The 57,671-nt window shown below is 34.0% G+C and carries 54 protein-coding genes (2 of these 54 cut by a window edge); 21 read left to right on the forward strand and 33 right to left on the reverse strand.

The window, feature by feature from the left end; genetic code table 11:
• The 6 genes from LSO06_RS01680 to LSO06_RS01705 all read left to right on the forward strand — a co-directional run.
• A protein-coding gene (locus LSO06_RS01680) for a peptide ABC transporter substrate-binding protein (RefSeq protein ID WP_231760355.1) crosses the window boundary here: on the forward strand, positions 1-71 show its final stretch. It extends 1,510 nt beyond the left edge of the window; the window shows 71 of its 1,581 coding nt (coding positions 1,511-1,581); its start codon lies off the left edge, out of view; it ends in the stop codon at positions 69-71.
• 283 nt (positions 72-354) lie between these two features.
• Positions 355-1,941: a peptide ABC transporter substrate-binding protein gene (locus LSO06_RS01685; protein WP_231760356.1), complete on the forward strand. Its 1,587-nt coding sequence runs from the start codon at positions 355-357 to the stop codon at positions 1,939-1,941.
• A gap of 513 nt (positions 1,942-2,454) precedes the next feature.
• Positions 2,455-3,375 carry an ABC transporter permease gene (locus tag LSO06_RS01690; RefSeq protein ID WP_231760357.1) on the forward strand — a complete coding sequence of 307 codons (921 nt, stop codon included), beginning with the start codon at positions 2,455-2,457 and terminating at the stop codon, positions 3,373-3,375.
• Positions 3,376-3,387: 12 nt separating this feature from the next.
• On the forward strand, positions 3,388-4,443 hold the full coding sequence (locus tag LSO06_RS01695) for an ABC transporter permease (RefSeq protein WP_231760358.1): 1,056 nt from the start codon (positions 3,388-3,390) through the stop codon (positions 4,441-4,443).
• A gap of 12 nt (positions 4,444-4,455) precedes the next feature.
• Entirely contained in the window at positions 4,456-5,328 is an 873-nt protein-coding gene (locus tag LSO06_RS01700; RefSeq protein WP_231760359.1) for an ABC transporter ATP-binding protein, read from the forward strand.
• Positions 5,329-6,309, forward strand: a complete 981-nt coding sequence (locus LSO06_RS01705) for an ABC transporter ATP-binding protein (protein WP_231760360.1) — start codon at positions 5,329-5,331, stop codon at positions 6,307-6,309.
• Between the two features lie 118 nt (positions 6,310-6,427).
• Here LSO06_RS01705 and LSO06_RS01710 read toward each other — a convergent pair whose 3' ends face one another.
• On the reverse strand, positions 6,428-7,153 hold the full coding sequence (locus LSO06_RS01710) for an early set domain-containing protein (RefSeq protein WP_231760864.1): 726 nt from the start codon (positions 7,151-7,153) through the stop codon (positions 6,428-6,430).
• A gap of 154 nt (positions 7,154-7,307) precedes the next feature.
• Here LSO06_RS01710 and eno point away from each other — a divergent pair, with 154 nt between their 5' ends.
• On the forward strand, positions 7,308-8,609 hold the full coding sequence (gene eno, locus LSO06_RS01715) for a phosphopyruvate hydratase (protein ID WP_231760361.1): 1,302 nt from the start codon (positions 7,308-7,310) through the stop codon (positions 8,607-8,609).
• A gap of 46 nt (positions 8,610-8,655) precedes the next feature.
• Here the strand turns inward: eno and rpsI are convergent, their stop codons facing one another.
• From rpsI to LSO06_RS01760, 9 genes are all read right to left on the reverse strand, one after another.
• Positions 8,656-9,066, reverse strand: coding sequence for a 30S ribosomal protein S9 (gene rpsI / locus LSO06_RS01720; RefSeq protein WP_231760362.1), 411 nt, complete (start codon positions 9,064-9,066; stop codon positions 8,656-8,658).
• 10 nt (positions 9,067-9,076) lie between these two features.
• On the reverse strand, positions 9,077-9,526 hold the full coding sequence (gene rplM, locus LSO06_RS01725) for a 50S ribosomal protein L13 (RefSeq protein ID WP_231760363.1): 450 nt from the start codon (positions 9,524-9,526) through the stop codon (positions 9,077-9,079).
• Positions 9,527-9,603: 77 nt separating this feature from the next.
• Positions 9,604-10,389 carry a hypothetical protein gene (locus LSO06_RS01730; protein ID WP_231760364.1) on the reverse strand — a complete coding sequence of 262 codons (786 nt, stop codon included), beginning with the start codon at positions 10,387-10,389 and terminating at the stop codon, positions 9,604-9,606.
• The gene (gene gatB, locus LSO06_RS01735) at positions 10,382-11,839 is read right to left on the reverse strand and encodes an Asp-tRNA(Asn)/Glu-tRNA(Gln) amidotransferase subunit GatB (RefSeq protein ID WP_231760365.1); all 1,458 of its coding nucleotides are present in this window, start codon (positions 11,837-11,839) and stop codon (positions 10,382-10,384) included. Before gatB ends, LSO06_RS01730 begins: the two co-directional genes overlap by 8 nt.
• Positions 11,829-13,259 (reverse strand): Asp-tRNA(Asn)/Glu-tRNA(Gln) amidotransferase subunit GatA, encoded by a 1,431-nt coding sequence (gene gatA / locus LSO06_RS01740; RefSeq protein ID WP_370639794.1) that lies wholly within the window; start codon positions 13,257-13,259, stop codon positions 11,829-11,831. The genes gatB and gatA overlap by 11 nt, the downstream gene beginning before the upstream one ends.
• A 25-nt stretch (positions 13,260-13,284) precedes the next feature.
• A complete protein-coding gene (gatC, locus tag LSO06_RS01745; protein ID WP_231760367.1) occupies positions 13,285-13,560 on the reverse strand; it encodes an Asp-tRNA(Asn)/Glu-tRNA(Gln) amidotransferase subunit GatC in 276 nt (91 codons plus the stop codon).
• A gap of 9 nt (positions 13,561-13,569) precedes the next feature.
• On the reverse strand, positions 13,570-15,663 hold the full coding sequence (locus LSO06_RS01750) for an ATP-dependent helicase (RefSeq protein ID WP_231760368.1): 2,094 nt from the start codon (positions 15,661-15,663) through the stop codon (positions 13,570-13,572).
• Complete coding sequence (locus LSO06_RS01755) at positions 15,663-16,862, reverse strand: helix-turn-helix domain-containing protein (protein ID WP_231760369.1); 1,200 nt, start codon at positions 16,860-16,862, stop codon at positions 15,663-15,665. Before LSO06_RS01755 ends, LSO06_RS01750 begins: the two co-directional genes overlap by 1 nt.
• A gap of 11 nt (positions 16,863-16,873) precedes the next feature.
• On the reverse strand, positions 16,874-17,530 hold the full coding sequence (locus LSO06_RS01760; protein ID WP_231760370.1) for a LolA family protein: 657 nt from the start codon (positions 17,528-17,530) through the stop codon (positions 16,874-16,876).
• Between the two features lie 168 nt (positions 17,531-17,698).
• On the opposite strand from LSO06_RS01760, the gene LSO06_RS01765 reads away from it, so the two are divergent.
• The 3 genes from LSO06_RS01765 (at position 17,699) to amrB (ending at position 21,402) form a co-directional block, all read left to right on the forward strand.
• Positions 17,699-19,105 (forward strand): NFACT RNA binding domain-containing protein, encoded by a 1,407-nt coding sequence (locus LSO06_RS01765; protein ID WP_231760371.1) that lies wholly within the window; start codon positions 17,699-17,701, stop codon positions 19,103-19,105.
• Positions 19,106-19,210: 105 nt separating this feature from the next.
• Positions 19,211-20,644, forward strand: coding sequence for a pyruvate kinase (pyk, locus tag LSO06_RS01770; RefSeq protein WP_231760372.1), 1,434 nt, complete (start codon positions 19,211-19,213; stop codon positions 20,642-20,644).
• Positions 20,645-20,673: 29 nt separating this feature from the next.
• Positions 20,674-21,402: an AmmeMemoRadiSam system protein B gene (gene amrB, locus LSO06_RS01775; RefSeq protein ID WP_231760865.1), complete on the forward strand. Its 729-nt coding sequence runs from the start codon at positions 20,674-20,676 to the stop codon at positions 21,400-21,402.
• Positions 21,403-21,407: 5 nt separating this feature from the next.
• Here the strand turns inward: amrB and rpmB are convergent, their stop codons facing one another.
• On the reverse strand, positions 21,408-21,686 hold the full coding sequence (rpmB, locus tag LSO06_RS01780; RefSeq protein WP_231760373.1) for a 50S ribosomal protein L28: 279 nt from the start codon (positions 21,684-21,686) through the stop codon (positions 21,408-21,410).
• Positions 21,687-21,695: 9 nt separating this feature from the next.
• Entirely contained in the window at positions 21,696-23,264 is a 1,569-nt protein-coding gene (locus LSO06_RS01785) for a hypothetical protein (protein ID WP_231760374.1), read from the reverse strand.
• Positions 23,265-23,374: 110 nt separating this feature from the next.
• On the opposite strand from LSO06_RS01785, the gene LSO06_RS01790 reads away from it, so the two are divergent.
• A complete protein-coding gene (locus tag LSO06_RS01790) occupies positions 23,375-24,484 on the forward strand; it encodes a hypothetical protein (protein ID WP_231760375.1) in 1,110 nt (369 codons plus the stop codon).
• 3 nt (positions 24,485-24,487) lie between these two features.
• On the opposite strand, the gene LSO06_RS01795 is transcribed toward LSO06_RS01790, so the two are convergent.
• Genes LSO06_RS01795 through LSO06_RS01820 form a run of 6 tightly spaced genes read right to left on the reverse strand, consistent with a single transcriptional unit; the run spans position 24,488 to position 30,530 of the window.
• Positions 24,488-26,278: a hypothetical protein gene (locus LSO06_RS01795; RefSeq protein ID WP_231760376.1), complete on the reverse strand. Its 1,791-nt coding sequence runs from the start codon at positions 26,276-26,278 to the stop codon at positions 24,488-24,490.
• A gap of 5 nt (positions 26,279-26,283) precedes the next feature.
• Complete coding sequence (locus tag LSO06_RS01800; RefSeq protein ID WP_231760377.1) at positions 26,284-27,222, reverse strand: hypothetical protein; 939 nt, start codon at positions 27,220-27,222, stop codon at positions 26,284-26,286.
• A 28-nt stretch (positions 27,223-27,250) separates the two neighbouring features.
• Complete coding sequence (locus LSO06_RS01805) at positions 27,251-27,736, reverse strand: CarD family transcriptional regulator (protein ID WP_231760378.1); 486 nt, start codon at positions 27,734-27,736, stop codon at positions 27,251-27,253.
• A 54-nt stretch (positions 27,737-27,790) separates the two neighbouring features.
• Positions 27,791-28,384, reverse strand: coding sequence for a hypothetical protein (locus LSO06_RS01810; protein ID WP_231760379.1), 594 nt, complete (start codon positions 28,382-28,384; stop codon positions 27,791-27,793).
• Positions 28,377-29,105, reverse strand: a complete 729-nt coding sequence (locus LSO06_RS01815; RefSeq protein ID WP_231760380.1) for a 16S rRNA (uracil(1498)-N(3))-methyltransferase — start codon at positions 29,103-29,105, stop codon at positions 28,377-28,379. Before LSO06_RS01815 ends, LSO06_RS01810 begins: the two co-directional genes overlap by 8 nt.
• Positions 29,106-29,108: 3 nt before the next feature.
• Positions 29,109-30,530: a S41 family peptidase gene (locus tag LSO06_RS01820; RefSeq protein ID WP_231760381.1), complete on the reverse strand. Its 1,422-nt coding sequence runs from the start codon at positions 30,528-30,530 to the stop codon at positions 29,109-29,111.
• Between the two features lie 61 nt (positions 30,531-30,591).
• Here LSO06_RS01820 and LSO06_RS01825 point away from each other — a divergent pair, with 61 nt between their 5' ends.
• Genes LSO06_RS01825 through LSO06_RS01840 form a run of 4 tightly spaced genes read left to right on the forward strand, consistent with a single transcriptional unit; the run spans position 30,592 to position 35,170 of the window.
• Complete coding sequence (locus LSO06_RS01825; protein ID WP_231760382.1) at positions 30,592-31,011, forward strand: hypothetical protein; 420 nt, start codon at positions 30,592-30,594, stop codon at positions 31,009-31,011.
• 4 nt (positions 31,012-31,015) lie between these two features.
• Complete coding sequence (locus LSO06_RS01830; RefSeq protein WP_231760383.1) at positions 31,016-32,149, forward strand: P-loop NTPase; 1,134 nt, start codon at positions 31,016-31,018, stop codon at positions 32,147-32,149.
• Positions 32,150-32,158: 9 nt separating this feature from the next.
• Entirely contained in the window at positions 32,159-33,118 is a 960-nt protein-coding gene (gene lgt / locus LSO06_RS01835) for a prolipoprotein diacylglyceryl transferase (RefSeq protein WP_231760384.1), read from the forward strand.
• A 54-nt stretch (positions 33,119-33,172) separates the two neighbouring features.
• On the forward strand, positions 33,173-35,170 hold the full coding sequence (locus tag LSO06_RS01840; protein WP_231760385.1) for an EAL domain-containing protein: 1,998 nt from the start codon (positions 33,173-33,175) through the stop codon (positions 35,168-35,170).
• 75 nt (positions 35,171-35,245) lie between these two features.
• On the opposite strand, the gene LSO06_RS01845 is transcribed toward LSO06_RS01840, so the two are convergent.
• A complete protein-coding gene (locus LSO06_RS01845) occupies positions 35,246-35,839 on the reverse strand; it encodes a hypothetical protein (protein WP_231760386.1) in 594 nt (197 codons plus the stop codon).
• Between the two features lie 115 nt (positions 35,840-35,954).
• Between LSO06_RS01845 and LSO06_RS01850 the strand changes: the two genes are divergently transcribed.
• Positions 35,955-37,331: an aminopeptidase gene (locus LSO06_RS01850; protein ID WP_231760387.1), complete on the forward strand. Its 1,377-nt coding sequence runs from the start codon at positions 35,955-35,957 to the stop codon at positions 37,329-37,331.
• Positions 37,332-37,337: 6 nt separating this feature from the next.
• On the forward strand, positions 37,338-37,604 hold the full coding sequence (locus tag LSO06_RS01855; RefSeq protein WP_231760388.1) for a PTS sugar transporter subunit IIB: 267 nt from the start codon (positions 37,338-37,340) through the stop codon (positions 37,602-37,604).
• A 6-nt stretch (positions 37,605-37,610) separates the two neighbouring features.
• Here LSO06_RS01855 and LSO06_RS01860 read toward each other — a convergent pair whose 3' ends face one another.
• Genes LSO06_RS01860 through LSO06_RS01885 form a run of 6 tightly spaced genes read right to left on the reverse strand, consistent with a single transcriptional unit; the run spans position 37,611 to position 45,835 of the window.
• On the reverse strand, positions 37,611-38,669 hold the full coding sequence (locus LSO06_RS01860) for an NAD(P)H-dependent glycerol-3-phosphate dehydrogenase (protein WP_231760389.1): 1,059 nt from the start codon (positions 38,667-38,669) through the stop codon (positions 37,611-37,613).
• 18 nt (positions 38,670-38,687) lie between these two features.
• Positions 38,688-40,979, reverse strand: a complete 2,292-nt coding sequence (locus LSO06_RS01865) for an AAA family ATPase (RefSeq protein ID WP_231760390.1) — start codon at positions 40,977-40,979, stop codon at positions 38,688-38,690.
• A 10-nt stretch (positions 40,980-40,989) separates the two neighbouring features.
• Positions 40,990-42,207 carry a tyrosine--tRNA ligase gene (gene tyrS, locus LSO06_RS01870; RefSeq protein WP_231760391.1) on the reverse strand — a complete coding sequence of 406 codons (1,218 nt, stop codon included), beginning with the start codon at positions 42,205-42,207 and terminating at the stop codon, positions 40,990-40,992.
• Positions 42,208-43,542 carry a glycine--tRNA ligase gene (locus LSO06_RS01875; protein WP_231760392.1) on the reverse strand — a complete coding sequence of 445 codons (1,335 nt, stop codon included), beginning with the start codon at positions 43,540-43,542 and terminating at the stop codon, positions 42,208-42,210. It lies immediately after the preceding gene.
• Between the two features lie 29 nt (positions 43,543-43,571).
• A complete protein-coding gene (gene gltX / locus LSO06_RS01880; RefSeq protein WP_231760393.1) occupies positions 43,572-45,044 on the reverse strand; it encodes a glutamate--tRNA ligase in 1,473 nt (490 codons plus the stop codon).
• A 14-nt stretch (positions 45,045-45,058) separates the two neighbouring features.
• Complete coding sequence (locus tag LSO06_RS01885; RefSeq protein WP_231760394.1) at positions 45,059-45,835, reverse strand: hypothetical protein; 777 nt, start codon at positions 45,833-45,835, stop codon at positions 45,059-45,061.
• Positions 45,836-45,964: 129 nt separating this feature from the next.
• On the opposite strand from LSO06_RS01885, the gene LSO06_RS01890 reads away from it, so the two are divergent.
• The 4 genes from LSO06_RS01890 to LSO06_RS01905 are packed head-to-tail and all read left to right on the forward strand — an operon-like array spanning position 45,965 to position 49,482.
• Positions 45,965-47,104, forward strand: a complete 1,140-nt coding sequence (locus tag LSO06_RS01890) for an HD-GYP domain-containing protein (protein ID WP_231760395.1) — start codon at positions 45,965-45,967, stop codon at positions 47,102-47,104.
• 11 nt (positions 47,105-47,115) lie between these two features.
• Positions 47,116-47,850: a 5'-methylthioadenosine/adenosylhomocysteine nucleosidase gene (locus LSO06_RS01895; protein WP_231760396.1), complete on the forward strand. Its 735-nt coding sequence runs from the start codon at positions 47,116-47,118 to the stop codon at positions 47,848-47,850.
• Positions 47,840-49,003 (forward strand): methionine adenosyltransferase, encoded by a 1,164-nt coding sequence (gene metK, locus LSO06_RS01900; RefSeq protein WP_231760397.1) that lies wholly within the window; start codon positions 47,840-47,842, stop codon positions 49,001-49,003. Before LSO06_RS01895 ends, metK begins: the two co-directional genes overlap by 11 nt.
• Complete coding sequence (locus LSO06_RS01905) at positions 49,000-49,482, forward strand: S-ribosylhomocysteine lyase (RefSeq protein ID WP_231760398.1); 483 nt, start codon at positions 49,000-49,002, stop codon at positions 49,480-49,482. Before metK ends, LSO06_RS01905 begins: the two co-directional genes overlap by 4 nt.
• Positions 49,483-49,511: 29 nt before the next feature.
• Here LSO06_RS01905 and LSO06_RS01910 read toward each other — a convergent pair whose 3' ends face one another.
• The 8 genes from LSO06_RS01910 to rpsG all read right to left on the reverse strand — a co-directional run.
• Positions 49,512-50,171, reverse strand: a complete 660-nt coding sequence (locus tag LSO06_RS01910) for a hypothetical protein (protein WP_231760399.1) — start codon at positions 50,169-50,171, stop codon at positions 49,512-49,514.
• A gap of 30 nt (positions 50,172-50,201) precedes the next feature.
• Positions 50,202-50,621 (reverse strand): HIT family protein, encoded by a 420-nt coding sequence (locus LSO06_RS01915; protein WP_231760400.1) that lies wholly within the window; start codon positions 50,619-50,621, stop codon positions 50,202-50,204.
• Positions 50,622-50,661: 40 nt separating this feature from the next.
• On the reverse strand, positions 50,662-52,023 hold the full coding sequence (gene mgtE, locus LSO06_RS01920) for a magnesium transporter (protein ID WP_231760401.1): 1,362 nt from the start codon (positions 52,021-52,023) through the stop codon (positions 50,662-50,664).
• 54 nt (positions 52,024-52,077) lie between these two features.
• Positions 52,078-53,502, reverse strand: a complete 1,425-nt coding sequence (locus tag LSO06_RS01925) for an MGH1-like glycoside hydrolase domain-containing protein (protein WP_231760866.1) — start codon at positions 53,500-53,502, stop codon at positions 52,078-52,080.
• Positions 53,503-53,757: 255 nt separating this feature from the next.
• Entirely contained in the window at positions 53,758-54,768 is a 1,011-nt protein-coding gene (locus LSO06_RS01930; protein ID WP_231760402.1) for a BMP family ABC transporter substrate-binding protein, read from the reverse strand.
• A gap of 34 nt (positions 54,769-54,802) precedes the next feature.
• Entirely contained in the window at positions 54,803-55,879 is a 1,077-nt protein-coding gene (locus LSO06_RS01935) for a BMP family ABC transporter substrate-binding protein (protein ID WP_304502607.1), read from the reverse strand.
• A gap of 647 nt (positions 55,880-56,526) precedes the next feature.
• Positions 56,527-57,546, reverse strand: a complete 1,020-nt coding sequence (locus LSO06_RS01940) for a BMP family ABC transporter substrate-binding protein (protein ID WP_231760403.1) — start codon at positions 57,544-57,546, stop codon at positions 56,527-56,529.
• Between the two features lie 57 nt (positions 57,547-57,603).
• Positions 57,604-57,671, reverse strand: the end of a protein-coding gene (gene rpsG / locus LSO06_RS01945) for a 30S ribosomal protein S7 (RefSeq protein WP_231760404.1). It continues 406 nt past the right edge of the window; the window shows 68 of its 474 coding nt (coding positions 407-474); the start codon falls outside the window, past its right edge — the gene reads right to left on this strand; it ends in the stop codon at positions 57,604-57,606.

Below are 57,671 nucleotides of genomic sequence, written 5' to 3' on the forward strand. Positions count from 1 at the left end.
ATAAATGGTCTGGTTGGACTCCTAATATTGCAGAGTATTATACCTATGAAGACATAAAGGTTAAAAAATAGATAATACGAATGTATCCCATTTAAAAAACAGAATGGTATTTAAAATTTATATAACAATAAATCAGTGTTGAAAGATAAACAACTACTTCTGTAGAACTAGTCTATGAAAGTAGTTGTTGTCGTAGAAACAAAATTTTGAAATTATTGCAGTCGTCATCTTATCTATCCTTGTCTTGTTGTAGTTTTATTTTTCACCGTATCATTTTATTGTCATAGAAAAATCAAATCCTTTGTGATTTTTAATTAAATTAGAATTAACTTTAGTAGGAAAGAGGTGAAAACAATGAAGATAAAGCAGTACATATTTATGACGCTTTTCGTAATATCAATCCTGTCTTGCGCTAAAGAAGATAGCAAGGAAATTATATCTTTTAAAATCAGCTTAGGGGGAGAACCCAGATCAATAGATCCTCAAATCTCTGAAGATGCAATGGGAGCAGCTGTAATTGGACAAATGTTTAAGGGAGTCGTAGATATTGATGCACAAACTGGAGGGTACAAACCAGGACTTGCTCACTCTTGGGACATATCTAGTGATGGGCTTACCTACACATTTTATTTAAGAGAAGGTCTTATTTGGAGTGACGGTGTACCTATTACCGCTGAGGGTATTAGAAAGTCATACATCAGAATCCTTAACAAGGATACTGCTTCTCAATATGTTGGCATGGTTAAATCAGTAATAAAAAATGCTCAGGAATACTTCGATGGTCTTGTACTTGACTCTGAGGTAGGGGTTAAGGCTTTAAACGACACTACCCTTGAGATAACTCTTGCTAATCCTAGACCCTACTTCCTTGATATGCTAGCACACCACACATACATGCCTGTGCCAGTTCATGTTATTGAAAAACATGGTAATAAGTGGACTGATCCTGAAAACATGGTGGTAAGTGGGCCCTTTAAACTGAAGGAAAAACTCGTAAATGACAAAATAGTTATTGCAAAAAATGATAAATACTACAATGCTAGCAATGTTGAGATTGATGAAGTCGTATTTTATACAATAAACAACAGTACGACTTCATACAGAATGTATGAAAATGACGAACTCGATGCCCTCACAACTCCAACCATTCCGTCTAACTTAATAAAAGAAATAAAACTCAGAAATGACTATTATACTTCAGCTGTAAATGGGCTTTACTATTTTTCTTTCAATACTACTATTAAACCTCTTGATAATCCAAAGGTTAGAGAGGCATTAACTCTTGCTATTGATAGGGAAACCTTAACAGAAAAAGTGATGGAGAATAGCTCTATTCCCACAAGGGGAATTAGTCCAAATTTTAAAAACTATTCTTATGGCAAGGAACTTACACTATTTGACCCACAAAGAGCAAAGCAACTCCTGGCTGAGGCTGGCTTCCCTGAGGGTAAGGGCTTCCCTACTCTTAAATTAAAGTACAATACAAATGAGAACCATAAAAAAATTTGCGAATTTATTCAAAACCAATGGGCAATGATTTTAAACGTAAATGTCACACTTGAGAATGAGGAATGGACAACCTATTTAGCAAGTAGACAAAACGGGAATTACGAAATAGCAAGAGGAGGATGGTTGGGCGACTATTCAGATCCAATGGCTTTCCTAGGCTTGTTTCAAAAGGAATTCACACACTTTACTTCCTATAAATACTTCAACGAAGAATATGAGAATCTTATTAATAAATCTAACCTTGAGCAAGATCCTATTAAGCGTCAAGATATCTTAAGAAAGGCTGAGGAAATAATTGTAGAGCAGGACTTCCCTGTTGCTCCCCTATATATATATGCAGGCAATTATCTCTTCAACAACGACAAATGGACCGGTTGGGCCCCTAACATTCTTGAAAGATTTGATTTCTCTGAACTTAGAAGAATAAAATAGAACAAAGGGATGCCTATTGAAAATATTTTTAAATAGGCATCCCTTTGTTGATAAGTAGGGAAATAGCTTAGGGTCGCTGGTTCAGAGGTATGTTAACCTCTGAACCAGCGACCCTTTGTTCGTTTCTGTTTGAGAATCACATTAAGATTGAAAAAGAATTCCGACGCGGGTGCGTAGGGAACGTGATTTCTAACAAGGATCGTAACTTATACGTCTCAATCGAAAAATAGAATCTTTTCAAGCAAAGATGAAAAGATTCACGTATGGGTTGGTTGGGTTTATTGAATGCCAATGAGCGGCCTCTAGACCAAACAAAACTGGTTATAGAGATATTAAACTCGAATACGATCACCAAAAGACATGCAAATTACAAAACGTAGACATCAAGTGTAATTACAAATAAATCATCGCTTTTAAAAGCAATAAAATAAATATTAATATATATTTAACATTGTGTGTTAGAATAGTTAACTATATAGATTAAAAATCCTATTGTTGAAATAAGGAGCAACTATGCTAAAGTTTACCATACAGAAATTGTTGGAAACAGTTCCGACTCTAATAGCAATAACTTTTTTATGCTTCCTAATAATGAGACTTGCTCCTGGGAATCCGTTTGATTCTGAAAAACCTATCGATCCTCAGGTAAAAGAAAGGCTAATGCAAAAATATCACCTTGACAAACCTTTTTATGTCCAAGCTTACTACTACATCACAAATGTTTTAAGAGGTGACTTTGGACCATCATTGAAAAAGAAAGACTTAACTGTAAATCAGTATATAAAGTTGGGCATGCCCAAGTCGTTTACGATTGGGATAATAACTTTAATACTATCTCTCTCTCTTGGCATTTTACTGGGAACAATAGCAGCTATTAAAAAAAATACTCGTATCGATTATGCAATAAGAATGATAGCAATATTTGGGATTTCTGTCCCTACTTTTGTAGTTGGTCCCATTTTACAGTATTTTTTGTCGGTAAAATTGGGGTTATTTTATACTTCTGGGTGGATTACAGAACGGGGAGGGCTTGCTAATTTGGTTATGCCTATATTAACGCTCGCTCTGCCGTATACAGCTATCTTTACAAGAATACTTAGAGGATCCATGTTAGAAATATTAAAGAGCGATTTTGTAAGAACAGCTAGAGCTAAGGGGTTAAGTTTTAATGTAATAATCAGAAAACATGTATTAATAGGAGCAATGCTTCCTCTGGTAAGTTACATGGGCCCTATATTTGCTGGAATAATTTCTGGAGGCATGGTTGTTGAACAAATATTTAGAGTTGCTGGAATGGGCGTGGTTACAGTAGAATCATCTCTGAATAGAGATTATCCATTACTAATGGGTTCAGTTCTGGTTTATTCAACCATACTACTTATCTCCATTTTAGTATCAGACATTGCTTATAAAAGGCTTGATCCGAGGGTTTAGGAGGATAACACAATGAGCAACTATGAACAAAAAAAAAACAACTCATTTGAATCTCATACGTCTACTAGAAGGGCTTGGTTAAGGTTTAAAGAAAATAGGCTTGCGTTTATAAGTATATTTGTTATTGGGTTTTATATAATCATTGCAATACTTCAGCCAATCTTGCCAATATATAAATACTATACTCAAGTAGTTGAACATGCTGACTTACCTCCTTCTCTGAGAAACGCCGGGGAACTTTGGTACGAGAAGGAACTTAATTTCATAAAAAGATTGTCTGGCAAAGAGAAAAGAGACCTTAATGAAGAAGAAAAAGCAAAATTAGAAGAAATAAAGAGAAGAATAAAAACAGAAGTCCAAAAAATTGATGGTAGGGATGTTAGGATACACGAAAGAATATACTTACTGGGGACAGACAGCCTTGGGAGAGATCTGCTTGCAAGGATAATACAGGGAAGCCAAATATCAATATCTGTAGGGTTTATTGGCGCGTTCATCTCGATGATAATAGGAACTGTAGTAGGGGCAATAGCAGGTTTTTTTGGCGGAATTCCAGATAGAATAATAACTAAAACTATAGAAATACTTTACGTCTTGCCTTCCTTACTTGTCATAATAACATTGATGACTGTTATGGAGAGGAATATAATGGGATTGTTTGTTGCAATTAGCATTATTTCATGGCTGTCACTCGCTAGGATAGTTAGAGGACAAATACAATCGCTTTCAAAATCTGAATTTATACAAGTAGCTAGGACCCTGGGTGCAACGAATAAAAGAATGATATTTAACCATTTAATTCCCAATAGCCTTGGCATGATAGCAATAATTACAACAATGAATGTTCCATCTTTTATTATGATTGAATCATTTTTGTCGTTTCTAGGCCTTGGAATATCAGCCCCTATGACCAGTTGGGGCGAGTTAGTAAAAAATGGAATTCCTACATTTATTGAATATCCATGGAAAATTTTTATTCCAGCAACAGTCATGACAATATTCTTGTTATTCATGAATTTTTTAGGAGACGGATTAAGAGATGCATTCGATCCAAAGGACAACCTCTAGGAGAGTAATTAAATGAAAGAAGACTATATACTGGACATCAAAAATTTAGCAATTGAGTTTAAGCTGAAGCACACAACAATATACCCTGTAAACGGCATAAACTTAAAGGTTAAAAGAGGAGAAATTAGAGCCATTGTTGGGGAATCTGGCAGCGGAAAGTCTGTTACAAGCATGGCTATTTTAAAGCTGCTACCTGAAATGACAACAGTATACAAAGAAGGCGAAATACTATTTGAAGGACAAGATTTGCTTAAGCTTGGTGAAAAAGAACTCCAAGGTATTAGAGGCAACAAAATAGCCATGATATTTCAAGATCCAATGACTTCTCTAAACCCGTATTTAAGAATATCTACACAAATTGAAGAAACAATAATGTTGCACCAAAAACTAGACAAACATACAGCAAAGAAAAAAGCAATAGAAATGCTGAAGACTGTTGGTGTTGTGAATGCAGAAGAGAGAATAGAGCATTACCCACATCAATTCTCAGGAGGAATGAGACAGAGAGTTATGATTGCGATGGCTTTAAGTTGTCATCCATCTTTATTAATAGCAGATGAACCCACTACAGCTCTTGATGTCACTATCCAAGAACAAATACTATTGCTTATTAAAAGTTTATCTAAAAAATTCAATACTTCAACAATACTAATAACTCATGACTTAGCAGTAGTTGCAGAAATTTGCGATACGGTATCTGTGATGTATCGGGGTGAATTTGTGGAAGAAGGGACAGTAGAAAAAATATTTAAAAACCCTCGGCATCCGTATACAATCGGGCTCTTAAAGTCGATACTCACTCTGGATCAAGACCCGAATGAAAAACTTTACTCAATTAAGGAAAACTCTACTGCAACGACTATAAGTGACATCGAGGAGCTTTAAATGAACGATGAAAAAGATGTAATTCTTAAGGTAGACAATCTAGTACAGACATTTACGATTGGAGAAGACTTTCTGTTTTGGAGAAACAAACGCAAGATAAACGCTGTAAATGGAATTAGTTTTGGGGTTGAACGCAATAAAACATTGGGACTTGTTGGAGAATCTGGGTGTGGCAAATCAACAACTCTGAGATCAATAATGCAACTCTACACACCTACAGCTGGAAGCATATATTTTAATGGAAAGGATATTACAAAACTTCCAAAAAGAGAACTCTTGAAAACTAAAAAAGACATGCAAATGGTTTTTCAAGACCCACACACATCCCTTAATCCAAGAATGACAATAAGAGAAATAATAGCAGAACCGTTGGTTATATATAATGAAAATAGGATTCTTCCAAAAACAAGACAAGAAATAGACAAGAGAGTGGACGAACTAATGGATATTACTGAGCTTGAAAAAAGTATGTTATCTAGATATCCACACGAGTTTTCAGGTGGACAAAGACAGAGGATAGGTATAGCAAGAGCGCTTGCTTTAAATCCTAAGCTTTTACTTCTAGATGAAGCTGTGTCAGCTTTGGATGTATCGATAAGAGCTCAAATTCTGAATTTACTCAAAACTTTACAAAAGGAGTTAAATCTATCTTATCTCTTTATCTCCCATGACTTGGCTGTGGTTAAATATATGAGTGACAAAATTGCTGTAATGTATTTGGGAGTCATTTTAGAGGTTGCACCTAGAGATATTTTATTTTCAAATCCTATCCACCCATACACCAAAACTTTAATAGCGTCTATTCCTGAAATCGACCCTGAAAAAAGAAAAAACAAAACTATAAAACTTGATGAGCCGTCTCTAACGAGCATACGAAATACGAGTCCTACGAAAGAAAACTTAGTGCTTAAAGAAGTGGAAAAAGGTCATTTTGTATCTAGATATCTCTTTGATGAAATGAATAGCCTATTAAATAAATGAATTTTGCGCGACCTGCGTCAGATAGAAGGCCTCTGAATCCTCTATTTACGCTTGTGTTGTTGAATTCCCACTCCCGAAATTTGGCAACCGAGCCACTTGCCACCTTAGATAAAAAGGATTAGTTGTCAAAATAAGAAACCTCAAAATCTGTCTTATCGTCTTTTCCCTTAACGAAATACAGACTGGTTCTGTTGACGTTGTTCTTATCTATAACCTTATTACCAGAATCAACAAAATAATAATAGATCCTACCCTTGGGAAGGTCTTTAAGTTTGATGGTATATACCCCCTTATTGTGCTTCTTCTCAACTAATCTGTTTAAAAAAGGATTGAAATTATTAAAATTACCGGCTATTGTAACAACCTGACCAGGACGACCTATATAAAAAATTTCAACCTCTCTACTATCAGAAGAATCAATTGGATTCCGTAAAGAGACATAACTATCATTTGTACCTGAAATATCAATTACAGAAAATGGAATAAAGTCTTTGTCATAAACTACATTCGCATTATATTCATCATTCGTCCAAATTCCATCCACAACAAGTTTATACTTTATTCTAGCAAGCCCATGAGGTAAATCTACCTTTACAAAAAAAAGACCATGCTTATTCCTCTGAAACAGATACTTTTTCGAATAACCATCAAAATCAAAAACGGCGAAGACCTTCCTGATGCTCTTATCTGGAGGATAAAACATGATAACCTTCTTAGAGTCAACAATAGGCGTTAAATCATCCTTCCTTGTCGAAATTTCCAAAAATTCGATTAAAGATAAACTAAAATTTGCTACAACATACCCTCTTAAGGCGATGCTGCCAACCCCAAGGAGATATAACACAAAACACAAAAAAAACTTCGGAACTCTTCTCACAACCCAATCCAAAAACCTAAACGCAACCCTTCCGACAAATACTACACATTTATCTCGTTTCCTATTATACTGAAAACATACAGTAAAGTAAACACAAATATTAATGACAAGGAGTTACAAAATGGGCTTTCATATTTACGAAATAAAAGCTAGGCAAATAATTGATTCTAGAGGAAATCCGACAGTCGAAGCAGATGTAATACTTGAGGATGGTTCTTTTGGTAGAGCGGCTGTTCCTTCAGGTGCCTCGACGGGTATAAATGAAGCTGTTGAAATAAGAGATGGCAATAAATCTGTTTACATGGGGAAAGGAGTACTAAAGGCAGTTGAAAACATAATAAATATCATCTCTCCAGAACTTGAAGGAATGAATGCTTTAAATCAAGTTGAAATTGACAGAAAAATGATCGAGCTTGACGGTACACCTACTAAATCAAAACTTGGGGCTAACGCTATCCTTGCGGTTTCAATGGCTACGGCTAGAGCGGCCGCTGCTTATGTTGGACTTAAAGTTTATCAATACCTTGGTGCCTATAAGGCCAATGTTTTACCCACACCCATGTGTAATATTATAAATGGCGGTGCTCATTCTGACAATTCTGTTGATTTTCAAGAGTTTATGATAATGCCTGTTGGCGCAAAGACTTTTAGTGATGCAATAAGAATGGCAGCTGAAGTTTTTCACACCCTTAAGGGAATTTTAAGCAAAAAAGGCTATGCAACCTCTGTTGGAGATGAGGGTGGTTTTGCTCCAAATTTAAAATCAAATGAAGAAGCTTGTGAAGTTATCATGGAAGCTATCAAGGGAGCAGGATATGAACCTGGCAAAGAGATAGCAATTGCTCTTGATCCCGCAACATCTGAGCTTTATGATTCAAAAACAAAAAAATACGTACTCAGGTGGTCAACTAAAGAGGAACTCTCTTCTGAGGAAATGGTTGAATATTGGGCAAAATGGACAGAAAAATATCCTATTATATCAATTGAAGATGGAATGGCTGAAGAAGATTGGGATGGGTGGAAAAAACTCACAGATAAGATAGGAGATAAAGTTCAACTTGTTGGAGACGATTTATTTGTGACAAATACATCATTCCTTAAAAAAGGAATTGAAATGAAAGTTGCAAACTCAATTCTTATTAAAGTAAATCAAATTGGAACGTTAACCGAGACTTTTGAAGCTGTGGAAATGGCAAAAAAGGCAGGATATACTGCAATAGTCTCACACCGTTCAGGCGAAACTGAAGATACAACAATCGCTGATCTTGTTGTTGCACTCGGGACAGGGCAAATAAAGACAGGCTCCTTGTCAAGGACAGATAGAATAGCCAAATACAATCAACTTTTAAGAATAGAAGAAGAGCTAGGAAGCACCGCTGAATACCACGGTAAAGATGTTTTTTATTCTATTAGGAAAAAATAGGAAAAGCCCCCAAGGGGCTCTTCCATAAAAATACGAAAACAATTCTTTATCTTTTTGAAAATTGGAAACTCTTCCTAGCTTTCTTTCGCCCGAACTTCTTACGTTCAACTTTTCTTGAATCCCTAGTTAAAAACCCATTAGATTTAAGAACTATCCTGTGCTCCTCATCAAGTGCAAAAAGAGCTCTCGCAATCCCATGCCTAATAGCACCCGCCTGCCCCGCAATGCCCCCGCCACAAATATTCACATAAACATCATATCTCCCAAGAGTATTCGTTAAAACCAACGGAGCTAAAGCAAGGGTCCTCAGATTTTCAAGTTGCACATAAGCCTCCAAACCCCTTCCATTAATCCTAACCTCGCCTTTACCCTCTCTAATATAAACCCTAGCAACAGAAGTCTTACGCCTTCCCGTACCCATCGCCAAATTAATGCCCTTAGCATCCACCTTTGTCATTTTTCCCCTCTTAATCCAATTCTAATTTACAAGGGTTCTGCGCCTTAAGATTATGCTCAGACCCAGCAAAAACTCTAAGATTTCTAAAAAGATCACGCCCCAAAGGACCCTTCGGTAACATACCCTTAATAGCTATTTCAAGAGGAGCCGTTGGCTTCCTCTCAACCAATGTTCTAAAAGTATCAGAATAAAGGCCCCCCGGGTACCTTGAATGTCTATAATAAATTTTCTGAGTATACTTCCTACCCGTAAGTCTAATCTTTGAAGCGTTAACAATTATAACATTATCACCCAAATCCTGATGGGGAGCATAATAAGCCTTATGTTTTCCCCGCAAAATCCTAACCGCTTCCGTAGCAACCCTACCAAGCACCTTCCCAGTAGCATCAATGACACACCACTTCTTCTCCACAAACTTTGGCTTAACCCATATTGTCTTGTTCTCAGTTATCCTATTCATAGTAACTACAGTCCTCACTCAATATTCTACAAAATCATGCCTCTCAAGTCTACTATTTGTAAGCCAACCTGTCAATATTAACAGCCCAATCTATCCTGTAGATTAAAAGAAACCTTTCGAAACCCCTCTAAATCCCCTTTAGAAAACTTTAAAGGGACAAACGATGGGCTGTTAAAGATAGGATTAATTAAATACCCATTATTTAAAAATTCGTTAAAAACTTCAACATGATGCTCAGATTTATAAAGAGGGAACATATATCTGTTCATTATTCTAAACATAGGAGTAGCAAAAATACCAAAATCAACCTTCTCGCTTCCTTCATATGACATAATCCTAGCAAGCATCTGCCTGGCAACCGCTAAAGTTAGAGCATCAAAGCTATTTCTGAATTCCATTTTTCTAGATAAATTATCTACGATAACAATACTAATAGACATGCAACTAGGCATTGGAATATTTACAAGCATAGGATACCTAAAATTATTAAATCCGATCTTAAATTCATATATGCCCTGATTTTCCTCCCAAGGATTACTAAAATAACACTGCCCCGTTAAAGATAATAAAAAATCCCTAGCATCTCTTTCAAATTTAAAAACACGCACACAACCCGCTTCTTTAAAAAAAGAAAAAAAAACATTTTCAAATTGTTTTCTAAATATGGAAGGATAAGAAGCCGTAAGACCCCTTGAAAAGGTTTGTTTAAGAACAAGATTTAAACCTTGAACCCTATGACCTAAAAAACTACCACCTCCATTTAAATATAAATCCAAATACCTATTACCCTTAATATCGTAAAGATAAAAAAACCTTGCTCTTTTAACAATCGGCAAGCAACTTATTAAAGACTCACTACACATCCTTTAATTTATCCATTAAAATTTCATTTGCAAGCACGGGATCAACCTTTCCAGAAGTTTTCTTCATAATTTGTCCCATCATAAATTTCAACGCATGGCTCTTGCCCTTTCTATAAAGCTCAATTGACTTAACATTCTCATTTAAAACTTCAATCACAACCGATTCAATCAAAGGTTTATCACTTATCTGTTCTAAATTTTTTTCACTAACAATTAAAGAAGGAGAAGCATTAGTAGCAAGCATTTCAACAAAAACTTCCTTAGCAATCCTCCCGCTTACCCTCTTACTAACGATAAGTTCAACAAGTTCTCCAATATATGACGGGGGCACACTGAACTGAAGTATATTGATTTCTCTCTCATTAAGCGCACTCAATACCTCAGACAATATCCAATTAGCCACCCTTTTAGGATCGCTTACGCCCAAAGCAGCATCTTCAAAATATTTAACTAAATTCTTATCAGAAGTTAAGGTAATAACATCAAAATCACTCAGACCATACTCCTTCCTCAATCTAATTCTTGCATCAAAGGGTAACTCAACCATTCTACTAATCTTTATGCTTTCAATATAATCATCACCTAGTCTAATTAAAGGCAAATCAGGATCCTTAATATATCTATAGTCCTCCATTGTCTCTTTGCTTCTCTGAAGTACTGTAATACCTCTCTTATCGTCAAACCCTCTTGTATGCTTACCCTCATCCTTAAGGGTCTTCTTATTTAAAATCCATTCCTCTTTTTGCCTCTTCTCTTCATAATCAATCGCCAATCTTACCGACTTGAAAGAATTTAAATTTTTTATCTCAGCTATTGGAGTTCTATATTCAATACCACCTTCATCGATGAGTAAATTAATATTAACATCACAACGAAAAGAGCCATTCTCCATATTACAATCGGATAGATCAAGATATCTAAAAATCTCCCTTAAAGAATTTAAATAAGCTACAGCCTCATCTCTGCTGTTAATATCTGGAGCAGAGACAATTTCTAACAAAGGAGCACCTGAACGATTAAAATCAAGATAACTCCTACTATCACTTTCAAGCAAATGTAAACTCTTCCCAGAATCTTCTTCCATATGTATTCTATCGATCTTAATTTTTTTCAAACCTGAAGAATCTTCAATAAAAATAAATCCATTCTCACAAATGGGCTCGTCATTTTGAGATATTTGATATCCCTTGGGTAAATCAGGGTAAGAATAATGCTTCCTATCAAACTTGACAATATTTTTGATTCTAGAGCCTGTAGCATGCCCAGCCAAAACTGCACTACTAATTAGCTCCTTATTAACCGTAGGTAACGCCCCAGGTAGCCCAAGACACGTCGGACAGGTGCGAGAATTCGGAATTCCACCAAAATCATTCCTACACCCGCAAAAAGCTTTCGTTTTAAGCCCCAACTGCACATGAACTTCTAGCCCAATAAGCAATCTATATACCATCCAATCCCAATTCCTCCATTATATTTTTTGAAAAATTTAAAAGTTCAAAATCTCTTCTAGCTTGCCCAATTATCTGCATACCAATGGGCAATCCTTTTTCATCTTTCGCAAAGGGAATGGAAATTGCAGGAGAACCAATCAGATTGGCAATCACAGTACACATATCAGAATAATACATTTTTACAGGATCATCACATACCTCACCAATTTTAAAAGGCTTCACAAAGCTGGTAGGCGTAATAATGTAGTCAAGCTTACTAAAAAGCTCATTAAATTTCGGAATTATCACACTTTCAATAACTCGACAGGCCTTTGCATAATACTTTAAATCATAACCCTCTGACAATAAATAATTACCAAGAACAATCCGTCTTTTTACTTCTTCACTAAAGAGGGAACTTCTGTGTTTGAAATAAAAATCACTTAAAGTTAAATCATCCTTTATCATTTTTCCATAACGAAGTCCAGTATAGCGAGCAAGATTAGACGCAGCCTCTACCGGAGATATTGAATAATAAAGAGAAAGTACATAAGAAATCTCACCTATTGAGACATCGTGCACTTCAACCCCTTCGCTTAAAAGATCAGACTTAAATTTAGAGAACTCACATGCAATACCACTGTCCATTAAATCTTCACTAAGCTCCTTAATTGTAGCCACCTTGATACCCTTCAAAGACCTATTTAACAACGGATAAGGATTTGTCAAAATATCTACACTAGTAGCATCCATTTTATCAACCCCACAGGTATGTCTTAATATTAAAGCTGCATCATCAATGCAATTAGAAAAAAAACCTATCTGATCAAGAGAAGATGCGTAAGAAACAAGTCCATAACGGGACAGACCCCCATAAGAAGGTTTAAAGCCAATGACTCCCACAAAAGAAGCTGGTAGCCTAACAGATCCTCCAGTATCGCTACCAAGCGAAAAAGGAGCCTGCCTACCCGCAACAACTGCACCAGAACCACCGGAGCTACCCCCAACAACATACTCCTTATTTAAAGGATTAAGAGTAGCTCCATAGTAAGAAAATTCACAAGAAGAACCCATCGCAAACTCATCCATATTAGTCCTACCAATCAAAATCGCACCATTATCTCTTAATCTTTTAACAACCGTCGCATCGTAAGGAGATACATAACCCTGTAAAATCTCGGAGGCACAGGTTAACCCCTTATCTTTAATTGCAATATTATCCTTAACAGCAATAGGCATTCCAATCAAAGGTAAATTTTGCACCTCTCCTTTCCTTAAAAGGAGATCATATTTTTTTGCTAACTCTAAAGAATCGCCAAAAAATTCAATATATCCATTAATATCTTTATTTGCCTCATATTGCTCCTTATAATAAAGAACAACATCACAGATACTAACTTCACGCCTCAACACCAATTCTTTAATCTTTATTAAACTCATATCTCTTAAATTCAAAGCAATGCCCCTATTCAAGTACCTTAGGAGATGGGAAGTATCCATCCAGAAATAAATTACTAAAATTTTTAATAGACTCAATCTTTAAAGAAGGCAAAACCTCATCTTCCCTTAAATCCGACAATTCACATATCTTCTGTTTAAAATCATCCCCTACATCAAACCCAGAAATCCTATTCAGCATACCAATTACTTTTTCAAACTTCTCAACAAACTTCTGCTCTTCATTTTCACTCAAGCTCAACAGACTCAACTTTAGACTATTTTCCAAATGAATGTCTTTCAAATGCCACCTCTAAACTTTAGAAAGTCCTTTAATATAGGCTGAACTTAAAATTGCCTTCTTTCCACTTCTCAGATTAATCTTCATAAACTGCTCACCGCCCTGGTACCACCTATCCACAATCACCCCTTTTTCTCCATTATAAGTTATATAATCTCCAATATTAAAGCTCTTGTCATTGCTCTTTGAAAAAAAGTACCTAAAATTGTCTCTTAAATATTCTGGAACAAAAATAACATCGTAACAATCCTTGTCAATATCTTGAAAAAAGGCCGAAATAGCAGTACTTCTTGTCATGCCTCCAAAGAATCTCTGTAAACTAAACGTAATAATAAGCTCAAACCTGGCCCTAGTAAGAGCAACATAAAAAAGCCTTCTCTCCTCCTCTAATCTTTCTTCCGTCAATTCTTCAATTTCAGCAGGCAATAACCCCTTCTCCAGCCCAGATATTATTACTCTGTCAAACTCAAGACCCTTAACTCCATGAATCGAAGATAGAAGTACACCAGAATTGAAATCACCATGCATCAAAGGAGAAAGGGATGAATTTTCTAAAAACATTACAAGTCCTTCGAAACTACCTGAATATTCAACCCCACTCCCAATAAGCTCATCAATATTTCTAGATTTCTCATCCTTATCAAATCTTTGATAATAATCCCAAAGTCCGAACTTAATTACAACATCTTTAATAAAAGCAGATAAGTTCACATAAACATTACCCTCAATTCTTTTGACTAATGTATCATAAATGCTTAAAAAAGAAATAAGAGTTTCACTTACCTTTCCCTTAAGAGCTCCAGCAACTCTCCTACTTGCAAGAATTAAATCAAGATCAATACCGCTATCATTTAGCACTCCTACTATTTTATCCGTAGTAGTCTTTCCAATCCCCCTAGCAGGCTTATTGATTACCCTTAAGAAAGACACCTTATCCTTTCTATTTACAAAAAGCCTAAGAAGAGAAATTACATCCTTAACTTCTTCCCTCTCATAAAATCTAATTGACCCTAACACTTTATATGGAATATCCCTCTTTAAGAAAGATTTTTCAAACTGAAAAGATTGATAATTAAATCTGTAAAGAATTGCCGTATCAACTCTTTCCTTAACAAGAAAATTAGAAAAATACTCAGCCTCTTCCGTAGGATTTTGAAATACGAAAAATTTCATCTTCTTGCCTATACTGTTCTTTGTAATTATCACTTTTTCGTATCGATTCTTATTCTTTGCAATAACCTTGTTAGCAACATTAACAATACTTAAGGTAGAGCGATAATTTTGCACCAAATAATACCTAGATACTCCCCTGAATGTCTTTTCAAACTCAAGAATATTCTCAACTCTAGCGCCCCTAAAAGAATATATAGACTGGTCTTCATCCCCCACTACCATAAAATGCATACTTTGCTCGTAAAGCTCTTTTAAAAATAAAAACTGCGCATAATTAGTATCCTGATACTCATCCACAAGGATGGCCCTAAATCTTCTCTGTACCCGTCTCTTTATATCCTCAGAATCCTTTAACATTAAAGCAGGCTTAAGAATAAGATCAGAAAAATCAAAAGCATTATTCCTAGCTTTTTCTTGCTCATAAGTCTTAATATCTTTGTAAATCTTCTCCTCAACACCAAAATAATCATGCATAAATCCACTTTCTTTCTCCTTAAGTATTAAAGACGAAACTTGCTTTGCAAGATCAATGGTAGGTGCAAGTCCAATTTGCTTAACAAACCGAACAACATCACTAGTATCCCAAATTGTAAAATTTGAATCATAATTTTTGTCAAATTCTTTAAAGTAAATTCTTAAAAGCCAAGCACCAAAAGAGTGAAACGTTTGAATATGTAAAGACTTATTAAAATCAAAAAGTTGATTTATTCTTGCATTCATCTCCCTTGCAACTTTATTTGTAAATGTCAAAGCAAGTATTTCATCTGGCCGCAACCCCAGCTCTTTTATCAAATAAGCTATTTTGGCTGTTATAACCCTCGTTTTCCCGCTGCCCGGTCCTGCTAAAACAAGAATAGGACTTCTAGTATTATCTAGAATGATTTCCCTCTGATAAGAATTTAAACTAAGAAGAAACTCTTCTACCCTATCCATCAATAAACTTCAGAAACCTTAAGATCAAATCCCACGGGGGTTTTTAACCAAAAAAATTGAACTGCCATTAGTTCTTTTTCATACCCTTTTAAGATCGAAGTAATATCTTTACCCTGAATAGCAATATTAGTATCAGAAATCCTTGACAAAAACAATATCAATGATTTTTTAAAGCTCAAGTTAAGCATATCATCTCTAACCACAAGTAAAGATTTCCCTGAAAGATTACTCTCATCAGCGTACCTGAGAAATGTATCATTTAAAAAGCGGATCACTAAATTAACATTTACAATATTTTGGGAAGAATACAGAGTAGGATACTCACTAACCACCCTGCTCTTAGGTCCATTGACCTCAAACCCCCAGTCTAGAATTTCAAATCTACTAGAAAGACTGGTTTCAGATACATACTCAACATTTAAAATAAAGGACTCCAAGCTTACATGAGCCTTCCTAACTCTGTCATGAGAATAGTTCTCATAAATCATCCTCACTCTTATATCATCATTAAAATCTATCTCCAGAGATTTACCTAGCCTGAAAATATTGCTCCTATTATCAACCTCATCTGTAATAACCAAATCATCATTATTAAAAGAGACTTTATACTTTGCAACAGTATCTCCGTAAATCAAAGATAAAAAATCACCGTCTGCAAGCGAAGCATTCCAAAAATTTTCTCTATCAAAAAGAATCTCATGAACTGCAGGAGATTTCCTTGCAATATGGTTCGTCCTAAATATTGTTTTTAAATAAGCATTAATTTCACTAAAATTGAAAATAAAAAATATGAGCAAAACAAGGCCAACCAATCCCACCAATATTTTAATCACTGTAGAAGAATCTATGTTAGAAATATCCACACTTTTACTAGAAAGATTGCCTTCACCCGTAAATTTTGAACTAACATTTTTATTTTCAGTTTTAATGCCAATATAACTGTCATTAATCCTTTTTTTATACTCCTTGAAAAGAGATGAAATATACCAAACATCAATATCTAAATATTCACTATATGTCCTTAAAAAGCCCACAGCCAAGACTTCATTTGGAAATAATTCAATATTGGAGTCCTCAAGAGCTTTAAGATACTTAACAGAAATCTTAATCTCATCGGATATAATCTCAAGAGCCAACCCCCTATCGCCCCTAGCTTTTTTTAAAAGATCCCCAAACTTAACAAAATCATTTTCTTCCATAGCCTAACACCTCAAGCTTTCTTAACATCATACAAAAAATTATCTACTTTGTTTGAAGTTTTGGGCGGATCATACTTAAATTTACTCTCGGGGATTCCAACATTAAATTTCACAGCCAAAAGATCAATAACGATTTCTCGTCCACCTCCCGTAGGATAAGCAATAATCCTTCTAATCGCACCACTCTCTGTAAAGGCAATCATAAAAGAATCAATCGTAGCAGCCCCCTTATAAAGGCGCCTTGAAAAAGTCAATTTTATAAAACTCTCCGCGCTCCCTCCAGATTCATCAAGAGGCTCTAAATTGGGAGAATTAGTGTAAGATACACTGTATTCAGCACCCAAAACACTCATAAAACCTCCTCCCGACTTCCCCCTTGTTAATTGTTGCCTAAAAGAAGTCCCAAGAGAGGGAACATAAACTGTTAAAAGCTCTCCATCACTTACAAAAACTTGATTATTCGAATCTAGATTAACAACAAATTTGTCTGGGAACTTATATAACAGAGTACCCGTTTGCTTTAAGCCCTTTATATTAAGATTAATCTTGCCCTGCATATCTTCTACACTTTGATATTTTGAATAAATATTCTCAAAATATTGATTAGCAGACACCTGTGCGAAAGCAACATACGGACACACAACCAGCATTAGCATTATTCTCTTCATTACAAAATCCTCATCACATTAAGCCAAATTTAATAGAAAAATATATTACACAATCCATGCATAACATCCTATAATATAATTTATTAAAACAATAAGTTATTATTCACAAATATAACATTTTGTATGCTAATAATAAACACAATTTAGTAAAAGATTAAAGGGAAGAGGATGTCATTAAACTACAGTGAAATCGATGCACTACTTAAGGAACTTCCTTTAAAAAATTCATTTTTAAGAAAAATAAAGCAACCCAACTACAAAACTCTAATTTTAGAGCTCTACAATAAGGAAATAAATGAAAAAAACTTCAGTATATTAATCTCATTGAATCCAAAAACCACCAGAATACACAGAACAAGTAAAAAATTTGACAACATTAAACCTCCTTTAAGATTTTTTGAATTCTTAAAATCAAAGACTCAAAATGGAAAATTATTTGAGGCTTGCCAGATAAACAATGAAAGAATAATCTCTATTAAAGTGGTAAAAGATGAAATAATAACATTTGTTTTCATAAAATTATGGCCATCCTCTCCTAACATAATCGTGACAGACACAAACTTTAAAATTCTTGATACATTTTACAGAAGGCCAAAATCAAATGAGATTACAGGAGAAATTTTTACAAAAATACAAGAAATTATTGCAAACAATAGTGCGGTTCAAAAAAGAGAGGTCAAACTAAAGGATGGCTATAATAGCCAATTTTCTTACTCTGAATTTATTGAAAACTACTATGATGAAATAGAAACAAAAGAGACTGAAAAATTCGATGCAGAACTACTTAGAAAAAAATATGAGAAAGAAAAAATAAACTTAGAAAAAAGAATACAGTCTTTGGAAACACAAATAAACTCGATTAAAGTAATTGAATCTATAAGAGAAAAAGGCGAAGCAATTCTAGCAAACATTAACAAGATAAAGAAAGGAATGGATAAAATTATTGTCAAAAACATCAATGGGAAAGAAATTACAATCAAGCTGGACAAAAGATTACTACCTAAAGACAATGCCCTTAAATACTTTAAAGAATACAAAAAAAGTAAAAACTCCTCAAACCTCATAGGAGAACAATTAAAAAGTGCAAGAGAACAATATGACGAATTAATATCAAGGAAAACCTGTTTAGATGGAAAAGATTTAGTTTGCTTAGAAAGAAGAATTAAGAAGCAAACCCCCTTAAAAAGGCCTCCCATCGGTGTTCATTTCATTTCTCTCGAATTTGAAATCGTTGTAGGAAGAAATGCAAAAGAAAACGACGATCTCTTAAGGGATTGGGCAAAGGGTAACGACTATTGGTTGCACACAAGAGATTATCCTGGTGCTTATGTTTTTATTAGAAATAAAAAAAACAAAACTCCTCCTCTTGAGGTTTTACTCGCCGCCGGCAATTTATGCGTTTTTTATACGAAAGCTGCAAGAAAATCGGGACAAGCTGACCTTTATTACACTAATGTTAAAAATTTAAGAAGAGTTAAGGGGGAGAAAAAGGGACTTGTGATACCCAATAAAGAGAAAAATTTAAGCATTAAACTAGATCTTGGAATACTCAATAAACTTAAAAATAAAAATTGAGGCTGTTTTATTTCAAATTAAATTTAAAATAAAACAGCAAGTGATTGAAAATCTTGTCATTGAATCTTAAAAAGCATAGAATTTGAATAGTGGAGGGACAACCAAATGATAAAAAAATTAACAAAAATAGTAGCAACAATATCTGACCTTAGATGCGACCCAACGCACATAAGAGATTTATATGAGGCAGGTGTTAATGTAATAAGACTTAATACCGCTCATCAATCTCATGAAGATGCTCTGAAAGTCATTAACAATGTCAGACAAGTTTCAAATAAAATAGCACTAATGATTGACACAAAAGGGCCAGAAGTTAGAACGGCAAACATTGAAACCCCTATTTCCGTTAAAATGGGAGACAAGATAATAATTTCAACATTGCCTTTTAACAGTCCTAACTCATTTCAAACTAATTACGACAACTTTGTTAATGAAGTTCCAAATGGCTCTAGGGTTCTTATCGATGACGGAGAGCTTGAAATGATTGTCATTGAAAAACTAGCAGACAGATTGATTTGCGAGGTTAAAAACGACGGACAAATTAAAAATAAAAAATCAATCAATACGCCAGGGGTTCCACTTAAGCTACAATCTGTAACTGAAAAGGATAAGGGTTTTATTGAGCTTGCAGCAAAACACAATATTGATTTTATTGCTCATTCATTTGTAAGGCATGAAAAGGATATTCAAGACGTTAAGGATATATTAAATACCGCTGGAAACCCTGATGTAAAAATTATTTCCAAGGTTGAAAATCAAGAAGGGATTGACAATATTGAAGAAATTGTAAAAGCTTCCTATGGAATCATGGTAGCAAGGGGAGACATGGGAGTTGAAATACCTGCTGAAGATGTTCCCTTGGCACAAATTAAAATAACTCAAACTTGCATTAAGTATGGAGTACCCGTGATTACTGCAACACAAATGCTTCACTCAATGATTGAAAATCCAAGACCCACAAGAGCTGAGGTTTCTGATGTTGCTAATGCTATTTTAAACGGAACGGATGCTATCATGTTGTCTGGTGAAACAGCTTACGGGAAATATCCAGTTGAGGCTGTTAAGATGATGACTAGAGTCGCTAGAGAGGTTGAAAAACATAGAGAAAAAACATTATTTAGGGATGAAATCTTCTGTAGCAAAAGAATCATTAGAAATTACATTATTAAATGTGCAATTGACTCAACAAAGATAATGCCCGTAAAAGCTATTATCGTTGACTCATTAAAGGGCAGAACTGCAAGAGTAATGGCTACATATAGAGCAAGTGTTCCTTTGTTTATTACAACAAGCAATGAAAGGATTGCAAGAGAGCTCTCCCTTTCTTACGGAGTTTATTCCAATCTTGTTGATAATAGCTTTAGAAGAACAACTGAGTTTGTAGTAACTTCTCTTGAGCTACTAAAAACACAAGGAATAGTTGAGGACTCAGACACTGTGGTTATTATATCCGGAAACCCAAACAGAGATGCTAGCAAAGGTACGGAATTTATGGAAATAAATACAGTAGAAGACGCGATTAAGGGACGAAACATATAAACAAAATAAGAGACAGTTTAGTTAATAACATTTTTTACTCAAACAACAGGTTCAGCCCAGATTCACTAAACTTACACAAAAGAAAAACTCATAAAGCACTTCTGGTTAGTTATGGAGGTTATGAGTTTTTCTTAAGAAATGACCACTTGTTCCTGAAAATAATAGCCAAGAATACAAGAAATGTTTTTATATTCTCACAAACAAAAGAAAATGCAAAGATCAACATTTCAACTCACAAGGCTTGGAATATATTCAACTCAAAAATCGAAGTAAATATGGATATAATGAAACCGATTCAAAACCTTGAATTTACAAATACCGAGGACAAAATAATAGAAAACGACCATAAAATTGAAATCGTGTTAAACTTTATCAAAGATATAACAAAAGAAATAAAGATCATTCCCATTATGCTGGGCAAACTTAGCTACAAGGCCCTGAAAGCATTCTGTGAATTTTTAAGTGTATTTACAAAGGAAGAAGAAAATTCTTTCATTTTTCTTTCCTACTTTACTTCACATTCCACAAACCAGAACAAGGCCATTAAGCTCGCATCAACACTAAAAGAGCTCCTACTTGCAAATAATCCAAATTCTTCTCTTATCCTAGAACACTACAACGCACACAAAATACTACCCGAAAACATAAACGCGATCATGATAGCCTACGAGCTTTTCCAAAAATTTGAGTTCACACAAAGAGAACTCGTCCGCGTCGGCAATGAACATTTAATAATAGAAAACATACTAATAAACTAAAAATCCTAAACAAAGTCTCTCAGTTTTTTACAATTTTTCTTCAAAAAAACATCAAGGCCAACCTTTGAGATACTTCTTAAAGCATCAGCAGAAACTCTAATACTAACTCTTCTTCCCAACTCAGGAACAAAAAACTTCTTGTTAATTAAGTTCACCTTAAAAGTTCTTCTAGTCTTAACACCAATATGCTGGCCAGCCCCTCCCTTTCTCTTAGCAAGCCCCTTCCTCGGTACGTTATTCCCAAACAAAGTACCCTTTCCTGTTATCTCACACTCTCTGCCCATCCAAAACTCCTAAACTGCTTGTTTCTTTTCTAAATACAAATTCATTAATTTTAAAAATAAACCCAAACTACCCATTATATTCTTAATTATACTACCAAAGTTTAAATTATTTCCATACGTTTTTATAAGATCAACATCAAGCTCCTTCCAGTTGTAAATCAACTCTCTTTCCGAAGAAGGTTTAACATAATCTTCTAAACAATCCCTCAACCTATGTTCCATAGAATAAATTACTGAATAATACTCATTTAATAACACAAAAGCCTTCTTATTAATATCTGCAACTATACTTATTAACAACTTTTCCGATGATTTATCTCCAACAGAGGCTCTGTGTAATAGAGCCTTGATTCTATTACCATAGTTGCCTTGCTCACCAAGATTGTTATCAAAATCAATAAGACTTGAATAAGTATTAATTAAAGAATGCATATCATTAGACATATTCCTTGAAATCTCCATATCTTTCCACTGCCCCTTAATGATAAGAATATTAACGATATCATTGAGCTCTTTTTTAACAAAATTGATCACATAAGTCTTCAAATAGCCCAACAACTCATAATAAACATATCCGGGAGTGCTCAAAATTTTGGATGTGATCTTAGTATTCATCTTTTCATTGTAATTATCTAAATGCAAAATTGTACCCGCAGGAAACAATTTTTCAGCCAAAATTCTAGATTTACTGTTCTTTTGCAAAACCTTAATTTTTTCTATTTCATTTGCAACATGTTTTGAAAGATCATTGAAAAATGCCTTAGCCATGGGCCTTGGTTTCTTTCCATTAGATATAGGAAAATAGTCAGGATCCCCACTAACATACCTTACAAGATACAAAATTTCCTTATTCTTGTTTATTTCAATAATTGAAGATATTGTCTTAAGCCACACGTTTGGTTTAAGAGGGAAATTTTCCTTATCTCCATATACCCCTGAAAGAATATCGTACAGATTCTTCCATACAGAGGAATCTACAATGGAATACATGATCTCTAAAAAATCTTTAATCTCATCAAGAATCAAACCACAGCCAACCGCATTAAATCTAGGCCTATAAACAAAATCGTCCTCTGGAAACAAACTATCAAAATTTTTAATAATTGAATGATACGGGTATAAAACTAAATCAAAAAAGACATACAAAGCTCCACAAGTCTCATCTATTAATCTAATTTGCTCATGCGTTACGTTCTTAAATAGATACTCTAAACTATTATTCAAATTTTTAGGCACATCAGCCGTAAAATTGGTCATATCGCCTGCAGAAAAAGAGTAAATATAATCCAAAGCCTTCCTCTGGCTTTCAACCAGATAACGTTCAACAACGAAATGAATTATTTTGTTTGAATTTCGATACCTTTGTACAAAAAGCTTTAAAGGAGCAAATGTCCTGTAAAGATTATAAATAAATTTAGCAAACTGAGGCAAGGCTTGTATTTTTGAAGCATTAAAAAAATTGCCCACCTTATCCAGATTACTCTTCAACTCTCTAATCCTTTTATGCCTCAACTGTTCAGGAGTGAGCTCCTTATTAAAAATAGAAAACAAAAAATCAAACAAACCCAAACTTACCAATCTCCCCGATAAAACTGGACACAGAACCAAACGTTCTTTTAACCACCAATGCTATCAAAATTATACATAATTTATTGTAAAATAAAAGGAGATATAGTTAAATAATTTTTATGTACATAAAGCCCCCAATTTTAATCGTAGCTTTTGCTTTAATGCTTAGCTGTTCAACAAACGGTAGTGTAGTCCTGATAACCGACAGCAAAATTGTTCCGTTTTATGTATCCCAATTCAATATAGAAAATAAAGCAAATCTTATCGTTAAATACAGGGAATACATTAATACGCAAATAATTAACAAAGAAAATGCTCAAATAGTCATATCAAAAACCATAGATAATGTCGACATAATTAAAAATTTTAAAAACATCCAAAAATATTATTACCCAGATTATCCAGTGCTAAATAAGATATCTGAGAAGTTCACCCATAGAATTATTCCCTTGGGTTTTAACTTTCCAATCTTGATACATAAAAACGAATACAATATAGGAAAGTACATTGATGCACAGAAGATTAAAACAATGTACAAACTCTTTCAAAGGGAAAAAAAATTCTTCATTTCTCCTTACATTTCTGAAAATCTTTTCTACATAATATCTAGGATAAACAAAGTAAATTTTAACTTCCTAAATAAGAATCCGAAATATGATGAGAAAAAAATGCTAAACATAACGGAATATTTTAAATCATTTCTGGATGTAAATGAACTTAAATTTCAAAAAAAATTTGCAGAGAAATACCAATATCTGAAATTAGAAAATATACTACTTGAAAAGAATACACTTTTAATAGCAGGCCTAACTGATTTATCGTATTACAAAGGATTAAATAAAGACATCAGAAACAAAATTAATTTTTCATACTTAACAGACCAAAATAAAAAATTAATGATATCCAATATAAGCTTTATGGGGGTTCAGGAGTTATCACAAGCTACAGAAAGATTTGTAATCTGGATACTAGATAAAGAAAGACAAAAAAAACTAATTGAACTTAAGGATAGGAATAAATTTAATGAATATTTCGGCTTTGTGGATGGATTTACACCTTATAAAAGCTTAAATTTGCAACTAAATTTCAAAAAAGAAAATCCTCATCCTATTTTTGACGAAAACTACATAGATCAAACCTTATATATACCCAACAAAAAACAGACAGAAAAGGAAACCCAAGTAGTCAATGAATTATTCTTATCATCAATAACTAAAAACCCAAATTAGAAATTACGATTCCCTATAGTTAAATCGTATTAAATAAGATGTAAAAATTAATAGGAGAAAAAGAACAAGAATAAAGGGCACGTAAATGTTAGCAAATACTTGGATAAAGACGGCTATTAAAATAAATAACAAATAATTTACAAAGATTGAAACCATAACTGAAAACACAGATATCATTAAGCATACTAAAGATATTACAAACTTCGAGCCTACCTTAAAATTTACCCTAGAAGACACAACAATAAATAGTGTCCCCCATAAAACCAATAAAACAGGGTTTACTAATAACAAAAGACTGAAAGAAAAAACACTTGCCAATCTTAAATTAAGCATTTCAACTTGATTAAAAGCGCTTAAAAGCCCCTGGACAGTCAAAAACATATTACTACTAGAATTCGAGAACAAATGTAAATTATTAACATCTTTAGTGATGCTAATAATACCAGGGCCGATTAAGTCAAAGTCCCCAGATGACACAATAACTCTAGTAGCAGTAACATTACTGTACTCATTATCTTTATCCAATACGTTTTGATAAACCTCATTGCCTCGAAGAGTAGCAAATGGAACTTTAATGTGCAATACAACATCACCCGATCTGTTAAATCTAATAAGCTCAAAATTCTTAACCATTTTTACATAAGAGATTTCATTCACAATCTTTTGCATATAAATATAATCATAGGTTTGACTCCCAAAGTGAGACTGAAACAACAACACATCATTTATCCCGTGATGTTCATAATATTTTTCAATCTCATCGAAGAAAAGGTACTCATTTCTAAGCTTTTCTAAAGATTTATTCTTATACCCTAAAATTTCGTTATCATTCGGGAATAACTTATGCAGCCTCAAGAACCCATAATAGGCAGCTCTGAATTTTTCTGTGTTAAAATACAAAAAATTTTTCTGTTTCTCTTCCAAAATTAAGTGTCCCTTTTCGCTCTCAATATTTTTACTCTCATTAATAGCCTTAAAAGTTAAATCTAGAAGAGCGGAAAGATCATCATCCCCAGTAGAAGCAAACCCTATATAAGCAAAATAATTAGCCGTAGGATAATCACCCTTACTAATAAGTTCATTAACAATATCCTGAAAATCTTCTTTTGCAAGTCTCCTAATCGGATATGTCTTAATAGTTTTTTTAATTTTTTCCAGATCAATATCATAAGTAGGCATTCTACTATACTCCGATTTCACTAAATAATAATTAGTAGAAAGTTCATCATTATCAAAATCAATAAGTCTCATTTTGTTATAAATTCTGATTAAATCCTCAAGATATCCTTTTTTCCTCTTCATGGCATCTATTAAATCATTTGCATCTAAAACCTTGCTTGATGATAAATTTATATCTATACTCTTCACCTTGTTTGCTATCTCAGCTGCCTGGTTTTCCAAAAGATTGTACCTTTCATAACTGTATCTATATTCACCTATTTGAGTAATAGCATAAGGTAGAATAAGGTTAAAAATAAGCGAAACAACAACCCCTATTATGAAAAACAGAAGTATAAATGGATAAAATCTTTTAAGGAAATACCCCCTATCCTCTTTCAAATAACTCCTTATCTCATAATTGCTTAAAAAAATAAAGTAAACACAAACAAAAAAAATAAAAAAACCATTAAAATAACGATGAACACTCAAAACAGTATCGAAAAATGTGGCTGCTAATTCATGCTTCTCTAAATAATCTGGCCCCAAAAAGTACGAGTAACAAAAAATTAAACAAATAAACAAAAACAGATAAATAACAAAATTGCTTACAAAAGCATACAATTCTCTTTTCATAAACTCTACAAATTACTATCAAATCCTTCACTATCCTTAATACAATCGAAAATAAACCCAAATAGATAAACAGAAAAGAAGGTCAGAATGCAAAAAACAAAAGTAACATAATCAGATACTACACTCCTTCCCATAATCGAATCAAAATTCTTGGGAAACTCAACCGAATAAAGACTATAAACTTTAAAAAACAACATAACAAAGATAGGATAAAGAAACAGAGAAAAACTGGTTGAAAATATAAGGTTGAAAATATAAGAAAATGAAAATAAAAGCAAAACAAATCCAAATATGTTAAACACGAAAGCAATATGCCCTGAAGATAGAAAAAAATCATTTAAAGTTTCTAAATCATTAAAAACATAGCTAAGCAGCTCACTATATGTTCTTTTCAGCAAAAATGTATCTTTTTCAGAATAAATAATATCGGTTCTAGGAAAGTCAGGGCTATATGAAAATCCATTAAAACCCTCACCGCCATCTTCTTTATGCTCTACCTTTAAAAATCCCTTAAAGCCAAACGATTTAGCATCTTTACTGTATAAAACCAACTTATCATCAAAAAAATGCACTATCCCATCCCTAATAATCCTGTCGCTCTTCTGATTAAGTTCTACTAGTGTAGTATGAAAGTTATAAGATGCCTGAAATCCAAAATAAGACAACGCCAGTATGAAAACAAAAGTGAATAAACGCAAATTCCTAGATATCCTTAAAATATCTACACTGAAGGGATAAGAAATTCTCATAAAAGTAACAACTAAAGCCAAAGGAAAAGCATAAAGATAAGCATCATGATAAAGTTCGTAACTAAAAATAGAAAAATTTACATACAGAAATTTATACTTCAAATAAAAGGTACAAAGAAAGACAAAAGACAAGAAAAAAAATACGAACACAAACCTACAAGACAACAAAGAAACAAATCTTAAAACACCAAACATAACAAATCCCTAATCGAAAATAAACGTTTTAAGACTTTTCAATAGACAAAACATCTTTAATTTTCTGCTTAGCTTCTTCAAAACTAATTTGTAAGGCCAAACTAATCTCATGCTCCAAAATTAACTCAAAATCATTTAAAATTCTCTTCTCATAGAAAGGCAACTCTTTCTGAATAGACTTTGTATACAAGAATTTGTACAACCTAGCAGTATTTAATATATCACTTTGCTTATAAAAATCATGACTACCATCTTTTATTTTCTTTTGATCTATCTGCCCTTCAAAATCCTTTATAACACTAAAGACTTCCTCTATTTTTTCCCGGCTAACCAAAGCCCTAATCCCAAGATCACTAGCCCTAGAGACCGGAACCATAAAGGTCATCTCATTGAATGGGAAGTATATCTCATAGTAATCAATGAATTCACCATTAAACTCCTTATTTTGAATATTCTTTATCTTACCAACTCCTTGCATCGGATAAACGATAGCCTGGTCTAATACAAAAGACACTCTTTCCCTCGCACAATAAAATTTCACTAATGTTTAAATCAAAAGAAATCATAATTACAAAAATACGCTCAGATTGGTCCGAATGCCAAACTTATTGACATGAAACAAACCCTCAAGATAATCATCACCACAAAAACTTATTATTACGCTAGGAGTAAGCTTGTTAATATTTGCAAAAAACATCTCCTTATTCCTCTTAACAGCCTTCAAATCATAGTAACCGATAAAATTAATCTCCCTATGCGACTCTTTTAGCCTCAAAAAATTTCTCTTAGAAACCATCTTGTCCTCATCGATAATATAGCATGTTTTGTATGTATTTGCTAGTATATTCATCAAGACAAGTAAAATTGAATTTGAATCATAACAACCAATATCAACCTTTTTAAAAAACTTACAAAGAATTCTCAGCAACCTAGAATTTGAGAAAACAAGCGAAGAAGCCTTAACAAGATTTCTAAATTTTTTAAAGATCAAAAATTTCAACAAGGACTTAAAATCAACAAAAATCACCATTGAATGATATGGATGAGATAAAAGGTACTCAAATCGACTCGATAATTTCTCCCCAGTCCTAAATACATCTATAGGAACTCCACAAAAATAAACCCTGTCCGGTTTTGAATATATATCTTTTAGATTAGCCACCATTACCCTCTAATAACAATTTAAAACAAATAAGTGAATAAACAATAGCTGTATCTGATCTTAAAATTGGAGTATTAAACCTTACAAATTTAAAATCCAAATCCTTAAACAAATTAATTTCTGCCGTTGAAAAACAACCCTCAGGTCCTATCAAAATCCCAATTTTATTCGCAGTACCTAATCCATCCCCACAGCTTAATACAACACCTCCTCGGTAAGCAACGTAATAATCAACAGCAGATGAATAAGGAATGCTAAAAAAATTTTTATAAAAATTAATAGTAGGAACATGTACGTTACCACTCTGTTTTAAAGCCTCATCAACTATTCTTGAAAACCTTGAACTTTTAAACTTTAAATCATCAACATCTATTCTAGAAACGGAATTATCGGCATTAACAATATTGATCTGATCTACTCCAATCTCAACAACCTGCCTTAAACACAAATCCAATTTCCTACTCTTAAGATTAGATATAAACATACTTATTTGGAAATCTCTCCTCTCTACCTTCTCTACTTTAAGAGTAGAAAGCCTAATAATCCTATTATCTATGCTTAAAATCTTAGCGCGCCTTACACCTTCTCCCTTCAGTAAAACATTCAACGTATCCCCTATCTTAACCCGTCTTACATCAACGAGATGATGATAAACTTTTATATCGTTGATGACGATATCATTTCCAGATAAACAGTCACCACTTAAGACTATTTGTTTCACAAATTAATTTTTAGTTTCCTTTGTAAGATACTCATAAGAAGCTCTTAACGCCCTATCATAATGTAGATTATAGACTAGTGCTTCCCGATTTGTGTCTTGATAAAACCTATTAAGCACATACTGACCTAGGAAATCCTTATCCATATTATAATTCTTATGTTGTTTAACAAGATTATCAATAAAATTATCTATTTCAGTTTCGGTAACAGTCTTTCTATCCTTCAAAAAGTGCCCTATCAGATCCTTATCAAAAATCTCCTTATACACCGCAACTTCTTCTCCAGAAAAATCCTTCGAAAGGATCTCCAAATCAGGTTTAATTCCAACATTATGAATGCTTTGTCCAGAAGGAGTATAGTACTTCGAGTTAGTAATCTTAAATCCTCCAGTATGGAAAGGAATCACATTCTGTATCACTCCTTTACCATAAGACTTCTCACCTACAACATAAGCTCTCTGATGATCTTTTAAAGCTCCCACTAAAACTTCAGATGCCGATGCTGAATGCTTATCAATCAAAGCAACAATTTTCATGTCCAAAGGCACTAAATACTCAGGGCTAGCCTTATATTCGAAGGGAGCTTTAGCGTCTCTTGCCTTAGTTGAGACAATAATCCCCTCAATCAAAATATCATCGGCTATCTTTATCGCGTCCTTAAGAAAGCCTCCCGTATTAAGCCTTAAGTCTAGTATTAAAGATTTAATATTGTGAGATTTAAGTTTTTCCAAAGCTTTTCTGAAGTAACTGCTAGTATTTGGATTAAAACTTACTATCCTAATATAGCCAACATCTCTACCAATAATATCACTTTTGATAGTCTGTATATCCAATTTCTCCCTTACAAGTTCAAATTCCAATTTTAAATCCTTGCCTCTCAGGATAGAAACCTTAACCTTTGTGCCCTCTTGTCCCCTTAAAAGCTCAACAACTTGTTCCACTGTCATTAAAGAAGCACTCTTACCATCAACTGCCGTAATGTAATCACCCGACCTTATCCCAGCCCTATACGCGGGACCCTCCTCAAAAGGAGTAAGAATCTTGACATATGAAAGACCAGGATCAAGATTATCCCCTCCCTTGGAAGCATCCTTTTTGGTAATAGTAACACCAATACCAACATAATTACCCTCTGTAGTCTTTGATATTTCTTCTAAGTCCTTCCTTGTTAAATATTGAGAATAAGGATCACCCAACGCTTGAAACATACCCTTTAAAGCCCCTTCAAAAACAGCCTCATCATCAACAGGTTCAACATAATTTCTCTTAATAAAATCAAAAGCTTCTGTCATCATATGACCATAACTTGACGCAGATAATTTTCCTCCAGAAGAATCCGATTGTGCAAAGATAGATTCTACAATGACTAAAGAGCTAATACTGAAAGCTAACAAAAAATATACAAACACCAAAAATTTATTTTTCATTCAATTAATTCCTACACAAACAAAACTTGATTTTATCTTCATAATATAATACTTTAAGATTATGTTAAAGACAAATGCTTTGAAAATAAAAATTACAGGCTTCATTGTTGCTCTGCAAGCATTTGAAAGCTTATTAGTACTAGCAGAGCTTTATGGAGTTATCAACAAAATAGTATTTATCAACAACTCCTCTATTAAATTCATGCTGTCCTTCATCATATTCTCCCCAGAGTTATGCCTTGCTTTGATGACAATAAACTACCTGTTGCGTGAAGAATTTAAAATTCTTCACCACTTGATTATTACAACAAAAATTTTTCAAATAGCAATGGGTGTTATGCTGTTTGTGTTGGGCTATAGCCTTCGCTTATACGTATATCAAATATCACTTTTCCATCTCTTAGGAATAATAATAATTTACGCTACATTTAACTCAGTGATTCTAGTTTTAATAAAAGTAAGGAATAGGATAACGGAGTAGGAGCTTGGTTGTTATTCCTGTAGCTAGTGGAAAAGGGGGTGTAGGTAAATCTCTTTTTTCGACTAATGTAGCAATTTGTCTTGCAAATGAAGCAAAAAAGGTGCTGCTTGTTGATCTTGATCTTGGAGGGTCCAATCTGCATTCTATGCTAAATATTGTCCCCAAGAGAAGTATTGGTACTTTTCTTAAGACAAAAATTCCCCTCAAGGACATGATAATCGAATCTGGGATTGCAAATTTGAGTTTTATTGCAGGAGATTCCGACATTCCGGAACTTGCCAACATAGCTAACTTTCAGAAGAGAAGGATAATTAACAACTTAAAATCGCTCACTTATGATTATTTAATCATTGATCTTGGTGCTGGCACAACGTTTAATACGGTAGACTTTTTCTTAATGTCAAATCGTGGGGTCATAGTAACAATTCCAACAGTAACGGCAACAATGAATGCCTATTTATTCTTAAAAAATACAATCTTTAGGCTTATATCAAAAATATTTACAAAGGAAACAGAAGGGTACAAAATAATCTCTGAAGTAAGGAAAGACTCTAATGACTTACAAAAAATATATATTCCCAATTTACTACTCAAAATAGAAAATTATGATCCTGAAAATTACGAAAAGTTTATGTCGATATTCTCACGATTTAGTCCTTTCATAGTTTTTAATATGTTAAATGCACCTGATGACATCAAAAAAACAGAAAAAATATTAAAATCTGCGAAAGATTACCTGAATATAAATTTACAAAGCATAGGTTCGATTTATAAGGATGAAATTATTGACAAAGCACTAAACCATAAAATACCTATAACAGTCTATAAGCCTACCAGTTTAACTTCTAGGAGTATTAAAAAAATAGCAAGTAAATTGATTGAGCTTGAAAGCCTGGTAAATGATGCAGAGCTCTTAAGCGATGAAGATATGTACGAAAGCCATGACTTTGTAATAAAGGAAGCACAAGATGAATACTTGGAAAAGTCTGAATATCTTGAATCATTGCTACTAGACAAAGCAGTAGACAATAACGAAATTATTGATATAATAAAATCCCAACAAAGAGAGATCTCAGCATTGAGAAAACAAAACATGATGTTTAAAAAAAAGCTATTTAAACAGTTAAGAGAAGATTAAGGAGAAAAAATGCCCAATTACATAAATTATCCCAATTGGTTACATCCTGAAATAATTAAAGGCGTTCCGATCACATGGTATAGTCTTTCCTACATCGTAATAATCATGATTTGCTACAAATTTATTTGGTACCAAATAAAAGTCGACGGAATTGACATTAAGAGAAGTGATTATGAAACAATGATGTTCTCTCTCGTTATGGGAGCGATAATCGGAGGCAGGCTGGCGTCTACCTTAATTTATGATAAAAGTGGCATCTACTACACACATCCCTGGTTAATCTTTTTACCATTTGACAAGTACTGGAATTTCACGGGCTTTAGAGGCATGGCAATACACGGAGGATTTCTTGGAGTAATCATTGCACTATTGATAACGATTAATACCAAGCTTAAGAACACAAACGTGAGAAAATACTTTATAAGGATAACAGACTACGGAGCAATAGCCTTTTCCTCAGGATACATACTAGGGCGGCTTGCTAATTTTGCAAATGCAGAGCTTTATGGAAGACCAATGAGAGGAGGAGTAATATTCCCAAACGCAGAGCCCTTCAGCACAAGTTACAAGGGAGTCAAAGAATTTGCAGAATCAGTTGGGCTTGAACTGTCACCCCATGATTTATTTATTAATCTACCAAGGGTTCCATCACAACTCATAGAAGGTTTTTTTGAAGGAACTGTGGGATTTTTATTACTATGGTTTGTTTTCAGAAAAATAAAAAAGTATGACGGATTTATTTTTGGAATATACATCATTATTTATGGTTTCTTTAGATTCTTAATCGAGTACTTAAGGGAACCAGACAAGGAAATAGGGTTTATCTTCACCTACAGAACACCTGAAAGCCTGCTAGACTTCTCTTTATTAAACATATCAATGGGACAAATACTCTCGCTAGTTTTAATATTATCAGGAATAATTTGGCTCTCATGGGCCAAGAGGCGAGCAGAAAAATTAAATAAATAAATTACAAAAACGTAGATTTATAACAAAATCACTATAAGTTTATTTAAAGATAAGATGAAGAGTACATGTCCAAGTGCAATCGCAATTTCTGGGGAAAAAATTAGTGACGAGGAGATTGCAAGTCTTAGGGCTATTTTCAACTTACTACGCGTGTCTTTATCTAGGAAAAGCATTCCTAGGGAGTTTATTAGGCAAAATGATATTAAGTTTGCTATTATTTACAACAACAAGACTCCAATAGATTTTTCAATCAACATAGCAAATGACTTACAAAGTATCAATAAAGTCTATTCCATCATAATAAACAATGGACCTGAAGAAAAAACAAGTTATAAATTCAACCACATAGAAATATTGAACGATATCAATGAACTAAGCCTTAATCACGGTCTCATATATCAAAAAAAACTTTTTCATGACAATGAAAATGCAAACCTTGATTTTTTCTTAAACTTATCTGAACTTATTAAAGAGATCGTAATAATTACAAACATTGAAAATGATATTATCTATATTAATGAAAAAGGGAGTAAAGAAATTGAACTTCCAATAAAAATTGGAGGCAAAACAAATAAAATAACTGATATAAACATCATAGATTTAGAAAAAGAAGACAAAATAGACTTAAGTTATAATGTAAGCGATATTCCTGAACTCAGAAATATATTAATAACTGACTGCCTTTTAATCGCAAAGCACAATAGAAAGCTAATCGTGGATTTATTTATCAGCACAATTGGTCAAAATAACATTGATAAGTTAATAACAATAAAGGATATATCTCACTTAAAATCCAAAAATTATGCTAGGGATCTTGAAATTATTGACATAAAAACAGATTTATATAACATCAAAGAGCTTGAACATCTTTTAATAAATCAAATTGAATCCTCCTATAAGAATACATATTTGTTTGACCTAGACCTGCACATAAACACAGAATATGAATATAAAGGAAACAGATCAAGCACAGATTTAAAGATACTTAAAAAAATCACCTCTAAAATAATGTCATTCTACTCAGAATACATATTTCAGGTGAAGGATAATAATTTAATAGTTATTGTCTCCACAAGTGGTGGGGAGAGAAGACTAATTGCAATTGCAGAAGAAATCAAAAAAACCATCTCTTATGAACTTAAAAAACAAGGATTTATAATATTTAAATTCAATATAGGAATAATAGAGGCCAATTTGCAAGAAGACATAAAGACAACAATTGCAAAATTAAAAATAGCAACAAAAATATCTTCCGAATATAAAGATTCTCTTCCTATTTTGTACAAAGATGAACTACCGGAAACAATGCTTATTAAAACTCAAAATAAAATCTTTGAATATATAGTGAAAGCAATAAAAAATGATTTTTTTACTCTCTACTATCAGAAAATAACCCCCCTTAAAAAGAACTTAAAACCTAAAATCGAAATACTAACAAGACTTTTTGACCATACGGGTACTCCTATTCCGAATGCCACAGTATTTAATTTAATAGAAAAGTACAATCTAACTGTTGAAGTGGATCAACTGGTTGTTACTAAAGCCCTAAGAGAATATACAAATTTTGTGGCAAAAAATGGCATACATATTTTCTCAATCAACATTTCACCACAATCACTTAAATCTAAAAATTTTAGAATGTTCTTAAGAGAAACACTTCTTACAAGTCACGTCCCGCTTCAAAACATATGCTTAGAGATAACAGAAACCGGTATTTTAGAGAATTTTGAGTTAGTCAATAATTATTTTAAAGAACTTAAAAGCTTTGGCATTAAACTCGCACTTGATGACTTTGGAAGCGGCCACACTTCGCTTTCATACATTAAAATATTACCCATAGATATAATAAAAATAGATGGATCTTTTATTAAAGTAATAAATTCAAGCCAAACAGATCTTGTGATAATAAAATCAATCAAGGAAATTGCTGATACAAAAAGAATAAAAATAATAGCTGAATTTGTATCAAATGAAGAAATACTTAAAAAAATAAATGAAATTGGAATAGACTACGGACAGGGGTTCTTATGGCACGAGCCGGAACCAATGTAGTAAATACGAGTAAAGGTTAGGCCTCACTAACCATAAGGCCTAACCTTTAGTACACACTCAAAATAGCTTTAGTATTTAATTCATCAATGCTATAGTCTTTGCTAGACTGCTGATTATGAAGTTCACAGTAGATAATATATTCCTAGAATCGCTATCATTCTCATCAATAGCAATATCAACTCTACCGTCAGAAATATTAAGTCCTTTGAAAGTCTTTACAAACTCCCTAGCAGGATCATTCTTAACTCCATGCAAATTCATGTCTATAATTTTCTTAATATCTGAACTTACTCCCACAAAAATATGAGAATCTTGATTGCTCCCAACAACATCAATATTTGTTTCCACTGCATAGGCATTCTCGTATGAATAAACAGTTAAATTAGCGTCAGTTCTTGAACTTACTTCCCTGAGCTCCTCGCTATCTCCTGCAAAATACATAACTTTAACTGCTTGCTTTACCCTCAAGCGTTCCTCACCAGTAGCAGATACTCCCATCGCATGCAATACATGACCCAAAGCATGATCATCCATGGACTCTAAAGGCTCAATATGAACATGCCCACCCTTCCCATCTCCTTCCGTTGTATCCCTAGACTCGCAACCCATCAAAAGCAAGAGAAATGTAGCCATCAACGAAATAGCTTTAAAAAAATCACCTCTGTACATAAATACTCTCCTATGCTATACCATTATCTTTAAAAGGTAATGATAAATCAATTGTTTTATATAAATTCCCATAGATTACTAACCTGTTATAATAAAAAAATAAGGAGGAACTTTAATGAGAAAACAAAACCCTTGGATTTCTTTAAACGAAGAAGAAAAAAATAAAATTTTAGAATTTTCAGAACAATATAAGAATTTTTTAAGCAATATCAAAACCGAAAGAGAAGCTGTCCGTTATGCTACACAAAAGGCTAAGGAAAAAGGTTTCACTTGTTCATGCGAAACTAAAGAATTGAAGGCTGGAGATAAAATCTTTTACACATGCCGGGGCAAAAATATTGCACTTGTTTTCGTTGGCAAGGAACCCATTGAGAATGGAATGAATTTCATTGTATCTCACACAGACTCACCAAGACTTGATGCAAAGCCGTCGCCAATTACAGAAGAAAATGAATTTGCATTAATTAAAACAAACTACTACGGGGGAATTAAAAAGTATCAATGGCTGTCTATACCTCTATCAATACGAGGAGTAGTTTTTTTGAAAAACGAAGATAAAGTAGAGATTAACATAGGGGACGACAAAAATGATCCCGTATTTGTAATTCCTGATATATTGCCACACCTTGACAAAAAAGTACAAAGAGACAAAAAATCTGAAGAAATTATTGAAGGTGAAAATTTAAAAATAATAATTGGAAGCCTACCTATTGAAACTAAAGAAAAAGAAAAAGTAAAGCTTGCTATTCTTGATTTAATAAATAAAAAATATAAAATAGAGGAAGAAGATTTTGTCTCAGCAGAAATAGAAATAGTACCAGCAGGTGCTGCAAGGGATGTGGGTTTTGACAGGGCGTTGATAGGTGGATATGGCCAGGACGACAGGGTTTGTGCCTACACCTCACTAGAAGCCATTTTAAATCTAGAAGAGACCCCAGGCAAAACTGCTGTGTGCTTCTTGGTTGACAAGGAAGAAATTGGGTCAACCGGATCTACTGGCTTAAATTCAAGGTATCTTGAATTCTTTGTGTCAGACATTTTATTCAAACTCGAAGGTGACAGATATAGCGACCTTTTAGTTCAGAGGACGTTATGGAACTCAAGAAGCATATCCGCTGACGTTTGTGGTGCAATTAATCCCCTGTTTCGTTCTGTTCATGATGAACAAAACGCACCCAGAATAGGATACGGAATACCTATCATGAAATATACGGGACATGGGGGTAAGTACATGGCCAGCGACGCCGATGCTGAACTTGTCTTTTATATTAGAAATTTACTAAACAAAAATAACATAGCCTGGCAGGTGGCTACACTTGGTAAAGTAGAAGAAGGGGGAGGTGGTACTGTTGCAAAGTTCCTGGCTCACTATGGCATAAGAACAATAGATATGGGTCCTGGTGTAATCAGTATGCACTCACCATTTGAAATAACTTCTAAATTTGATGTGTACACTTCTTATATGGCATACAAAGCATTTTTCCAAGGATAAACAAATATGAATGAAAATGCAATAAAAACATCAGAACATATCGTAGAGTGCTTCGGAGGGATTATAAACATCAAAGAAATAGACAAAGATGTTACCAGAATAAAAATATTAGTTGACAGCAACTCCTTAATTAAGAGAGAAAATTTAACAGAAGATAGGAATATAATAGGAACAATTAAATCAAATGAATTTACAGAGGTCGTAATGAGTTTTGAAATAATTGAAGATGTCTACAACAATATTTTGTACATGATGAATAATAACATAAATTAAAGGACCCTAATTGGGTCCTTTTTTAATATTTAAATTTCTTATATACTCAATAACGGCCTCAGGGCTTATTTCCTTATTTAGCACCCTATAAACAACACCTGCTAGCCCTTGAGAAGCCAAATCATGCTCCAAAAGCAAAAACACTTCCTTAGAAGCAGTTACTCCCTCTGGAAGATACCCAATCTTATGTATATCACCTATTAAATCATCTATGCCCACAAAACCGTTTAAAATACCTTTGCTTACAATTTCACGCCCAAATCGTCTATTTCTTCCAAAAATGCTTCGGCAAGTAACATCTAAATCCCCAGAGCCTGCTATGAACAAAAATGTGTCCTTATTGCAATCACCAACCTTGAATGCAATGTTTTTCATATCATTTAAAGCAACCGAAAATAAAAAAGACTCTGTGTTATTTCCTATTAAATTTGGTCTCCTATCTTTATACTCATCCAAGATGCCAAATGCAATTGCAAATACATTTTTCAGAGCTGCTGCTATTTGAACACCCAAAACATCATCACTATAGAACATAGAAATAGAGGTGCCATTGAATAAATTCATGAATGCAGATACATGATCAATACTCTTGCCAGCAGCCACAAGACCCGTAATTATGCCAAGCCCAACTTCCTCAGCATGGCTTGGCCCTGAAATATAAGCAATCTTATCCTTATATTCAATCAAAATATCCTCTGCTACCTCTACAATAGGACAAGGCCTCCCATCAATAGTTATTAGCCCCTTGGTAAGTATTGCCAAATTAGGTTTCCTGTCCGTAATAATATTCCTTAAACTCTTAAAGATCCCCAAGGTATAAAGAGAAGGAGTTGCAATAAAAACATAGTCAGCTCCAGCCACAGTATCGTTTAAATCAGAAGTTGCAATCAAATTATCCGGTAATTTAATCCCCTTCAGATATTTAACGTTTTCATGTTTACTATTAATATCGTCCCTAACAGATTCTTCAAAAGACCACAATAAAACACTGTCCGACCCCTTATCTGCTAACACCTTAGCAACAGCCGTTCCCCAAGCCCCTGCCCCAATTATAGCTATTTTCATGAATATACCCCCAAATTATCAAATTAATTCATATCTCACCTTACCCTGCAAGTAGACCCTAATTCTATCATTTTTCTTTATTTTTTTTAAAACCATTTCATTAATTATCAAGCTTCCTATTTCCTTGATTACAATCTTCCTTACACTCCTGGTTTCAAAGCCACTCCCATATGTCTTACCCTTAAGATAGGCGAAAATATTTTCTTCAAAAAAAATCTCGATCCCTTTCTCCCTTAATATCCTAATAAGGTTATTAATCTCTCCCTTAATAACCTTTTCAAAGCCAATCTCATCTGCGGGTCTGAAGAAAAAAATATGATCAACCAAATCCAAAAACTGAGAAGAAAACCTCTTCTCCAGCAAGTTTCTCCCACTTGTTGTCTCATTCTTAAATCCAATACTGTTAAACTCCCTACTCTCCACATTAACATCTATTACTATTATGCTATTCGACAAACTAAAACTTCTACCAAAACTGTCATAAAATTTACCTGTATTAAATCCTTTTAAAAAAAAATCTATGACCCTTTTATGAGCTTTATCAAAATCTGAGAGAAAAATAATTGAACTTGAAGCTCTACTCAAGAATTTAAAAAACTTAGTGGGTTCATCGTAAGAATTAGAAGCATATATGGGGCCTATTAATCTATTAATAGAATCAAAATCACCGTACTCACTCATCCCTAAACTAAACTTGGAAAGTTTAAGTTCTTCTGATAAAATACACGAAAGTTTGTCCTTATCAAGATCCGAAGAACTTATAAAAACAAAAATCCCAAGGTTGTTATTTTCAAAGAGGAATTTAACCTTTAAAAGCTTTATATTTAATATCAAATCAGATAAAACACTCTCTTCAATTACCACATTCTCTCTTATTTTGTGTTCCAGCTCAGCAAGCAAACTACCATCATGTTCATCCAAGTTAAAAATACTTGAACCAACCATAGATTGAACAAAATCTTTAACATCATCTTCAGTTATTATTTTTTTGTTATTCTCAAATTTAAATTGAGCTCCAAGTTCATCTAACAAGTCAAAAGCCTTGTCAGGAAGAAATCTGTCTTTAATATATTTACAAGACATAGAAATGAAAGCTCTTATTGCCCCATCTGTGTACTCTACATTATGATGTTTTTCATACTGCCCCTTAGCTCCTTTCAACATAAGGTAAGTATCTTCAATTCCCGGCTCCTTAAGTTCTACGCTATGAAACCTCCTTACTAACGCCCTATCTCTTAAGAAGAACTTCCTATATTCATATTCCGTAGTAGCGCCTATAAACTTAACTTTCCCCAAAGTCAAAATGGGTTTTAACAAATTTGAGACATCTATGCTACTAAAAGATGTAGCACCAGCTCCAACTATCATATGAATTTCATCTATGAAGAGAATTACCTTCTTTTTTAAATACAAAAAATCTAAAACTTTATTTACCCTATCTTCAAGATCTCCTCTGTATTTAGTACCAGATATAAGGTTGCCAATACCAAGAGAATATACCTCATACCCAACCAATTCCCGAGGCACCTCACCTACTTTTATCATATAGGCAAGTCCTTGAATTAATATTGTCTTCCCAACACCAGGCTCTCCAAACAAAATCGGGTTACTTTTATGCCTGCGCAACATTACTTGAATCACCTTGTTCAATTCTTTTGTTCGACCTATTAAAGGATTTTGCTCTAAATTTGGATCTAAACTATCAATGACATTTACTAAAAAATCTTCAACAGAACTACTCTCACCTGATGGATCGTTACTGTCTTCCAACTTAAAACACCCCTCATCAAAAATATTAAAACCTCCATTTTTATCTATCTCTTTATTATCAATGAGAGTAGGCCCTGTCCCCTTGTTATCAACTACCCCCAAATTCAAATCTGGTCCCAAGTATTCATAAACTTCAATCATGTTGTCAAAGATAGCTAAATTAAAACCCGACTTTAGCAGAGCATCTAAAATTGTATTTTGTCTTTTCCTAATTAATACCCATAATAAATCTTTTTCTTGTATCTTATAAGTTTTTTTATAGTAAAAAATAGTAGCAATTACTTCCTGATATAAGTCATCTATCTTGAAAACATAATCTGAAATATTGGATTCTCTGGAGGGAAGTTTACTGAAAAATTCTTCTAATATTTTGCCAAGACTGTAAAAATCAAGAGTGCACAACTCAAGAAGCTCTTTAATCTTATCATCACTAATTAAACTATGAAAAATATGCTCTTCTGTAAAGACACCGTGCTTGCGCTCCATAAAAAACAGAAATGACCTAAAGAATAAATTATTTAAAGCTCTCCTGTTATACATGAAACACCAACTATAAAATAATTCTTAAAACTTTTTTCTTGCCAACCCTAAGCTCAAGTTCACCATTAGTAAAATTATCCTTAGTAAGACAATAATCTTGTTCTCCTATCCTTACTTTATCTACATAAACCCCACCCGCATTAATTAATCTTCTCCCCTCAGATTTACTAGGTGCAACCCTTGAAAGAATCATTAAGTCAATCAATAAAATTCCATCTCCCAAATTGGCTAGTCCCAACTCAAAAAAAGGAATGCTGCCTCTGTCTCCAACGCCTTTAAAAGCTGCTGCTGCTGCCTCTGCTGCTCTTAAAGAAGCCTCCTCTCCATGCACAATCTTTGTTATTTCAAAAGCCAACGTTTCTTTTGCTTTGTTTAATAAATTTCCTTCTAGCCTTGAAACATTTTCAATCTCATCCTCTTCCAAAAAAGTGAATAAATACAAAAATCTCTTAACATCTAAGTCTGGGATATTCCTAAAATATTGATAAAAATCATAAACACTGTAAAGCTTTAAATCAAGATAAACAGCCCCCTTTTCTGATTTTCCCATCTTTTTCCCATCACTTCGTGTAATAAGAGGACACGTAAGACCAAAAACTTCTCCTCCCGATTTCCTTCTTACTAAATCAACCCCAGAAACAATATTACCCCACTGGTCATCGCCCCCCATCTGGAGGTTGCAATTTTTAATCTTATTAAGCATGTAAAAATCATAAGATTGCAAAAGCTGATAATTAAACTCGATAAACGAAAGCCCAGCATCCAGTCTTCTTCTATAAGTTTCAAACCCCAACATTCGATTAACAGAAAAATGAACTCCGATATCTCTTAAAAATTCAATGTAATTAAGGTTACCAAGCCATTCCGAGTTGTCAAAAACACAGCTATTGCTAAACCCTGCTATTCGTGACAACTGTTCCTTTATTGCAACAACGTTTCCTTCTATACTCTCCTCTGATAAAATCCTTCTCATCTCACTCTTACCGGAAGGATCGCCTATCCTAGTAGTACCGCCTCCAACCAGAGCAATCGGAACATGTCCTTGCTTTTCAAGATGCATCATTGCCATAAGGGGGATCAAATGTCCAATATGAAGAGAGCTAAAGGTAGCATCAAATCCTACGTAAAAAATTACCCTATCCCTATCCATCAAATCACTTAAAGCCTCTAAATTTGTACACTGTTTTAAGAATCCTCGTCTCTTTAAAATCTCCAAGGCAAGATTCATCTATTTGGAACTCCCCCTATAATTTAGTATTTCAGTCCTGATATATGAATATAGCTCGTTAAGAGAAATCCTTACCTGAGTCATACGATCCCTCTCTCTTAAAGTAACCGTCCTATCCTCCATAGTATCGTAGTCTATTGTTACACAATAAGGCGTCCCAATCTCATCTTGACGCCTGTATCTCTTGCCAATTGTGCCACTGTCGTCATAAAACATATAAAAATCATCACTAAGTTCCATAAATACTCTCCTAGCAAGATCATCAAGCCCATCTTTTTTCACAAGAGGAAGTATGGCAACCTTATAAGGGGCAAGTTTAGGGTGCAGTCTTAAAACTGTTCGCTTATCACCGCCCTCAAGCGCCTCATCCACATAAGCATCGCAAAGAGTCATTAAAATACTCCTTGTAAGTCCAAGAGACGTCTCAATAACATAAGGGATATATCTCTCCCCAGTTATTAAGTCGTGATACTCAAATAATTTAGGCTTCTCACAAAACCTAGCATGCTGTGCTAAATCATAATTGCCCCTATTATGAATTCCTTCAATCTCCTTAAAACCAAACGGAAATTCGTACTCAATATCAACAGCTGCTTTAGCATAATGTGCAAGTTCGCCTGCTTCATGTTCTTTAAACCTAAGACTACTCGATTTTATTCCAAGAATTTCCACAAAAAAATTCATCCTATTTTGCTTCCAATAATAGTACCAATCATCCATTTGCTCAGGATGTACAAAAAACTGCATTTCCATTTGCTCAAACTCACAAGTTCTGAATATAAAATTTTTTGTTATTATTTCATTCCTAAACGCTTTACCGACTTGAGCTATACCGAAAGGAATCTTAAGCCTTGTAGAGTCCAATACATTTCTAAAATTAACAAAAATACCCTGAGCCGTCTCTGGTCTTAGATAAATTTCATTAGAGCCCTCTTTTGTAGCTCCAATATTAGTTTTAAACATTAAATTAAAATTTTTAGGTTCTGTAAAGGAACTCTCCTTGCTACAACTAGGACAATTCCCAGACAAATCAACAAGATCAGCCCTAAATCTGTTTTTGCAACTCCTGCAATCTACTAATGAATCTGAAAAACTGTCAACATGCCCCGAGGCAACCCAAACTTCAGGCCGCATAAAAATAGCAGTGTCTAGGCCCACCACATTCTCATGTAAGTAAACCATATTCTTCCACCATTCCTTCTGTATATTATTTTTAAGCTCAATACCCAAAGGGCCATAATCCCATGCTCCCGAAAGTCCTCCATAAACTTCTGAAGACTGAAATACAAAACCCTTTCTCTTAGCAAGTGCGATAACATCTTCCATTCTTGTCATATCAATATCCTTAAAATGTATTATTTTTATTACTCATGTCTTTTCAAAAATTCTTGCGCTAGGTTTATTCTATCAAAAACTTTGTCTTTCCCAAGTAGTTTTAAAGAATCAAAAAGGGGAGGTGATACCTTACTACCAAGCGCTGCAATTCTAATCGGAAGAAGAACTTCACCTACCTTCAGGTTATTATCCTTGGCAAAATTATTAAACACTTTTTCGTTCTCATCCGATGACCTTGTTTGAAATCCTTCCAATATTGGCTTAATCTTGTCTAAAATCAAATAAATGTCGCCCGCTGTCTTCTTCTTGCCTAAAAACTCATCTAAGTTCCATGTTTTAATATCTTCGTAAAAAAATTTAAGCATATTTACAGCTTCACTAAGCTTTCTAATTCTTGTCTTTATAAGAGGTATTAAAAGTAATAATATTTCCTCATCTCTAGGCTCAACATCTTCCCTGATATAAGCTACTTTTTGCAATAAAGGAAGTAAAAGCCTAGCCAATTCCTCATCTTCTTTCTCTCTAATATAATGGCTATTAAAAAAGTCTAGTTTATTATAATCAAAAATAGCAGGAGATTTATTTATCTTACTAAGACAGAACAGCTTTTGAAGTTCATCACTTGTAAAGAATTCTTTCTTATCATCATAAGACCATCCAAGTAGGGTAACATAATTAATAATGGCCTCTGGAAGATATCCATCCTCAATAAATTGTCTTAAAGCCGTAGCTCCATGCCTCTTACTCAATTTTTGTCCATCACTACCCATTACCATCGGAAGATGACAATAAATGGGAGGAGTCCATCCAAAAGCATTATAAAGAAGAACATGCAAAGGACCTGAAGATACCCACTCCTGAGCCCTTAAGACATGCGACACTTTCATCAAATGATCATCAACAACGTTTGCAAGATGATAGGTTGGAAGTCCATCAGACTTAAGAATAACAGGATCAGGGTTAATATCCTTATTCAACCATGTTACTTTGTCAAGTAAAATATCATTAAAACTAGTTTCCCCATCAAGAGGAACTTTAAATCTAACAACAGGTTTTATTTCTAAACTTAAAACATCTTGAATCTCACTCTCACTCAAATTTCTACAATGTCTATCATACCCTGTTGCCATCTTGTTAACAGTCTGAATCTTCCTAATCCTTTCTAGCCTATCCGGTGTGCAATAACAGTAATAAGCATCCCCCGATTCAACCAATCTCCTAGCATACCCATCATATATTGCCGTTCTCCTCGACTGAACATAAGGCTCGTAAGGCCCACCACAAGTGGGTCCCTCATCAAAATCAATACCAAGCCACTCTAAACTTCGATAAAGATCATCCTCGGCTTCTTTAAAATATCTCGTCTGATCGGTATCCTCAATTCTGAGAAAAAATTTCCCACCACAAGACTTGGCAAAGAAATAATTAAACAAAGCTGTTCTAATCCCTCCAATATGTTGCAAACCCGTTGGAGAAGGTGCATATCTAACCCTTACGTTCAAAATCTTATCCTCTCTTAATAAAAAATATCCTTCTTTGAGCTATCATAAATATAATAAAAAACCACGAAAAATAAATTTGAACCCAGAAGCTTGGCATGTTTAGTGTTTAATTTGTCTTTGTATTTAAAATATTTGTCCCTAATCTCAAGTTTACTGGATTCGATCAAACAGGGTTCCACATTAGACCTCTTTAAAACGTAATAATAATAAATTGTAAAAATTGGTTCTCTTAAACAATACCTCCTTAAAAGATCTAATGCCTTACTTAATTTTTCATATTCTTCAAAAGAAATCATACTAAGGGCAACGCAATACTCTACCCACCTATCCCTGCTACCTGCATACTTTAAAATTAAACTAGATGCCTTCTCTTTCTCCCTAAAACTGATGAGCACAGAATAAAGTTCCACTATCGTTTTATTACTAATCTTGCTATCTTTCAAATAAAAATAAATCTCATCAAGACTTTTTTTATCTTGTTTTATTAAAATCATTTTTAAACAAAGAGAAATATCAAATACACTTCTAAGTCTCTTCCGAATTATTTTAAGCTTTAAAAAAGTATAAGTATTCTCTACTCCGTTGAATACAAAATATAACCTTGAATAAAGAAACTTGGAATAAAAAATATTAAAGATAAGCATAAATAAAACAAACCCTAAAATAACATGAGAATGGAAAAGCATAAAATCTAGCACACTCAAATATTTTAAGATTTCTAGAAAAAAAATCAAATATACAAAAAACCCAGCAAACATAACATTAAAAATTAAAAGTATTCTATCTACCATTAACATCTCTTTAAAACCCAATTTAATTACACGATCGAAATATATAGTCATATTATACTAAACATAATGGACAATTGATAAATAATGTGTTATATATGTTTATTAATAAGTTTAAATTTAAGAGGAAAAATGGGTAGCCTTGATGGGTTGGCGAAAGACATAAAGTCTTTTTCTTATGTAATAGACAAAGACTTTTTGGTGTGGCCTGAGAATTCTCTTGTAAAGCCTAAGAATGTTGAACTGGTTGAGAGATGGGGATTGAAGGAAGAACTTCACACGAAAAACAACTTCTTTGATGAGTCACTAATGAATAAAGTGAGCATTTTGGTGCATGCGGAGTGTGATAGGGAATCTATTTCAAACTATCACATGTTAGTAAGCAATTTGGAAGAAGTATATGAGACTTGTAAAAAGAACAAGAAGATTTATTATCAAGACATCCTACCAACTGCTAAAAAGGTAATAGAATTTTATAAAAAAAATCAAAAAACGTTCATGAAATACATAAAAATACCTAACTTCTTGTCCGATTACCATATTGTACATTCAGTAAACACTGCCATACTAACAGTCGCGCTTGGAAATGAGATGAATTTAAATAATCACAAGACAGTTGAATTATGCACGGTGGCTCTTCTTCACAAGATAGGCTTTCTATTTATCCCCTCAAAGATAAGCGAAAAGCAAGAAAAATTAAGTGATGAAGAATTTGAGATGATTCAAAAATATCCCATACTTAGTTGCAAAATTATATCCGCAACTGATTTTTCACATTCTATATGTTCAACGTTACTGTGTCATAAGGAAAATTTAGATGGCTCAGGTTACCCTAAAAAACTTAAAAGTGAGAATATTAGCATTGAGTCAAACATAATTGGAGCTGCTAGTGCTTATAGTGCAATTATTTTAGATAAAACGTATAAGAAATCCTTAAACTCTGGTGCATCTCTTATAGAGATAATACAGGACGCCGATAAAAAATTTGACAAAAGGGTTTTAAAACTAATCATTAAGGTGCTCTCTCAATGCCCGCTGGATTTTATTGTGGAACTCCAAGATAAATCGATTGCGAAGATAATAAAAGTCAATGAAGAGAACCTTAATTATCCATACATACAGTACATAATCAAAGACGACAAAGTTGTGCCTCCCAATGAAAGCCAAGATTACATCAAGTCAATACCCAAAACGGCAACAGGAATTAAAAAAATACTCGGACAAAGCGAGATAGAATTTCTTTTAAAAAAATACTCTTTAAAAGAAATATAAAAGGAGAAAGTATGGTTTTAATCATATCTGCAATGGATGAAGAAGCAGAAGAAGTAAATACGATAATTGAGGATAGACAGGAATTTACATTGGACGACTATCTGGGGAAGAAAAAAATTTATAAGGGAAAGATTTCGGGACATGAGGTAATCTCTTTAACCACTGGTATTGGTAAGGTGAATGCTGCCGCTTGGGTTAGTTATGTTATATCAAAATACAAAATCAGTCACATAATCAACTCAGGAACCGCTGGTGGGATAAGAGAGGACTCTAATCTGAAGATTAAAGACATAATAGTATCGTCGGAGATAGCATTTCATGATTTTGATTTGACTAAGTTTGGGCATAAAGTAGGACAAGTGCCTGGCTTGCCTCAAAAATTCAAAGCGGACGACGGACTGCTTAAAAAATCAGTTAAGGTTATAGAGGATAAAATCAAGGATGTTAGTGCTCACATTGGTTTAATACTTACAGGAGACCAATTTATTGGAAACAAAAATCAGCTAGATGCGATTAAGAACAACTTTCCAGATGCTTTAGCTGTAGAAATGGAAGGAGCTGCTATCGCACAAGTTGCACATACATTTGGTATACCCTTCATCATTACTCGTTCTATATCTGACTTACCAAACACCAAAGATAATCACATAGATTTCGATAAATTTCTAAAAATCGCATCTATAAATGCGGCTAGAATGGTCAAGGAACTTGTTGGACTCATAGAAAAGGATCAACATGATAAATAAGATATCAACTTCTGAGGCTGTATCTGAAGGGCATCCTGACAAGATTGCAGACCAGATCTCTGATGCAATCCTTGATGAGATGCTAAAAAAAGACAAAATGGCCAAAGTTGCATGTGAGACACTAATTTCACAAAATTTAGTTGTCATAGCAGGAGAAATAAACAGCACAGCAAGGAAAGACGTAGACATAAAAGAAGTTGCTAGACACATAATAAAAAATATTGGATATACAAACATAGAATATGGCCTTGACTATAGATCTGTTACAATAGTCGACGCTATTGGATATCAATCGATAGATATTTCAAATGCAGTTGACAGGAAAGACATAGAGGCCACTGGGGCGGGGGATCAGGGAATAATATTTGGTTATGCTTGCAATGAAACTGAAAATTTCTTACCGATAGCATACGAACTATCTAACTTAATTTTACAAAAAGCTAGCAAGCTTAGGAAAACAGGGGTAATTAAGTGGCTGCGCCCTGATGCTAAGTCACAAGTCACCATTGAATACAATTCCGATAAACATCCTACTCGAATAAGTAACATTGTTGTTTCTCATCAACACGACCCCGATATTTCTCAAGACGTCATACGCCAGACACTAATTAAAGAGATTATAGAACCCACGCTTCAAAGTAAATCAATGTTTGATCCTAACATTAAATACTACATTAATCCTTCAGGAAATTTCGTCATTGGCGGGCCAACTGGAGATACGGGTCTTACGGGAAGAAAGATTATCGCTGACAGCTACGGTGGCTTTGCAAGGCATGGAGGGGGGGCTTATAGTGGGAAAGATGCAACTAAAGTTGACCGTTCGGCTGCTTACATGGCAAGATATATTGCTAAGAACATGGTAGCGGCAGGTATTTCTAGGGAATTTGAAATACAACTTGCTTATGCTATTGGAATTGCTAACCCAGTGTCTATTAAAATAACTGCAGGAATAAATGATGACACATATGAAAATAGGATATTAAACTTTATCATAAATAATTTTGATCTAACTCCAGATGGTATAATTAAGAAGTTAAGATTAAGAGAGCCCATCTACTCTAAAACATCCACATACGGGCACTTCGGGAAAAATGAACTAGAATGGGAAAGACTAGACTTTGTAGATAAAATCAAGGAGGAATTTCAAATATGAATAAAATATCAAGCTTTACGATTGATCACACAAGATTGAATCCCGGTATATATATATCAAGGAAAGATGTTTTTGAAAATGTAACATTTACTACCGTAGATATTAGAATGAAGGCTCCTAATAGAGAACCTGCAATAAACAATGCAGAAATGCACACAATTGAGCACATAGGCGCCTTATTAATCAGGAATCATCAAGAATGGGGAATGAAAACATTATACTTTGGACCAATGGGTTGTAGGACTGGATTTTATTTAATACTTTTGGGAGACCACGAAAGCAGGAATCTTGTCAATTTAATATCTTGGCTTTTCACTGAGATAGTCAATTTCAAAGGAAGCCTAGCAGATGCAGGCGCAACTGAAAGGGAGTGCGGAAATTATCAAGATCACAACCTGAACATGGCAAAACACGAGTCTAGTCAATATTTAAAAATAATAACAAATGCTACAGACGAAAACCTAACCTATCCTTCCTAATCTCATCTAAACAACTGAAACGTGGTGAATCAAAAATCCAGAGCACGAATGGACCCTATGTTATCTTGGTAAATAAGTCCTACAGATACTCTATGCATCTGATTAAACAGCAAAGATTTATTATGAAAGATTGGTGAAATTACATATTCTAGGAAAATAAATCCCAAATTGACTCTTGTACCAACATCAAGTCCTACAATGAAGGGATTACTGCTTTCTACGTAATCTATATAACCGTAAGAATAACTCCTGAAATCCAAATAGCCCACCTTAAGTCCCGAAAACGCAGTCAAACTAAATATAGCCATGTTGGGAACAAAAAAATAATTAATATATGCTCTAATTGATACTGAAATATCACGAAGCTCAAAATTATCAGGAGATTTTATTAACTCTTTTATATCCTGCACTCCTGTTAACATATGCACAGCTTCCCTAGTATAGGATGTATAAACTGACAGAAATCTTGCATCTGCAGTAACTTCTCCTCCAAAAGCTAAACTATCTGACGCAACAATCCCAAAACCACTAATGATCTGATATTTAAGTCTTTCATAAAAATACAAATCTGGAGAAAAATTATCAACACCCGCCCCAACTCCACCGTAAACATTAGTATCTCCTGAGGAGAAAGCATAAAGCTTAAACACACTCATCACAAAAACTAATACACAAAAAAACTTGCACATATGGATCAACCTCTTTTAAACCAATAAAAACTAAATATTTTGACCTATCCTTTTGGATAAATCCAAAAATTCATCTTCTACTAGATTAATGTTAGAGCCCCTTATGAAACCGAAATTATCCCCCTGAAATCTTGGAACTACATGAAAATGAGTATGAAAAATAATTTGCCCTGCTTCAACACCAATTGCAGTATAAATGTTTATCCCACCACAAGTACGTGAGTTCAACTTTTTCAAAGAAAGTGCTATTCTTTTACATACTTCCATCACCTTGCCATTAATCGCATCATCCATAACCAAAGCATCAGTGCTATGCTGTTTGGGAACAACAAGCGTATGCCCAACATTTAAAGGATGAATATCAAGAAAAGCAAGCACTAAATCATCCTCATAAACCTTATAAGAAGGAAGCTCACCTCTTATTATCTTGCAAAAAACACAACCGCTCAAAAATCCTCCAACTTAACCACAACCAATATTGATTTTATCCTCAAAAGTAATTATACAGCACCAATCTAGCTATGTTAAAATAAGCAATCAAGGTAATAACATCAGCAATAGTCGTAATTAAAGGACCAGCCATCAAGGCTGGGTCAATTCTTAAAATCTTAGCAAAAATAGGTAAAAGACCTCCCAACACTTTCGCCACCATTAAACCTATCATCAAACATGAAGAGACAACGAAAGCTATTCTAAACCTCTCATCATTCTCAGGTATTACAAAAAATACAACCCTTAAAAAGTTGATACCAGCAAGGATTAACCCAACTAATATGCTAACACACACTTCTTTAAATAATACACGAAAAAAATCCTTGACTTTAAGCGTTCCAAGGGCAAGCTCGCGAATAATTAACGCAGAAGCTTGAGAACCCGCATTTCCTGATGTATCCATCAAAAGTGGAATAAAACTGGTCAAGATTACCAAGGACAAAATCAAATTCTGATAACTTGTAATTATGGTAGCTGTTAAAGTAGAAGATATCATAAGAATCAAGAGCCAGATTATTCTATTTTTTGTCATGTCAAAAATAGAAGTATCAAGATAAGATTCACCTAAAGGAGTAACTGCGGCCATTATATGAAAATCTTCGGTATTTAAACTCTGTACAACCTCAAGAATATCGTCAATAACAATAATTCCTATCATTCTTCCTTCATTATCAACAACAGGAACACTCAAGATATCATGATTCTGAAAAAGAAGAGCAACATCTTCCTTCCCATCACTGACCTTCACAATATAAAATCCACTCGTTCTCATGATTGAAGAAATGACAACGTCATCCCTGGATAACATTAAATCTTCAATCTTGACAACTCCTCTTAATCTCTTCTCTTCATCTGTAATATAGTAAGTGTAAACATCTTCCTTAGTCTTTGCCACCTTTCTAATGTAGTCAAGAGCTTCTCCAACAGAAAAATAATCTTTAAGCTCAATGTATTCTATCTTTACAATTGAACCAGCGGAATCATCACTGTAAGACAAAAATTTATTAATAATCTCTCTATTTTCCTCAGTAGAACTTGCTAAAAATCTCTGTACAACATTTGCTGGCACTTCTTCCAAAAGATCAATAACATCGTCAAGGTTTAACTCATCTATCATTTCACTTATTTCTTTGTTAGTAAAAGAATTAGCCAATTTATTTTTTGTGACTTGGTCAAAATTAGAAAAAGCCTCAACAGCAACTTTCTTGGGCAGAAACCTATAAAGTAAAATCAAATCAGATCCATTAAGTCTCCTCATCATTTCACTAATATCAAAAGCATCATACTTTAAAAGCTCTTCTTTTATTTCAGAGTATCTTTTCTCCTCAAGTAAGGTCTTTAAAAATACAACATCCATCATATCAATGCCCCCAAGATCTTATCCCTCAATAAAATATAAAAACAAACCGATCAACTATAACTTATCTAAAAGCATAGAGCATCTACCTGAAGGTATAGGTAGCGTCTTTTCTTTTTTATTTAATATATTTATTGTAAAGTAGTAAAGTTTTTCAGACTCCATCTTTATCTCCCAACCTCTCTTGCCCTTATTACAAATAATTGTGGTTTGATTTCTTCTAAGAGACAAGTGTTCTATTCCCATAACTTCAAGAGCAGGAATATTCCAATAGACTGTTTTATCCGGCAAACTAATTGTAAGACCAATAATATTTTCTATCATCAAACTAATGCTAAAAAGCGCAAGATAACAAATAACATCCTTTTCTGGAAGAATTTTTTTCTCAACATCAAAATAAGCCGGTCCCTCTTTCATTGGCTTATAAGCCTCCCAAATATGCCCCTTAACCTTGCCATCGGGTAACAGAGTATCTAGCACGTAATACAAATGCCTTATGGTAAACTCTCTTGCAATATTTGCACGCCTACAGTACTCAAGCCCCTTAATAATAAAAAAATTCATATAAGTATAAACAGAACCATAATACCCATTTCCCTCTAAATTAAATTTAGAATCATTAACGGAAAGGGTAGGGAAAGGATTTAAAGTACCAAAGTGTTTATCACTTTTTAAATAAAAAACCATTCTCTCTATTCTATCTTCACTCGGAATCTCAGAAAGCAGGGGCAGAAAACCCACTATTGTCTTACACCTAATAATGCTTTCATTAACGTCAAGATCATAATAAAACCCATCACTCTCATCCCACATCAAAGAATTAATCTTGGCCTTAAGGGAAAAAAACCTTTTCTTATACTCAAGTGATAAATTTTTATCATTCAATATGTCTGCCAATTTCGAAATACAATATGCACTATGTACTTGCAACGAGTTAAAATCAATCGGATAACATGCATCTTCTCTGGGAGAATTCTTGTAAAAAATTTTATTTACATCAATTGAATAAAGTCCATTGCCTTTTAAAAATTTTTTCTCTATCCACCGATAATACTTGTCAAGAACTGGCAAAACATCAGAAATGCGTCTCTTATTGCCTGTTTTATGATATAAATTATACTCAGCCCAAGCGAAAATCGGCAAGCCAATACCCTCATCGTTTCCCTCCGCATAAACAGCCTTATTGCTCTTGTCATAACGAGATCTAATAGCCCCTGATGTTTCCTGAAGTTGGTAAAATTTATCAATAGTTGATGTAGGAGAATATTCTCCATTACTGTAGACAAGAAAAAAGCTTGAAAGACAAGCCTGCATTTGGTCTATGAAGTCAAGACTCTCAGAATAATAATTTTTTTCCCGCCTACCCTTCTCCAAAGTTTGAGGAAAGACAATTTTGTCCTGTATCCAGGAGAGACTTTTATTATAAATATCAATAAAATCCTGATCATAATAGTATATTTTTGGAAATATTCTCTTACTCAACACCCAAACCTCTGAAAACAAATATAAATAGACTCCTACTCATTATACCATCATTAAATTAACAAAACGGGAATTAAATCTAAAATTTTTAGTTGCAGGCCACTCTCTTTACAAACACAAATCCTTAAAACAGATCAAAACCCAAAATTTTTGTCTATTCCTAAGACAAAAATCTAAAGCTTAGGGAAAATCAGTACCTAAGCTTTTCTAATATCAAACAATGCAAACATGTTGTTAAATACCCAATAGGATAAATTAAAGAAGTCCACCAAGGAAAGCCTTATATTCCCCCGCATTCCTTGGAACAGTAATCTCACCATCAATTATTTTATCAGAAACATCGTCTAATTCTTTTTCTAATTTAAAAGGAATCATCCTGGGATTTTTAACAAAACCTACAAAGCCCTCCTTTAAGCCATAACTTAAAACCTTGCCACCCTCAAAAGTACTTGTCTTTAAATAATCGGCAGTCAAAATGTATACAACTCGTCCAATATCCTTAATTGAAGAAGTGATAATATTTTCAGGAGCTAGGAACGACTGATCTTGATCAACTCCAATTATATAATGGCCCTCTCCCATTTCCTTTGCTACCTCAATAGCTCCTAGTCCACCCAAACCCGCGGCATGATAAATAATATCAATTCCATCACTATACATCTTGCTTGCCATCGAACGTCCGGTTTCCGTATCAGCAAAACTTCCTATATATCCACTATGAATGATAATATCTTTGTTTGCATACCTAGCACCAGCTTCGTACCCAAACCTAAACGAATTAACTATTGCACCCTCAATTCCACCCAAAAATCCAATCTTCCCTGTCTTGGTAGTTTTGGCTGCAATATAACCCACTAAAAAGGCTCCTTCCTCTGTTCTGAAAGTTATAGCCGCTAAATTTCCCGGAACTATTACATTGTCTTCATAAACAGGATCAATGTTGGCATATCTTACATCCGGATTTTCCAAAGCAACACTAATAGAAACATTGCTAAGCTTATACCCAATTAACCATATAAAATTTGAACCATTATCCCTTAACGCTTCAATATCGGCTAAATAAGAATTCGAAGTAGACTCTTTAGGCACCACCTCTATTCCAAAGTCTTCACTCAACTTCCTAGCACCCTTCCAAGCACTCTCATTAAAAGATTTATCATCAAAATGCCCATCAATTAACATAGAAACTTTAGAAGTCCCTACCACATCCCTGGAACCAGAGCATGACAAAAAGAGCGTAAGTAAAACTAAAAACAGCCCCCCCATATTATATCCCCCTAAAATAAACTTAACTAAAAGTTTATAATTTTGATTTAAATAAATCAAACTCATGCTTGGTAGAAGGAACAATAAGTTCCCTTTCAATTATGTCATTCTGAAGTTTAAAAAGGTCTTCAACCAAAGTATCACCAAGAATACTAGGATCTTTAACAATATCAATAACTCCTTCCTTCAGCCCCTGCTCAACAACACGTCCTCCTCTAAAGTCCTTGTTCTTCATGGCATCTACTGAAAGATTATATATTGCCTTTCCCACGTCTTTAATTACAGAAGCAATAATGTTCTCAGGGGCAAGGTATGACTGATCTTTATCAACCCCAATTGCATAACGGCCCGCCCCAAGCTCCTTTGCCGCTTCAAAAACACCAAGAGAAGCAACCCCCGCTACAGGAAAAATAACATCAACACCATCATTAACATACATATGCTTGGCAACAAACTTGCCGTTGGTTGTGTCATAGAAACTGAAAAGTCTCTTTACAACCACCCTCACCCTAGGGTTTGCATAAAAAGCCCCTGCCCGAAATCCAACTAAAAAATCCTCAAAATGCTCAATGAGAGGCAAACCTAGGTACCCAACTTTACCACGCCTACTCATCTTAGCCGCGACATAACCAGCTAAAAACGCTCCCTCTTGATGTCTAAACTTAACACTCAAGCCATTTCTAGGCACCCTAATACCAAGAGAGCCATAATCAATAGGATCTACAATTCCATAAAAAACATTAGGATTTTCATAAGACAATCTCACCAAATTCTCTGAATAACGAGAACCGATTAACCAAATAAAATTGGCTCCCTCCCTCTGTAAGGAACATATATCTGCTGCCTCAGCCTCTTTTTTTGTCATAAGTTCTTTTCCCTTAACAGGGTAAGGCGTTAGCACCTTTGTTATAAGATTTATTCCAAACTCATCTCTTACCTTCATGGCTCCCTCAAGAGCACCTTGAAAATATCCCTTATCTTTAAAGTCCGACGCAGCCACAATTCCCATAGTAACTTTCCCACCAAAGGACAAAAAAGAAGATTCTTCTGATTTAACACAAGATACAAATAAGAAAAGAAAAACAAAACATATATTTTTAAACAACTTCACCCTCTCCTCGTAAAATAGGTTTAAAATTTAATACAAAACTCCCTACCAAACCACCAACAGAACAACATGCAGGTGCACGAATAGCAGAAAAAATCCCTCTCCTCAAACAAAAATCAACACAATCCGACTCAATAAATTATAGACTATAAATACTCAAAAACTACTAACATTTAATATTCACCAAAACCTGATTGGAGTTAAATATCACCACCAGTCGTTTTACTGTATAGAATTCCAATATTGTCACATCATTTCAGTAACATACTATAATATCATCTTCCCATCTCAATAGCTCCTTAAAACACAATCCTTCCTCTTAGATGCCTTAGCTTCTACGCAGCCTACCAAAAAAGGCCCCTTCCTCTCTTCTAAAACTCACATTCATTAATCTTTTAGGCAAACCAGCATCCGTCTTTCCCAAATGATCATTTCTATTGAATGACTAAAAGCTAGAAAAGAAATTTTAAGTTGATATTTTGCTAGAGATTCAAAAAATACTATTTCTTATTCAATACTTCAAGAACCTCTTTAGTTTGTACAACGAAATGGGTTGGAAGTAAATGATTTTAAAACCCCAACCCGATAAGTATAAATCTATTCCTATACAAACAAAACTTAAGACGCTATAAACTAGGATATAGCGTCTTTCATGAAACTAATTTTGAAATAAAAATATTATAAGCTGATTCATCTCTGGGAACCTTAATTTCATTGTTAATTATTTTGTTCTTAACTTTCAATAAACTCTCATAACCCTCTTCCAAATTTAGATTTATCAACTTATTAAAGATTAAATCAAGAGCTCCATCCTTAAGTCCAAACTCTAACCTGTCACCGCCGTTCCACTTACCAATATCCAAATAAGATCTTGTTATATCAAACATTACTACATCAACTCTTTTAACATATGACAAAAGTATGTTATCTGGTGCAAGGTATGCCTGATCTTGGTCAACTCCAATCACAAAATATCCTTCTCCCATTTCCTTTGCTACCTCAATAGCTCCTAGGCCTGACAATCCTGCTGCTGTAAATATTATATCAACCCCATCACTGTACATCTTGCTCGCCATTGATCGCCCTAATGAAAGATCAGTGAATGTTCCCACATATTGCGCATTCATATTAATCTCACTATTCGCATATTTAGCCCCTGCCTCATACCCAAACCTAAATGAATTAATTACTTCTCCCTCAATTCCTCCTAAAAATCCAATCTTTCCTGTCTGAGATGCCTTAGCTGCTATATAACCTACCAAAAAGGCTCCTTCCTCTGATCTAAAACTCACATTCATTAAATTTTTAGGCAACTGGACATCTTCTGCATACGAACCTTCTACGATTGCATAATTAACATTAGCATTCTCTCTAGCTTTTTGTAAAAAAACATCCGTAAATTTAAAACCAAGCCCCCATATTAAACTAGACCCACCATCCTCCAAACCACCAATATCTCCCAAATAATCAGAAACCTTAGATTCTTTCTCAATTATATTTACCCCAAACTCTCTTTCAAGTTGCTTCATTGCCTTAGAAGAACTCTCATTAAAGCCTTTATCATCAAAAATACCATCGACTATTACAGAAATAGTTCCAGGGATCCCAGCTTCATTTTGCGGATTCGAACATCCTAAACACAAAAAAAGTAAAATAACTTTTCTTAACATAAATTAACCTCCAGCCAATTAAAATAAATACAAAAAAAACACCCAAAAAAGGGTGTTTTACCATCTATAATGTGTAAAAGCTCTATTTGCCTCTGCCATCCTATGAGTATCTTCCTTCTTCTTAA

It is taken from the genome of Borrelia sp. RT5S, assembly GCF_021165755.1.
Taxonomy (GTDB): domain Bacteria; phylum Spirochaetota; class Spirochaetia; order Borreliales; family Borreliaceae; genus Borrelia.

Bases quoted from the DNA above. Each gene is read 5' to 3' on its own strand.
- LSO06_RS01685 (WP_231760356.1), top strand. From the start codon at position 355: ATGAAGATAAAGCAGTACATATTTATGACGCTTTTCGTAATATCAATC.
- LSO06_RS01690 (WP_231760357.1), top strand. From the start codon at position 2,455: ATGCTAAAGTTTACCATACAGAAATTGTTGGAAACAGTTCCGACTCTA.
- LSO06_RS01695 (WP_231760358.1), top strand. From the start codon at position 3,388: ATGAGCAACTATGAACAAAAAAAAAACAACTCATTTGAATCTCATACG.
- LSO06_RS01700 (WP_231760359.1), top strand. From the start codon at position 4,456: ATGAAAGAAGACTATATACTGGACATCAAAAATTTAGCAATTGAGTTT.
- LSO06_RS01705 (WP_231760360.1), top strand. From the start codon at position 5,329: ATGAACGATGAAAAAGATGTAATTCTTAAGGTAGACAATCTAGTACAG.
- eno (WP_231760361.1), top strand. From the start codon at position 7,308: ATGGGCTTTCATATTTACGAAATAAAAGCTAGGCAAATAATTGATTCT.
- rpsI (WP_231760362.1), bottom strand. From the start codon at position 9,066: ATGACAAAGGTGGATGCTAAGGGCATTAATTTGGCGATGGGTACGGGA.
- rplM (WP_231760363.1), bottom strand. From the start codon at position 9,526: ATGAATAGGATAACTGAGAACAAGACAATATGGGTTAAGCCAAAGTTT.
- LSO06_RS01730 (WP_231760364.1), bottom strand. From the start codon at position 10,389: ATGTGTAGTGAGTCTTTAATAAGTTGCTTGCCGATTGTTAAAAGAGCA.
- gatB (WP_231760365.1), bottom strand. From the start codon at position 11,839: ATGGTATATAGATTGCTTATTGGGCTAGAAGTTCATGTGCAGTTGGGG.
- gatA (WP_370639794.1), bottom strand. From the start codon at position 13,259: ATGAGTTTAATAAAGATTAAAGAATTGGTGTTGAGGCGTGAAGTTAGT.
- LSO06_RS01750 (WP_231760368.1), bottom strand. From the start codon at position 15,663: ATGGATAGGGTAGAAGAGTTTCTTCTTAGTTTAAATTCTTATCAGAGG.
- LSO06_RS01755 (WP_231760369.1), bottom strand. From the start codon at position 16,862: ATGGAAGAAAATGATTTTGTTAAGTTTGGGGATCTTTTAAAAAAAGCT.
- LSO06_RS01760 (WP_231760370.1), bottom strand. From the start codon at position 17,530: ATGAAGAGAATAATGCTAATGCTGGTTGTGTGTCCGTATGTTGCTTTC.
- LSO06_RS01765 (WP_231760371.1), top strand. From the start codon at position 17,699: ATGTCATTAAACTACAGTGAAATCGATGCACTACTTAAGGAACTTCCT.
- pyk (WP_231760372.1), top strand. From the start codon at position 19,211: ATGATAAAAAAATTAACAAAAATAGTAGCAACAATATCTGACCTTAGA.
- rpmB (WP_231760373.1), bottom strand. From the start codon at position 21,686: ATGGGCAGAGAGTGTGAGATAACAGGAAAGGGTACTTTGTTTGGGAAT.
- LSO06_RS01790 (WP_231760375.1), top strand. From the start codon at position 23,375: ATGTACATAAAGCCCCCAATTTTAATCGTAGCTTTTGCTTTAATGCTT.
- LSO06_RS01795 (WP_231760376.1), bottom strand. From the start codon at position 26,278: ATGAAAAGAGAATTGTATGCTTTTGTAAGCAATTTTGTTATTTATCTG.
- LSO06_RS01800 (WP_231760377.1), bottom strand. From the start codon at position 27,222: ATGTTTGGTGTTTTAAGATTTGTTTCTTTGTTGTCTTGTAGGTTTGTG.
- LSO06_RS01820 (WP_231760381.1), bottom strand. From the start codon at position 30,530: ATGAAAAATAAATTTTTGGTGTTTGTATATTTTTTGTTAGCTTTCAGT.
- LSO06_RS01825 (WP_231760382.1), top strand. From the start codon at position 30,592: ATGTTAAAGACAAATGCTTTGAAAATAAAAATTACAGGCTTCATTGTT.
- lgt (WP_231760384.1), top strand. From the start codon at position 32,159: ATGCCCAATTACATAAATTATCCCAATTGGTTACATCCTGAAATAATT.
- LSO06_RS01840 (WP_231760385.1), top strand. From the start codon at position 33,173: ATGAAGAGTACATGTCCAAGTGCAATCGCAATTTCTGGGGAAAAAATT.
- LSO06_RS01845 (WP_231760386.1), bottom strand. From the start codon at position 35,839: ATGTACAGAGGTGATTTTTTTAAAGCTATTTCGTTGATGGCTACATTT.
- LSO06_RS01850 (WP_231760387.1), top strand. From the start codon at position 35,955: ATGAGAAAACAAAACCCTTGGATTTCTTTAAACGAAGAAGAAAAAAAT.
- LSO06_RS01855 (WP_231760388.1), top strand. From the start codon at position 37,338: ATGAATGAAAATGCAATAAAAACATCAGAACATATCGTAGAGTGCTTC.
- LSO06_RS01860 (WP_231760389.1), bottom strand. From the start codon at position 38,669: ATGAAAATAGCTATAATTGGGGCAGGGGCTTGGGGAACGGCTGTTGCT.
- LSO06_RS01865 (WP_231760390.1), bottom strand. From the start codon at position 40,979: ATGTATAACAGGAGAGCTTTAAATAATTTATTCTTTAGGTCATTTCTG.
- tyrS (WP_231760391.1), bottom strand. From the start codon at position 42,207: ATGAATCTTGCCTTGGAGATTTTAAAGAGACGAGGATTCTTAAAACAG.
- LSO06_RS01875 (WP_231760392.1), bottom strand. From the start codon at position 43,542: ATGACAAGAATGGAAGATGTTATCGCACTTGCTAAGAGAAAGGGTTTT.
- LSO06_RS01885 (WP_231760394.1), bottom strand. From the start codon at position 45,835: ATGGTAGATAGAATACTTTTAATTTTTAATGTTATGTTTGCTGGGTTT.
- LSO06_RS01890 (WP_231760395.1), top strand. From the start codon at position 45,965: ATGGGTAGCCTTGATGGGTTGGCGAAAGACATAAAGTCTTTTTCTTAT.
- LSO06_RS01895 (WP_231760396.1), top strand. From the start codon at position 47,116: ATGGTTTTAATCATATCTGCAATGGATGAAGAAGCAGAAGAAGTAAAT.
- metK (WP_231760397.1), top strand. From the start codon at position 47,840: ATGATAAATAAGATATCAACTTCTGAGGCTGTATCTGAAGGGCATCCT.
- LSO06_RS01905 (WP_231760398.1), top strand. From the start codon at position 49,000: ATGAATAAAATATCAAGCTTTACGATTGATCACACAAGATTGAATCCC.
- LSO06_RS01910 (WP_231760399.1), bottom strand. From the start codon at position 50,171: ATGTGCAAGTTTTTTTGTGTATTAGTTTTTGTGATGAGTGTGTTTAAG.
- mgtE (WP_231760401.1), bottom strand. From the start codon at position 52,023: ATGATGGATGTTGTATTTTTAAAGACCTTACTTGAGGAGAAAAGATAC.
- LSO06_RS01930 (WP_231760402.1), bottom strand. From the start codon at position 54,768: ATGGGGGGGCTGTTTTTAGTTTTACTTACGCTCTTTTTGTCATGCTCT.
- LSO06_RS01940 (WP_231760403.1), bottom strand. From the start codon at position 57,546: ATGTTAAGAAAAGTTATTTTACTTTTTTTGTGTTTAGGATGTTCGAAT.